Here is a 57671-nt window from a genome sequence, read left to right as displayed (position 1 = left end):
TCAACGCATTCCTTATATCATTAGTATCGCAGGCAGCGTGGCCGTGGGTAAAAGTACCACCGCGCGTGTCCTGCAGGCGCTGTTGAGCCGCTGGCCGGAACACCGCAGCGTGGAACTGATCACCACCGACGGCTTCCTGCACCCGAATGAGGTGTTAAAAGAACGCGGGCTGATGAAGAAGAAAGGCTTCCCGCTCTCTTATGATATGCACCGTCTGGTGAAATTTGTCTCTGACCTGAAATCCGGCGTGCCGCACGTGACTGCCCCTGTCTATTCGCACCTGATCTACGATCGCATCCCGGACGGGGATAAAACGGTGGTCCAGCCGGACATCCTGATTCTGGAAGGTTTGAACGTGCTGCAAAGCGGGATGGACTATCCTCACGATCCGCATCACGTATTCGTCTCGGATTTCGTCGATTTCTCTATTTATGTCGATGCACCGGAAGACCTGCTGCAAAACTGGTACATCAACCGCTTCCTGAAGTTCCGCGAAGGGGCGTTCACTGACCCGGATTCCTATTTCCACCACTATGCTCAGCTTTCTGAAGAAGAAGCGATCGGCGTGGCCACGGGGCTGTGGAATGAGATCAACTACGTCAACCTCAAAGAGAACATCCTGCCGACGCGCGAGCGTGCAAGCCTGATCCTCACCAAGAGCGAGAAGCACGCCGTCGACCAGATTCGCCTGCGGAAATAATCAAGCAGACATAAAAAAACCGGCTTAGCGCCGGTTTTTTTTCGTTATGCCTGTGGCTTCTCGCCATTTTCATCCTGATCGACCGCGAAGCAGGCAACCAGCTGGCCGCCATAATCCTTCAGCTGCGGCTGGAGCTGAGTGCACGGGCCAAAGCGGCGACTACAGCGGGCGTTGAATGCACATCCCGGAGGTGGATTCAGCGGACTTGGCAGTTCCCCCGTCAGCTTAATACGCTCTCGACGATCGTCCGGGTTCAGACGCGGCGTCGCAGACAACAGCGCCTGGGTATACGGGTGACGAGGGTTATTAAAGATCTGGTCTTTCGTCCCCTTCTCCACGCAGCGCCCCAGGTACATCACCATCACTTCATCAGCAATGTGCTCGACAACCGACAGGTCGTGGGAGATGAACACGTAAGAGAGCCCCAGCTCCTGCTGGAGATCCATCATCAGGTTCAGCACCTGCGCACGCACGGATACGTCGAGCGCGGAGACCGGCTCATCGGCAATCACCACGTCCGGATCGAGCATCAGCCCGCGGGCGATCGCAATACGCTGACGCTGGCCGCCGGAGAACATGTGCGGATAGCGATCGTAATGCTCGGTTTTGAGACCGACCTTCGCCATCATCGCCAGCGCTTTTTCACGGCGCTGCTCCTTGCTCAGATTACTGTTGATCAGCAGCGGCTCTTCCAGAATCTGCCCGACTTTTTTACGCGGGTTCAAAGAACCATACGGGTTCTGGAACACAATCTGGATTTTCTGTCGACGCAGCTTCTGCGCCTGCGGATCGTGCTTGAGCAGATCCTGCCCCTGATAGTAGAGCTCCCCGCCGGTCGGCACCTCAATCATCGTCAGCAGACGGCCCAGCGTGGATTTGCCGCAGCCTGACTCTCCCACCACCGCCAGCGTTTTGCCGCGTTCGAGGTTAAAAGAGACGCCGTCCAGCGCTTTCACCAGGCGTTCAGGGGCAAACAGCCCCTTCTTCACCGGGTAGTATTTTTTCAGATCGATGGCCTGCAGCAGCGGCTGTTGCGTGGTGGCCTGTTGCGTACTCATAGTGTTGGCCTCCCGGCATCATCGAGTGGGTAGTGGCATTTCGACTGACGACCGTCAGCAAGCTGGTTCAGCTCCGGCTCTTCTGCCCGGCATTTGTCCGTCGCATACGGGCAGCGCGGATTGAGCAGACAGCCCTGAGGACGGTCATATTTACCCGGTACCACACCCGGCAGCGACGCCAGACGCGCTTTGTCCTGGGCAAACTCCGGCAGCGCGCGTAAAAGCGCCTGGGTATACGGGTGTCGCGGCGCGCGGAAAATATCGTGTGAGTTTCCGGTCTCGACCACCTGACCGGCATACATCACGATGATTTTGTGCGCGGCTTCGGCCACCAGCGCCAGATCGTGCGTAATCAGCACCAGCGCCATATTCTCTTTCTGCTGCAGCTCCAGCAGCAGTTCGATGATTTGCGCCTGAATGGTCACATCCAGCGCCGTCGTCGGTTCATCTGCAATCAGCAGTTTTGGTCGACAGGCAATCGCCATGGCGATCATCACGCGCTGGCTCATCCCACCGGAGAGCTGATGCGGGTAAACGTCCAGACGCGATGCCGGGTCAGGAATACCCACCTGGTTCAGCAGGTCGATCGCGCGCTGACGACGGGTTTTCTTATTCCCGCCCTGATGCACCTTAATCGCTTCCATAATCTGGAAACCGACGGTGTAGCACGGGTTCAGGCTGGTCATCGGGTCCTGGAAGATCATCGCCACTTCGGCACCCACCAGCTGGCGGCGCTGCTTTTCAGAAATGCGCTTCAGGTCCTGACCGTTGAACTGCAGGTTTTCCGCCATCACGCGGCCCGGGTAATCAATCAGCCCCATGATCGCCAGCGAGCTCACTGACTTACCGGAACCGGACTCCCCGACAATGCCAACCACTTCGCCCTGATTTACGCTGTAGCTGATGCGGTCCACGGCGCGAAACGGGGTGCCTTCGTCGCCGAAGTGCACCGATAATTTATCTACATTTAATAACGCCATCTCGTGCCTCTTACTGCTTCAGTTTGGGATCAAGCGCATCACGCAGGCCATCACCCATCAGGTTAAATGCCAGCACCGTCAGCAGGATTGCCAGACCCGGGAAGGTGACAACCCACCAGGCGCTTTGTGCGAACTGCAACACGTCGGAGAGCATGGTGCCCCACTCCGGTGTTGGCGGCTGCGCACCCATGCCCAGGAAGCCAAGAGCGGCCATATCAAGAATGGCGTTAGAGAAACCGAGCGACGCCTGAACAATCAGCGGCGCAAGACAGTTAGGGAAGATATTGACGAACATCTGGCGCATCGCACCGGCACCCGCCACGCGAGATGCCGTGACGTAATCGCGGTTCACTTCCACCAGCACCGCCGCACGGGTTAAACGTACATAGTGAGGGAGCGCCACGAAGGTCAACGCCAGCGCGGCGTTACCAATCGACGGGCCGAAGATCGCCACCAGCACCAGCGCCAGCAGCAGGCTCGGCAGCGCCAGCATGATGTCGACGATACGCATGATGATGTTATCAACGATGCCGCCGAAGTAACCGGCAACCAGGCCGAGTACAACGCCCATGATCAGCGACAGCACAACAACGAGACAGCCGACCAGCAGCGACAGGCGCGCGCCGTACATCAGACGCGACAGCACGTCGCGGCCCACGTCATCGGTACCCAGCAGGTGCGTCAGGCTACCGCCATCCTGCCACGCAGGCGGCGCGAGCAGCGCATCGCGGAACTGGTCCGCCGGGTTATACGGTGCGAGGAAGTTCGCAAACACCGCAATCAGGATCATGATTACGACATACACCAGCCCTACCACCGCGCCTTTATTGCGCTTGAAGTAGTGCCAGAACTCCTGCAGCGGCGTCATAGGAACCGGTGCAGCGACCACTTTATTTTGAGTGACTTGTGACATGATGGTCCCTTACTTCTTATGACGAATACGCGGGTTCACCACGCCGTACAGCAAATCGACCAGCAGGTTGACGAGGATAATCATCGTCGCGACCAGCAGTACACCGCCCTGCACAACCGGATAGTCACGGCGCTGCAGCGCGTCAATCAGCCAGCGTCCAAGGCCCGGCCAGGAGAAGATGGTTTCGGTCAGGATCGCCCCCGCCAGCAACGTCCCCACCTGGAGACCGATAACGGTCACCACCGGCAGCATGGCATTACGCAGCGCATGAACGATGATGACGCGCATACGCGTCAGGCCCTTGGCGCGCGCGGTGCGGATATAATCCTCACCCAGCACTTCCAGCATTGATGAACGGGTCATACGCACGATCACCGCCAGAGGAATGGTGCCCAGCACCATGGCAGGCAGGATCATGTGCGCCACGGCATCAATGAAGTTGCCCTCTTCGCCCCAGATAGCCGTATCAATCAGCATAAAGCCGGTGAGCGGGTTGGTATCATCCAGGAAGACCATATCACTGACGCGCCCGGAGACCGGCGTCAGGTTAAGCTGCACCGATACCAGCATGATCAGCATCATGCCCCACCAGAAGATAGGCATGGAGTAGCCGGTCAGCGCCAGGCCTACGGCGGTATGATCAAAAATAGAGCCACGCTTGACGGCAGCCAGTACCCCAACAGGAATACCCACCGCAGTGGCGAAAATCATGGCGCAGACGCCAAGCTCCAGTGTCGCTTTAAAACGCGGCACGAACTCGTCCCACACCGGAAGACGGCTTTTCAGCGAAATCCCTAAATCACCGTGCAGCACGCCCCAGATATAGTGGAGATACTGCTGCCACATCGGCTTATCGAGACCGAGTTCCGCCAGCAGCTGTGCATGGCGTTCAGGGGAAATACCACGCTCGCCCGCCATAATCATCACCGGGTCGCCGGGGATCATATGGACGAAGGCAAAAGTGAGAAGGGTAATACCGATAAACGTGGGGATAACAAGTCCCAGACGTCGGAGGATGAACTGCAACATAACCCGGATTCTCTCTGATGACGCACGACCAGTGGCGTGACGTCTGTATTGCTCACAAATGTAAATTCCCTCTCCCACAGGGAGAGGGTTAGGGTGAGGGGATGCATGCACGACCCTCACCCCTGCCCTCTCCCAAAGGGAGAGGGAGAACACCCTACTTATTATTCAACCGATACGTTTTCGAAGTGGTGTTTGCCCAGTGGATCAACCACGTAACCCTTCACTTCTTTACGCACTGGCTCGTACACGGTGGAGTGGGCAACAATCAGCGCCGGAGCCTGATCGTGCATAACAACCTGAGCCTGCTTGTACAGTTCAATACGTTTGTTATGATCGTCGGTCGCACGCGCCGGCTGGATCAGGTCTTCAAACGGCTTGTAGCACCAGCGAGAATAGTTAGAACCGTCTTTCGCCGCCGCGCAGCTGAACAGGGTGGCGAAGAAGTTGTCCGGATCCCCGTTATCACCGGTCCAGCCCATCATTACCGCCTGGTGTTCACCCGCTTTGGCGCGCTTCAGGTACTCGCCCCACTCGTAGGTCACAATCTTGGCCTGTACGCCAATCTTCGCCCAGTCAGCCTGAACCATTTCCGCCATACGGCGTGCGTTCGGGTTATACGGACGCTGTACCGGCATCGCCCACAGCTCAACGGTAAAGCCTTTATCCTGGCCCGCTTCTTTCAGCAGCGCTTTCGCTTTCTCAGGATCGTAGCTGTAATCTTTAACGTCGTCGTTATAGCCCCACATTGTTGGTGGGATCAGGTTTTTGGCAGCAACGCCAGCGCCCTGGTAAACGGCTTTGATGATCGCTTCTTTGTTCACCGCGTAGGTCAGCGCCTGACGCACTTTCACGTCATCAAACGGTTTCTTCTCGGTGTTGAAGGAGAGATAGCCCACGTTCAGGCCAGCCTGCTCCAGCAGGTTGATGTTCTTGTCCTGCTTCATGCGGGCGATATCAGCCGGGTTCGGGTACGGCATCACCTGGCATTCGTTTTTCTGCAGTTTTGCATAACGCACTGACGCATCAGGCGTGATGGAGAAGACCAGACGGTCAATCTTCGGCTTGGTGCCCCAATAGCCTTCGAAGGCTTTGTACAGAATGCGGGAATCTTTCTGGTACTGCAGCAGCTGGAATGGACCGGTACCGATTGGGTTCAGGTCGACTTTTTCCGGCGTACCGGCTTTCAGCATGTTGTCCGCGTACTCTTTGGACAGAATAGAGGCGAAGTCCATGGCCAGGTCAGCCAGGAACGGCGCTTCCGGACGCGTCAGCACGAACTGAACGGTATTATCGTCCACTTTTTTCACTTCAGAGATCAGATCCGGCAGACCCATCCCTTCGAAGTATTCATAGCTGCCGCCAGACACTTTGTGGTACGGGTTCTGGGCGTTTTTCTGACGGTCGAAGGAGAACACAACGTCGTCGGCGTTAAAGTCGCGCGTTGGTTTGAATTCTTTGCTGTCCTGCCACTTCACGCCCTGGCGCAGGTGGAAGGTATAGGTTTTGCCGTCTTCGCTGACGTCCCACTTCTCGGCCAGACCCGGAATCACTTCCGTGGTACCGGTTTTGAATTCAACCAGACGGTTATAGATCGGTACAGAGCTTGCGTCGTAAGTTGTACCAGAGGTAAAGAGCTGTGGGTTAAAGCCTTCCGGCGAGCCTTCAGAACAGTAAACCAGGGTTTTTGCCTGTACGCTTGCTGCCACGGTCATAGCCACCAGGCTCAGACCAAGCTTCAGCATCCCTGACTTCTTCAAGGAAATACTCATTATTCTGCTCCAATGTGATGTTTTGCTTTGTTGTGTTACGCCGCCAGACCTTTATTTATTTTTTACCCGGTCCGGTCGGTGATGCCCGAAGGCTTTAAAGGGATGGAGAATCCTTTCAGAAGAGCGTTTGAGTTGCAGCGCAGATCGTCCCTGAAATGCCCCTCATGCCCTACAATCTGTCAACAGAATGTGAAAACGTCAATACAGGTGACGGGGATTTACGCTGAGTGTGAGAAACCGCAAACAAAGATTAAAAAAACTATGTATACCAGTTTTCAGCAGGGAAATTTATGCTACTCGCTATCTTGCAGCACAAGTCTCTTCATATTTCGCAACAATCAGTGATTAACTTTTATTCAGAATGGGTAAATTTTCTTGCAGAATGGTGATTATCTGAGCACTAAATACCGCGAACGTTAAAACGCACAGCGAAAAATGCTGAGGTTATCCATAAGCAACGCGAAAAAAGATCAATCTATATATAAAAAAATACAATGGATTATGTCACAAAATCGTTAACAGATAGGCAGAAGCGTGTGTAAGGGGCGTTTTGGTTAGTCTGACGGGCTAAGGTCATAATGCAAAAAGGGCTAACCTTGCGGTTAGCCCTTTTCAGAATGTGGTCGGCGAGAGAGGATTCGAACCTCCGACCCACTGGTCCCAAACCAGTTGCGCTACCAAGCTGCGCTACTCGCCGAATGCGGAGCGCATCTTACTGCTGAGGTGCGCCCCCGTCAATCCCTTATTTTCAAAAAGACAATCAACTGGCGATATTCTCGCCAGAGCAGCTACTGCGCGGCTTTTGCGGTATTATCAGGGAGTTTACACCAGTTGTTGTTTTCGTTAATCCCACCGTTCGGTGAGGTGTAGCCGAGACAGCCCATAATGGTGTCGTAAAGCTCAACGTGACGACGCGGCACCTTCATCTCCGCCTCTTTCTTCAGCTGAGCAAACATCTTCGCCTTCTCTGGATTTTCAAGATACTTATCCGACATCCACATGATCATCGGCACGCGGAACTGCTCAGGCGGTGCCAGCTTGCGCGGCGTACCGTGCAGATGCTCTTTCTCGTTGATGGATTCACCGTGGTCTGCCGCGTAAATCACAATCGCTTTCTTATCGCGCAGCTGGTCGATCACGCGGCTCAGGAAGGTATCCACATACAGCACCGAGTTATCGTAGGCGTTGATCAGCTCCTGCTTGCTGCAGTCTTTATTAATGCCCACGCACTCAGGCTGCCACTTCGCGAAATCACGCGTGTAGCGCTGGTAATAGCTGTAATGCGACCCTTTGGTATGCAGAATAACCAGATGTTTGCCCTGTGGATGGTTCTTGAGGGACTGCGACATCTCTTCCAGCAGCAGCATGTCGTCGACGTTTTTACCGCGGTTACGCGGCTCGGCGCCAATCTGCTCGCGGTACGCGATGTTATCTGCCAGCGTGTTGGTATAGAACCACATCTCACTTTGCATGGCGAACAGGTCTGAGCTAAATCCAAGCTGCTTCAGCACGGCAAACACGTTCTGTTCTTTCAGCGTGCGTTGCGGGTTATCGCTTGCACCGCCTTCACGCACAAACATACAGCGCAGCGAGAGCTTGGTTGCGGTATCACAGGAGTAGCCACGGTAAGCCACCAGGTTCTTTTCCTGCGCCAGCTTTGGCGTGGTATCCCGGTCATAGCCGAGAATACCCATATGATCCCAGCGCGTCGTTTCACCAATGACAAAGACGACGTATGTATCATCAATCCCGTCGGCTGGCGGCTGGTAGGTGAATTTTTTCAGTGGATTGATCAGAGACTTCACATCACTGGATTCATCCGCCTGCGCCCAGGCATACAGACCTAACGCTGACAGCCAGTTAGACGGCAAATAGGAGTTTGCCACCACGCCGCCATAGCTTGGCATATCGACGCCCGTCGCTTTTTCGACGCGTTTTTGCTGCGTTTCCATCAGGCGGATAGGCGCCCATACCAGCAGACCGGCCAGCAGGACGACGACGATATTGCGGATCCGCTGTCCACGCGTACGCAGCTGGCGTAAAAGCGTATAGCGACAGGTATTGCTCCAGATAAAGAACAGCGGGATCAGACAGGTTAAGATCGTCCAGACGATAAAGCCTTTCCCAACCACCTCTTTCGAGAGATCGATATCCGTGGTCATCACCGAGGCAACGATACCGTAGCCAATGACCACGTTCATAAACGTCATGTAATAGCTTGCGGCAGCAGAAATAATCACCACCAGCGAGGCTAAAATTTGCCAGGTTCGGCGGCCAAAGAGAGAGAGCAGGCGTAACAGGAAAAAGGTAGCCAGAACAGAGCCAAACACTTCAATCGCGGCGAATATCCCATTGCTTACGGTGAGGTGTTCAAAATAGCCTTCCACTCTTCTGAACAGCACCGCGCCATTCAGAAACAAACCGATATAGACAGCCAGCATCAGACACAAACGTTGCTGGGTAAGAGACCTAATGTATTTCATGCAAACAACCCTGGGGGAAGGGGTATAAAGACCCGCCGAATCTCAACGAGAAAGCGGACAGAGTAAGTAAATGCGTAAGGAAGCGTTATGAGAAACGTCTACAAGCGCGGTAAGTAGACCACAGCGGGAGAGAAAAGTGGCAGCAGAGAGTGTGATCGGTGTAAATTTTTACAAAATATCGAGACGGGAAGCCTCTCACATAAACAAAAAAGAGGCCGCAATGGCCTCTTTCATACAGCTTATGCATGTACTTCTTTAAATACTTCGCGCTGCGGCTGGCGAATCGTGGTGGATAGCGCCAGTGAGATAATCAACAAGGCGAAGATGACGCAGAAGGTCACATAGAACCCGCCGAACAGAGAGGCAATCAGCGAGCCGCAGATACTACCGATGCCGAAGCCGAGATAAATCACGCCATAGTTTTTCGCCAGATTGTTCAGGCCAAAGAACTCGCTCACCAGTGACGGGAAGACGGTAATGGTGCCGCCGAAGTTAAAGGCCACGCAGGCAATCGCCGCGAAGAAGGTAGCCTCATTCAGCGGAGCGAACAGCAGCGCCGCCATGCCGACCAGCGAAACCACCTGCCCAATCGTAATCACGCGGATGCGGGCAATTTTGTCAGACAGAATACCGAGGACCAAACGACCGGAGAGGTTAGCAATGGAGATCACGGTCACCGCATTCGCCGCCGTGGCCGCATCCAGCTTCACCATCCCCTGCGCGATGTCCTTCGCCACGCCGATAACATACAGTCCGCTCATGCAGGCCGTCAGGAACATCACCGCCAGCATCCAGTACTGTGGCTTACGCATGGACTGCGCGAGAGTGAAGTCGTTCTCCACCACGCCGTTAACGGATTTGACCTCCTGCTGCGGCGCATCGGTCATCAGCGTGGCACCGAACAGAATCATCACCAGCACGATGGCGCCCCAGATCATAAAGGTGTTTTCGAGGCCAACGGACGCCAGCAGATGAGAGTCGATAAATTTGAACCCGAGGCTGCCCAGACCATAGGATCCGATGGCAAACGCGGAGATTAAACCTTTACGCTCCGGGAACCACTTCACGCAGTTCGACAGGGTCAGGAGGTAACCTGCGCCATCGGCCAGGCCCACCAGCACGCCGGCGCTAAGCCACAGCATCATCAGGTTGCTGGAATGCGCCGTCAGGAAAAAGCCCAGACCCAGCAGTATGCCGGACGCCATGGTCACACGCTTCACCCCGAAACGCTCCTGCAGCTTGCCCGCGACGGAAGACGAAATCGCCAGACCCAGGCTCAGCAGACCAAAGGAGAACGCGACCTGGCTGACCGGTGCGCCAAGTTTGTCGGAAAGCGCACTGTTAAACAGGCTCCAGGTATAGACCGACCCCAGCGCAAACTGGGTAACGATGGTGCCAAAGAGCGTAAGCCAGCGCGTGCGGTTATAAGTTGATGTGTTCATGGCAGTTGTCCTGCAAGAGAAATTAAGGAAGTTCGCTGAGGACAACGATAAACAAAACCTTAATACGCCTGGGGGGAAACGGCATGAAATGCAGGCGGAGCGGAATGAAATGCCTGGAATCGGGAATGAATGGCCTGGTTCGGGAATAAAGCGACAGCGTGTTAGTACCCGCTATCGCTACAATGCCCGTGGTTGTTGTATTCTAAATGTTATCGTAACGTTTAAAAAAGTAACAACACTAGAAATTCGCGCTGACGCCGAGGGTGTATAAAAACTCCTCACCGATGGTGGTATGCTCACCCTGAGCCAGCGACGCATAGGCCGCCATGTGTGTATTAAAGGGAATATCCGTTCCCACGGTGACATCCATCCAGCTACCGCTTTGGGCAGGGGCCGGCGTTTGCGGCATACCAAACTGCGATTTCCACTGGTTTTCACCAAACTGCTGGTTATAGCTGATCTGCGCCCAGGGACGGAGATCCCCGTACTGGGTATTCACGCGCCACCCCAGCGTGCTCACGCTGGCATGCCAGAGCGGGTCGGTAAGTGCCTGCGTCGATGCGCTATCACCAAACTCGTTGACCATCATGGGAGTCGTGCCGTCATACCGCCACGCCACCACCGGGCCGGTGGTGATACGTGCTGAAACCGGAAAATTCCAGCCCACGCTCATCGCCCCATCCACCGTGTTGCCTGACGGCACATTCAGGGCAAGGCCTGGCGCATTTTGTGAAGACTGAATACGCTCAGCGAGAATATCCTCATAACGCGGTTGGTGATCCGCGTCCCATGTATAGCGTTCCGCCGTATTATTTTGGGCGTCTGAAACGATATATTCCTGTTGCCAGGCAGACGCTGAATTACAAAAAAACAGGCAGGCTGAAATCCCCACCAGGCCAGAAGCAGCATGGCGACCACTGATTTTTTTTATCATCATCAACGCGACCCCAGAGAGAGCCGAATTCGGCGATATTTGTCGTTATTCAGGAAGAGCTTATAGAGCACATGGCCCTGTATTAACTATTGTCTTTATAGTAAACACGTCAAGCCAGACAGAATGAAAATTTTGCGAAATCAGTATCAATAAGGGAGATGACGGATGGAACGTTGCGGTTGGGTAAGCCAGGATCAGCTTTATATCGACTATCACGATCGGGAATGGGGCGTGCCGGAAACGGATGGCAAAAAACTCTTTGAGATGATCTGCCTGGAAGGCCAGCAGGCGGGGTTATCGTGGATTACGGTACTGAAGAAACGCGAAAACTACCGCAACGCCTTCCTCCAGTTCGATCCTGTCGCCGTCGCCGCGATGACCGATGAAGACGTGGAACGCCTGGTACAGGATGCCGGCATCATCCGCCATCGCGGTAAGATTCAGGCCATCATCGGTAACGCACGCGCTTACCTGGCGATGGAACAAAACGGCGAATCGTTTTCAGATTTTGTCTGGTCGTTTGTGAACAACGATCCGCAGGTCACCCAGGCCGCCACGCTCGCGGAAATCCCGGCCTCTACCCCGGCCTCGGATGCCCTCTCGAAGGCCCTGAAAAAACGCGGCTTTAAGTTTGTCGGCTCCACCATCTGCTACGCCTTTATGCAGGCCTGTGGCCTGGTCAACGATCACGTTACCGGCTGCTTCTGTCATCCGGGAGACCATCATGATCCGCAAATGGCAAAGTGAGAATACCGCACCGCTTCTGAGCCTGTGGCTTGAAAGCACCACGGAGGCGCATCCGTTTATCGAGCCGGGTTACTGGAAAGAGAACGAGGCGATGGTGCGGGACGTTTACCTGCCGTCGGCGGAAACCTGGGTCTGGGAACAGGATGGCGAACCTTGCGGATTTATCAGCGTGATGCAGTCTCAGTTTGTCGGCGCCCTGTTTGTGGCGCCGTCATACATCGGGAAAGGCATCGGGCGCGCGCTGCTGAACCACGTTCAACAGCGCTTCCCGCACTTAACGCTGGAGGTGTACCAGAAAAATGTTCGGGCGGTGAATTTCTACCATGCTCAGGGCTTTCGCATTGAAGACAGCGCCTGGCAGGATGATACCCAGCACCCGACGTGGATCATGAGCTGGCAGGCGGATCAAACGCCGTTAAGGTAAGCTCGGGTCCCTGATATTTCTCGACCCAGGCCAGGGCCGTGTTCCCTGCGCAACCATTCCCCAGCTTCGAGCTGGGGAGATCTTTGGTCAGCACGTTAACCGCCCCGTTTTTACAAATACCGCCTTCGGCGGGCTCCAGATCGGGCCATGCGCCCTGATGAATACAGAGCACGCCCGGTTTAATCCCGTCGCTCACCACTGCCCCTGCCAGTACCTGCCCGCGCGAGTTCCAGACGCGCACCACGTCGCCGTCCGCAATCCCGCGCGCTTTCGCATCGAGGGTATTCAGCGTGATCGGCTCTCGCCCGGCGACCGCATACTGCTCGCGCAGGGACGTATAGTTAAGCTGGCTGTGCAGACGGTGCGCGGGATGCGCAGACAGCACCTGCAGCTGTTCCGGCTGGGCGTTGCCGTGCCACTCGTCCGGCTCGAGCCACATAGGGTGTGGCGGGCAGTCGGCATACCCGAAGCTGGCGATGCGCTCGCTGTAGATCACGATCTTTCCGCTCTCGGTTTTCAGCGGGTGGCTCTCCGGGTCGCGGCGGAAATCGGCAAAGCGGACAAACTTCGCGTTCTGTTCGCTCTCCGGCATCTCGACGATCTGGTTCGCCTCCCAGAACTCAGCGAAGGGCGGAAGCGTCACGCCCTGCGCCGCGCCGCGCTGTCCGGCAATCTGATAGAAGGTCTCCAGCCATTCTAGGTCAGTTTTCCCCTCGGTGAAACGCGCGCGGCCGCCCGCTTCCCACAGCTCGCTCAGTTCAGCAAACACGTCAAAATCATCACGTGCCTCATCGCGCGGGGCCACTACACGCTTCATCGGGACCATATGCTGGTTGCTGTAGTCGCCGGTCATGGTCAGATCGTTACGCTCAAACGAGGTGGTCGCCGGCAGCACAATATCTGCATGCTTAGCCGAGCCGGTCCAGAAACACTCTGAGATCACCACCAGCTCCGGCTTCTGCCAGGCGCGGATCAGGCGATTGGTATCCTGATGGTGCGTGAAGTTCGACCCGCCCGCCCACCAGACAAATTTAATATCCGGGAAGTGGCGGTCCAGACCATTGTGCTGATAAAAACCGCCGGGGTTTTCCAGGGCTTCAACGATCCGCGCCACCGGGATTATATCCACGGCGTCCACGCCCCCCTGCACCGAGCCTTGCAGAGACGCCAGCACCGCCGCTTTACGCGTTGGGTTACCGCCGTTTGCAAAGTGATAGGAGAGACCAAAACCTCCGCCCGCCGTGCCGATCTGCCCAAGCATTGCGGCAAGGGTGACCAGCATCCAGTGTTTTTGCTCGCCAAACTGCTGGCGCTGCATCCCCCAGCCGGACATTAACATCGTGGTATTTTTATGGAATAACGCCGCCAGTTCGCGGATTTTATCAGCAGTAACGCCGCAAATATTTGCCGCCCACTCTGCCGTTTTTGCTACCCCATCGGATTGACCCGTCAGGTAGTCGGCGAATTTATCGAAGCCGGTGGTACAGCGCGTCAGGAATTCAACGTCGTGCCAGCCGTTTTCAACCAGCGTATGAGCGATACCCAGCATCATCGCCACGTCGGTGCCCATATGCGGGGCAATCCACTCGGCGCTGTCGCCGAAGAAATCCATGGTTTCAGAGCGCATCGGGTCAATGCAGATGATGCGCTTGCCGCTTTTGCGCAGCGCGTCGAAATATCCAATGCCCTGCTCGTCGCTGGCATTCCAGGCAATTTTCAGTGTGTTAAGCGGATTAGCGCTCCAGAGCACCACCACGTCGGTATGCGCCAGCACCAGCGGCCAGCTGGTCTGCTGCTGGTACACTTCGTTCCCCCCGACGACGTACGGCATGATCGCCTGTGCCGCGCCGGTGGAGTAATCACCCAGATGACCGGTATAGCCTCCCGCCAGGCTCATGTAGCGCTGCAGCAGCGTCGAGGCCTTATGCAGCACGCCGTTAGAACGCCAGCCGTAGGAGCCGGCGAAAATGGACGACGGCCCGTAACTGTCGCGAATACGCCTGTGCTGGGCGTGGATCAGCGCCAGCGCGTCATCCCAGCTCACGCGAACAAACTCATCCTGACCGCGAATACCCTGAGGCTTGTCCGGCGAGGCCAGAAAACCTTTACGCACCATCGGCCAGCGAACGCGCGTTTTGCTATGCACCTGATCGCGAACGACGGTCTGTAACGAGTTGGGATGTTGGGTTGGTAATGCCCCGCGGGACGACAGAACATTTTCGCCGTCGGTTTCGACCAGCATCGGCCCCCAGTGGGCGGCGGTCAGAATGGTTTTCGTTGAGGTGCTCAAGCGTGCGCTCCTGGTTGCGTGCAGGTTTTACCGCCTTCTTGCTGAGGCAGTTTATGGTTTGTCACAAATTTCAGAGTTATACCCGGAATTTTCTCCGTATCTGGACGTCATAATCAACTGCCACGCTCGCCGTGGCAAAGAATAAAAAGGATTAAGGAAAGAAGATGAAAAAACGCGTACTCGTTATTGCCGCTCTGGTGAGCGGTGCACTGGCTGTTTCTGGCTGCACAACCAACCCTTATACCGGTGAGCGCGAAGCGGGTAAATCCGGCATTGGCGCAGGTATCGGCTCGCTGGTCGGCGCAGGCGTTGGAGCACTCTCCTCCTCCAAGAAAGATCGCGGCAAAGGCGCGCTGATTGGCGCAGCGGCGGGCGCGGCGCTGGGCGGCGGCGTAGGCTATTACATGGACGTGCAGGAAGCGAAGCTGCGCGACAAAATGAAGGGTACCGGTGTGAGCGTAACGCGCAGCGGGGATAACATCATCCTGAATATGCCAAACAACGTGACCTTCGACAGCAGCAGCGCAACGCTGAAGCCTGCGGGCGCGAACACGCTGACCGGCGTGGCAATGGTGCTGAAAGAGTACAACAAGACCGCCGTGAACGTGATGGGCTATACCGACAGCACCGGCAGTCAGGATCTGAACATGCGTCTGTCCCAGCAGCGCGCCGACGCCGTGGCCAGCTCGCTGATTACCCAGGGCGTTGAAGCGAACCGCATTCGCACCAGCGGCATGGGCCCTGCCAACCCTATCGCCAGCAACAGCACGGCGGAAGGCAAAGCGCAGAACCGCCGCGTTGAGATTACGTTGAGTCCTGTGCAGTAATCATTAAGCCGGGTGGCGGCTTCGCCTTACCCGGCCTACGTTCAGCATGTAGGCCCGGTAAGCGCAGCGCCACCGGGCAAATGACTTGATTCGTCCGATTTTCCCGCTAAGGTATTCTCACTAAATTCAGGGAAATCAGCGATGAGCAAACCAGCCCGGGCCACCATCAGCGACGTGGCGAAAGCCGCCAAAACCGGTAAAACCAGCATTTCGCGCTACCTTAACGGTGAGAAACACCTGCTGTCCGACGCGTTGCTGGCGCGAATTGAACAGGCCATTGCCGATCTCGACTACCGCCCCAGCCTCATGGCGCGCGGGCTCAAACGCGGCCGCACCCGCCTTATCGGGCTTATCATCGCCGATATCACCAATCCCTATTCCGTTAACGTGCTCAGCGGTATCGAAGCCGCCTGTCGCGAGAAGGGGTTCACGCCGCTGGTCTGTAATACCAACAACGAAGTCGATCAGGAACTGCACTATCTCGACCTGCTGCGCAGCTACCAGGTCGAAGGGATTGTGGTTAACGCCGTGGGCATGCGTGAAGAGGGGTTAAACCGCCTGCAGCAGTCCTCCCTGCCCATGGTCCTCATCGACCGTAAAATTCCGGAATTTGCCTGCGATATGGTCGGGCTGGATAACACCCAGGCCGCCACGACCGCCACCGAGCACCTGATCGACCAGGGCTTCGAGGCCATTCTGTTTCTGAGTGAACCGCTAGGCATGGTCAACACCCGTCGCGAACGTCTGAGCGCATTTCGCGCCACGCTGGAGCGATATCCCGGCGTGATCGCCGAAAATGCCGAAACGCCGCTTCACGAAGCCGGGCAGCTCGACAACACCCTGCGTCAGTTCCACACGCGCCATCGCGGGATGCGCAAAGCCGTTATCTCCGCCAACGGGGCGCTGACGCTTCAGGTTGCCCGCTCGCTCAAGCGCATTGGCCTGCACTGGGGCAGCGACATCGGTCTGCTGGGGTTTGATGAACTGGAGTGGGCGGAGCTGGCGGGCGTCGGCATTACGACACTCAAACAGCCCACCTGGCAGATTGGCTATGCTGCTGTTGAACAAGTGGTTCGCCGCATTGAAGGCACCAGCGATGCCGTTCGCGAGCAGGTCTTCTCCGGCGAGCTGATCGTTCGCGGCTCCACGGCGCGTTAATTTTCCCTTGTGATACCGATCATAAATTCGACATCCTGACCTTTTCTTTGGAACCGGTTCCATCTAGCGTAATAGTATTGATATGTTGCGATGGAGTCCGAAGATGGGCAGGAAAATTATGGTGGTCACCGCCGCGTACGGTGCGGAACAGGTGCGACATGCGGGCGGTCAGCGGGCGATGCTGCCCGTTATTGCAGGCGCGGGGGCAGACGGCGTGGAGATCCGCCGGGAACTGTTCACCAGCGAAGAGCTGCTCGCGCTGCCTGCGCTGGGAGAATCCATTGAGCTGCTCGGCCTGCTGGCGTGCTACTCCGCCCCCGCCGCCCTGTTTATGCCCGACGGCACCCTCAACCCGGACCTGACCCGCTATCTCTCTGAGGCCAGCACCCTGAACGCCCTGTGGCTGAAGGTTTCCCTGGGCCATTTCCGCGACGCGCAGCCTCTCGACGCCCTGCGTACCCTGCTGAACGCAAGCGGCATGGCGCTGGTCGTGGAGAACGATCAGACCGACTGCGGACAGCTCGCCCCCATGCAGCGCTTCCAGGCCGCCTGTCGGGAAATGGCATTGCCCGTCACGCTGACCTTCGACATGGGCAACTGGCTGTGGGTCGGTGATTCCCCCGAAGAAGCCGCGCGTCATCTGGCCCCAGCGGTGAGCTATATCCACGTGAAAGCCGCCGTGCCGCATAAAGATAACTTCCGCGCCGTGGCACCGGACCACGCCGATGCGCGCTGGCTGGATCTGCTCGGCCAGCTGCCTGCCGATGCCCCGCGCGGTATCGAGTTCCCGCTGGAAGGGACGGATTTAACCGCCGTTACCCGCCATTACGTCAACCTGCTGCGCGAGGAGTAAACCATGCACAAGACGCTGGATGTCATCACAATCGGCGAAGCCATGGCGATGTTTGTCGCCACCGAAACGGGCGAGCTGAGCGCGGTGGAGCACTTTATCAAACGCGTGGCAGGCGCAGAGCTGAACGTCGCGACCGGCCTGGCGCGTCTCGGCCTGAACGTCGGCTGGGTCAGCCGCGTGGGGGACGACAGCTTTGGCCATTTCGTCCTCGACTCGCTGAAAAAAGAAGGTATTGATGCCGCAGGCGTCACCCTCGACGGACGCTTCCCTACCGGCTTTCAGCTTAAATCTAAGGTCGAAAATGGAACCGATCCCATCGTGGAATATTTCCGCAAAGGATCCGCCGCAAGCCACCTTTCTGTCGCGGATTATCACGCCGACTATTTCGCTTCCGCGCGCCACCTGCACCTGAGCGGCGTGGCGGCAGCGCTCTCTGCCAGCTCGTATGAGCTGCTGGATCATGCGGCAGCCACGCTGAAAGCCCAGGGAAAAACGATCTCTTTCGATCCGAACCTGCGCCCGGTGCTGTGGAAAAGCGAAGCGGAAATGGTCGAGAAGCTCAACTATCTGGCATTCCACGCTGACTGGGTTCTCCCGGGCCTGAAAGAAGGGATGATCCTGACCGGTGAAAGCACGCCGGAAGGCATTGCCGATTTCTACCTGAATAAAGGCGTAAAAGCGGTGGTGCTGAAGACCGGTGCCGACGGCGCATGGTTTAAGACGGCCAACGGCGAACAGGGCGCGGTCGCGGCGGTGAAGGTTGAGAACGTAGTCGACACCGTCGGCGCGGGCGACGGTTTTGCCGTGGGCGTGATTAGCGCCCTGCTGGAAGGCAAAACGCTGCCGCAGGCCGTGGCGCGGGGCAACAAGATTGGCTCGCTGGCCATTCAGGTCCAGGGCGACAGCGAAGGATTACCCACGCGAGCAGAGCTCGGCGTTTAAATTCCTTCTCCCCCCGGGGAGAGGGCCGGGGTGAGGGGCATAAATCGCACTCAACAAAACAAACCACCGTGTACCCTACAGACAACGGCGGTAACAACCTCAACAACAGAGGCAAGCCTATGAACAGTTCGACCAATGCAGTAAAACGCTGGTGGTACATCATGCCAATCGTGTTTATCACGTACAGCCTGGCGTACCTTGACCGTGCTAACTTCAGCTTCGCGTCCGCGGCAGGGATCACCGAAGACCTTGGCATCACCAAAGGTATCTCCTCCCTGCTGGGTGCCCTTTTCTTCCTGGGCTACTTCTTCTTCCAGATCCCCGGCGCTATCTATGCGGAACGCCGCAGCGTGCGTAAGCTGATCTTCGTCTGCCTGATCCTGTGGGGCGCCTGCGCGTCGCTGACCGGCGTGGTGAACAATATTCCTGCCCTGGCCGCCATTCGCTTTATCCTCGGCGTCGTTGAGGCGGCGGTCATGCCGGCAATGCTGATCTACATCAGCAACTGGTTTACCAAATCTGAACGCTCGCGCGCGAATACCTTCCTGATCCTCGGTAACCCGGTCACGGTGCTGTGGATGTCGGTGGTATCTGGTTACCTGATCCAGTCCTTCGGCTGGCGCGAAATGTTTATCATCGAAGGGGTCCCGGCAGTGATCTGGGCATTCTGCTGGTGGGTGCTGGTGAAAGATAAACCTGCCCAGGCGAAATGGCTTTCCGAAGATGAAAAAGCGGCGCTGCAGGCACAGCTGGATAAAGAACAGCAAGGTCTGAAGGCGGTTCGCAACTACGGTGAAGCCTTCCGCTCGCGCAACGTGATCCTGCTCTGCGCGCAGTACTTTACCTGGAGCATCGGCGTGTACGGTTTTGTGCTGTGGCTGCCGTCGATTATCCGCAGCGGCGGCGAAAACCTCGGCATGGTAGAAGTGGGCTGGCTCTCTTCGGTACCGTATCTGGCCGCGACCATCGCCATGATCGTCGCATCATGGGCATCGGATAAGCTGCAGAACCGTAAGCTGTTTGTCTGGCCGCTGCTGCTGATCGCTGCCTTTGCGTTCATTGGCTCCTGGGCCGTCGGTGCGAATCACTTCTGGGCCTCTTACGCTCTGCTGGTCATTGCCGGTGCCGCCATGTACGCCCCGTACGGACCATTCTTTGCCATCATCCCGGAAATGCTGCCGCGTAACGTCGCGGGTGGCGCGATGGCATTAATTAACAGTATGGGTGCGCTGGGTTCGTTCTGCGGCTCCTGGTTCGTCGGTTACCTGAACGGTGCTACCGGCAGTCCATCCGCATCGTACATCTTTATGGGGGTGGCGCTTTTCGCCTCCGTGTGGCTTACTCTGATTGTTAAGCCTGCTAATAATCAACAACACCCTGTCGGCGCTCGCCACGCCTGAATCCTTAAAAATCAACGGAGATTAGCATGAAGCCGTCCGTCATTTTGTATAAAGCACTGCCGGAAGATCTGCAGAAACGCCTTGAAGAACACTTCACCGTCACGCAGGTGAAGAACCTGAGCCCGGAAACCGTGGCACAGCACGCCGAAGCGTTCGCCAGCGCCGAAGGCCTGCTGGGTTCAAGCGAGAAAGTGGATGTCGCCCTGCTGGAGAAAATGCCGAAGCTTCGTGCTACCTCTACCGTTTCCGTGGGTTACGACAACTTCGACGTGGATGCCCTCAATGCCCGCAAGATCCTGCTGATGCATACGCCACATGCCCTGACGGAAACCGTGGCCGACACGCTGATGGCGCTGGTTCTCACCACGGCCCGTCGCGTGGTGGAAGTCGCCGAGCGCGTGAAAGCGGGAGAATGGACAAAAAGCATTGGTCCGGACTGGTTCGGCGTGGACGTTAACGGCAAAACGCTGGGCATTGTTGGCATGGGGCGTATCGGGCTGGCACTGGCGCAGCGCGCGCATTTTGGCTTTAACATGCCGATTCTGTATAACGCGCGTCGCCATCACGGTGAAGCCGAAGAACGCTTCAACGCGCGCTACTGCGAGCTGGATACCCTTCTGCAGGAAGCTGATTTTGTTTGCCTGGTTCTGCCGCTGACGGACGAAACGCGTCATCTGATTGGCAAAGAGGCGTTTAAGAAAATGAAGCAGTCAGCCATTTTCATCAACGCGGGTCGCGGCCCGGTGGTGGATGAGAAGGCGCTGATTGAGGCCCTGCAGAATGGTGAGATCCATGCAGCAGGTCTGGACGTCTTTGAGCAGGAGCCGCTGCCGGTGGATTCCCCGCTGCTTTCGCTGCCTAACGTGGTTGCGCTGCCGCACATCGGCTCAGCCACCCATGAGACGCGCTACAACATGGCGGCCACTGCGGTCGATAATCTCATCGCCGCCCTTAGCGGAGAGGTGGAGATAAACTGCGTGAACCCGCAGGTGCAACGTTAGAAACGAAAAAACCCGCCAGAAGGCGGGTTTTTGAATTTTGTGCTACTGGGTTGGAAGCTTACAGGCTTACAACGTTACCAGCTGCTGGGCCTTTAGCGCCGCTTTCGATGGTGAAGGACACTTTCTGACCTTCGTCCAGAGATTTGTAGCCATCGTTCTGGATAGCAGAGAAGTGTACGAACACGTCTTTTGAGCCATCGTCAGGAGTGATGAAGCCGAAACCTTTATCAGCGTTGAACCATTTTACCAGACCAGTCATTTTAGCAGACATAGAAATTACCTTATTAACAAATATATTGTGCCTTCCGGCTTGATGGATTGCGTTACAGATTTTTAAGCGATGAAGGAAGGGTCACTACGAAGGGTATCTATGGATAACAATCTGGACTGCTTTACTAAACTGCTTTAGGTCTGTGTAACAAACCGACGGGAATAGTTATACCGATGTGGTAGAGGAATGACAAGCGTTATTTTCAATATGCATAAAAAAACCCCGCCAGAAGCGGGGTTTTTTTGGTTTATTCTGTGGCCGTGACGGCGGCACTCCAGGCCTGGCTAAAGGCCTGATGCTGGGAGGCCAGCGGCCCAATTAGCGTATTGTACTGGCTTGCCTGCTGCGAGGTTGGGAACTGAATGCCGTTAGCAACAAAGCTCACCTGAGCTTCCTGCTGGGCAATAAAGTCACCCACCTGAACCAGCTGCTGCGTGAAGATTTGCGCGGCCGGAATCAGCGGTTGCAGCGCTTCAGAAGGCTTGGTCACCACTTTCTCATACACTTTGTCGAAGACCGGTTTGAGATCGTCGCCCTGCTTCAGCGCAGAACGTGACGCGTCAGCCTGCATTTTCGCATTCTGCAACTGCTGGCTCAGCACGCCAAGCGCACCGTTGGACTGGCGAAGCGGTTCGCGCTGCGTCATATAATCCTGCGGAACGCGAATGGCGTTCACGCTATCCACTACCGGGCGGATACCGGAATCCATCGCCTGGCTCACCTGCTGTGAATAACCATAAAGAATGGCGTAATCGGACACGAAGGGGCCAAACTGTTTTTTCTGATCCGCAGTCAGCGTCGGCAACCGCTCGCCGCTGCGCATCACTGTATTCTGCAGAAAATCGATAAACGCTTTGCGCTGATCGCCTTCTTTATCAAAACACCCACTCAGGCTAACAACCATCAACAACGCCGCAATAGGCGCAAACCAGCGAGAGCAGGACTTTCCTGTCGCCATTTTATTACTCCTTTCACCCAAAAAAGCGCACACCGGCACACGCGTGCCCGACGCTGACAAGGATAGTCCAGGTCAGCCTTGCAAGATACTCTTTTCATGCAAAACGGCTATTGCCGATTTATTTCTTACCATTTACAAAAAAATACCTGCCGAAGCCGACACATGACTAATCAGGGAATTAGCATAACTGTCCATATTGCTGAATCGGGTAAAGCGATCGTTACCGCACGATTAATCACACCCGTGACGATCCTGGGTTGGTATTAGGGACTATTCTTAACTGGCTCTCTGATGTTCTTGATCACGATGTGAGATTTAAGAGGAGTCCTCAATGGAATATAAAGATCCTGAGTTTGAGCTGCTGAGCAGTCTGGAACAGATCATTTTTAAAGATGTACCGCAGACGATTACCCTGCAACAAAAATCCAATCCCTTTACAGAATATGAGCAATTGCGCAAAGGGACGGGGCTGAAAACGGAAGAATTCGCCAGAGCGATGGGTGTCAGCGTAACTATGGTGCAGGAGTGGGAGTCAAAACGTGAGAAACCCACCCCAACCGAGTTAAGGCTGATGCGCCTGATTCAGGCCAACCCTGCACTCAGCAAACAGATAGCGTAGTCAAGTTTGAACGCCCCCGCCTCTGCGGGGGCTTGTGTTTAAAGGCTCTCGCAACGCCAGCCCGCCTCTTCCCATACCCATTCATGCGTTAACGTTAAGCCTCTTAAAAAAATCTCATCGTGTGATACCACCAGCAGAGCCCCGGGGAAACCGGCCAGCGCCGCTTCAATGGCCTGGACTGAGGCCAGATCCAGATGGTTGGTCGGTTCATCCAGCAGCAGAAGCTGCGTGGCCTCCGCGCGCCACAGCACGCAGGCCAGGGCGGCTTTAAGACGCTCGCCCCCGCTGAGCTCCGCCAGCGGGAGCGTGACTTTGTCGGCACCCAGTTGAAGCTGCGCCAGACGGGTTCGCAATACCCCCTCTTCCAGAGGCGTATGACTCAGGTTGAGATGCGTCATGACCGACTGCGAAAGATCAAGTTGTGACAAATGCTGGTCGAGATAAGCACAGCTGACGGAAACCTTACACGTCCCTGAACGGGGGGCGATCTCGCCGAGGAGGATTTTTAACAGCGTCGATTTGCCGCAGCCGTTCGGTCCCTTTAACGCCACGCGCATCGGTCCGTCCATCCGCCAGTTGAGCGGAGGAGCAGGCACATGCGGCAGCAGCAGATCCTCCAGCACCAGCACCTGCTTCCCCTCCGGGATCTGACTCCCCGGCAGGGTGAAAATGACCGGGCTATCTTCTTCAACGCGTTCACGCGCCTTGTTTACCGCGGCATTAAGGGCTTCATTTTGCACGCTGTGCTGTTTTTTCCAGGAGCCGATCCGCTCCTTTGCCGCACCTTTGTATTTGACCCGCTCAAACGAGGCAATATTCAGGGTATCGACGGTGCGCAATGTCTTTGCCGACCGCCGCTGGCTGTCATCATGCTCTTTTTGCATGCGTGCCCGGGTGCGTTTGCGCTCGGTAGCTGCATGTTCCAGCGCCGCGCGGGCCGCCTGCTGTTCGGCATCGCGCTGGGTTTGATAATCAGCATAATTCCCGCCGTAGCTGCGCAGACCCGAGGCGCTCAGCTCAAGGATACGCGGCACCTGCCCCAGAAGCTCACGGTCATGGGAGGCCACCAGCACGCCGCCCTGAAAACGACTGAGCTGGTCGTAGAACCACGCCCGGCCTTGTCGATCCAGATGGTTAGTGGGCTCGTCCAGCAGCAGGAAATCCGCTTCAGCCGTAAACGCCCCGCACAGCAGGGCGCGAATGCGCTCGCCGCCGCTGAGCTCAGCGGCGGTTTTATCCGGGTCAAACGGTGGGAGTTTCGCATTGATAAACGCCTCGCGCAGGCGCTCGGCAACATCCCAGTGGCCGTCAAGCAGCTCCAGATCGTCAGGCTGGTAATCGCCGCTGTCGATGCGCTTACGCGCCGTAAAAATCGCGTCATACCCGAGCAGTTGAGCAAGCGTCGTCTGCGGAGAAATGACGTGCTGCTGCGCCACCCAGGCATGCGAGCCAAAGCGTTCGATATGGCCGGTAGCCGGTTCGTCCAGCCCCGCCAGCAGACGCAGCAGACGAGTTTTCCCGCTGCCGTTGCGGCCAACCAGCGCGCACAGGGAGGGTTCCAGCGTGAGATTCAGCGGACCAAAAAGGATATCGCCCGTCGGAAACTGACAGGTGACCTGATGCAAAATAAAAGAAGGGGACTGCGCAAAATGAGCCATAAGCACTCCTGAATGAAATCAAAACATCCCCTGCCGACGCGGTGGCGTTTAGCAAGGATCGAAATTCATCAGTCGTGTTTGTTCATTTTTGGGGGGCACTCCGGCGCGAGAAAGTTAACGGGATAAGGATAGCGGTAATGTATTGACGGTTTCAAGGTTAAATTTTGGACGATTTTATACTCCCTCTCCCTTTGGGCTGAGGGATCCCCACCAAATATTGCCTGCACAGACGGCCCCCTCTCCCTTGAGGGAGAGGGCTGGGGTGAGGGGAAGCATACGGCTCTGGTGGTCATTCCGTTCACTTTATGTTCCTTGCTACTCTGTAACGACAATACCCGTGAACGTGCCAGGGTGGCTCAGTCGCCACCACCCTGGCTACCCGGGCTCCCGGCGGTAAATCGCCGCTACGCGGTACCTTCGGCTTATTCCTTCCGGCTTATCGGGGACGGGCGGAGGTAACATCCCTGTAAAGCCCGCCCTCTCGGCGCATCCATGCGCCTCGCCCCGGCCTGCAGGAAACGCCTCAGCGATTTACAGCCGGACCATAGCGTCGCTGTAAGACCTCTGCCCGCAGTATGCTTTTCATTGCGGTAATTTTGCGAGTCTCTTTCCAGAAATGGTAATATCCTCAGTGGTATAGCTCAAATCTGTTGCCGCCTGTTTTGATGAGCAGTAAGTTCTCTTCGCACCTGCAAAATCAGGTGCCGGGATTGGAACCCTGAATCACTTCACTGGCGACACAGGCTCTGTGTCGTACGGCCTGTTGCATCTCAATGGCGGGCCGGACAGGGGCGCTGCAAAGCGCGCTGGTGTCAGTGAGGCCAGTCGTTCCAACCTTGTTCGGTTCCGCCACCAGCGAGCCTGGAACCTCCCGTGGCGGAAGATATACCACTCACTGAGGTTATTTTATGTCATTGACTGACTCTTTATTCACCCTGCCCTTCAACCACGCCACCGACTTCACCGAACTGGCGGATAACTGCGAACGTTTTACCGACGCAATTGTAGATTGCGAACAACGTGCCCACAAAATGGCGCTTTACGGCAGACTCTATGCCTGTCTGAATCTTCTGCAACCCACGCTTCTGGATCCTGTTCCGGACGCTTTAAAAGCCAGCCTGATCGTGAAGGAACTCCCGTCACGCGTTCCGGCTTTCGAACCCGAATGCGATCAGCTGGGGCGCTATTGTCAGGAGATTACGCAGATGTTGATGAACGGCTCACTGCCGCGACAATCTGAAATCGTGATGGAAGATTTGCTGTGCGAACTGGTCAGCTACTTTGCCGATACGCTGAAGGCACCGCGCTGGCTGCAGTCAGACGAAGGCACAATCGCGATCGGCTAAACCTGCCGGATGACGCTGCGCTTATCCGGCCTACAAAAGCCCCATAAAAAAACCCGCCGAAGCGGGTTTTTAGCATGTGTAACATCGGGCACATTACTGCAGCAGCGAAATATCCGCGACGCGCAGGAATAGCTCGCGCAGTTTTTCGAGCATGGAGAGACGGTTAACGCGCAGCTCTTTATCTTCGACGTTCACCATCACTTTCTCGAAGAAGGCGTCGATAACGTCACGCAGCTCGGCCAGCTCCACCAGCGCTTCCTGGTAGCGACCTTCCGCGAAGTACGGCTCGAGCTTGTCGCGCAGCACCACAACCTGCATCGCCAGCGCGATCTCTTCCGGCTCTTTCAGGGTCGCGGCGTTCACGCGCTCGTTCAGCGTCTCGTCGGATTTCGCCAGAATGTTAGATACACGCTTGTTAGCCGCGGCCAGGGCAGATGCCGCTTCCAGCGTACGGAAGTGGGAAACCGCCTTCATACGCGCATCGAAATCAGCCGGACGGGTTGGACGACGCGCCAGCACCGCCTGAATGGTGTCAACGGTGTAACCTTCGTCCTGATACCACGCGCGGAAACGACCGAGCATGAAGTCGATCACATCATCCACAACCTTCGCGTTGGTCAGCTTGTCGCCGTACAGACGCACCGCTTCTTCGGTCAGGGTCTGCAGATCGAGGTTCAGGTTCTTCTCAACGATGATGCGCAGTACGCCCAGCGCGGCACGACGCAGCGCGAACGGGTCTTTATCGCCTTTAGGATGCTGACCGATACCGAAGATACCCGCCAGGGTGTCCATCTTATCGGCAATCGCTACAGCGCACGCAACCGGGTTGGACGGCAGGTCGTCACCCGCGAAGCGCGGCTGATACTGCTCGTTCAGGGCCACGGCCACGTCTTCCGCTTCGCCATCGTGACGCGCGTAGTGCATGCCCATCACGCCCTGGGTGTCGGTAAATTCGAACACCATGTTGGTCATCAGGTCGCACTTGGACAGCAGGCCTGCACGCGTCGCGTGGTTGACGTCGGCACCGATTTCACGGGCAATCCAGCCGGACAGTTCCGCAATGCGGTCGGTCTTGTCGCGCAGCGTCCCCAGCTGCTGCTGGAACAGCACGGTCTGCAGGCGCGGCAGGTTATCTTCCAGACGTTTTTTACGGTCGGTGTTGAAGAAGAACTCCGCATCCGCCAGACGCGGACGAACGACTTTCTCGTTACCGGAGATAATCTGGATCGGATCTTTCGATTCGATGTTTGCCACGAAGATGAAGTTTGGCAGCAACTTGCCGTCGTTGGCATAAACCGGGAAGTACTTCTGGTCACCCTTCATGGTGTACACCAGCGCTTCAGCCGGAACGGCCAGGAATTTCTCTTCGAACTTCGCGGTCAGCACGACCGGCCATTCCACCAGAGAGGTGACTTCTTCCAGCAGGCTTTCGCTCAGGTCGGCGTTACCGCCAATCTGGCGCGCCGCTTCTTCAGCGTCCGCTTTGATTTTGGCTTTACGCTGTTCGTAGTCGGCAATGACCTTACCGCGCTCCAGCAGGATCTGCGGGTACTGGTCGGCATTGTCGATGGTGAACTCCGGCTCGCCCATAAAGCGGTGGCCGCGGATCACGCGATCGGACGCCACGCCCAGAATGGTCGCCGGGATAACGGTATCGCCCAGCATCAGGGTCACGGTGTGAACCGGACGCACGAAGTGCACGTCGGACGCGCCCCAGCGCATCAGCTTAGGAATCGGCAGCTTCGCCAGAGACGTGGCAATCATGTCCGGCAGCAGCGCTTCCGCGCTTTCGCCTTTCACGTGCGCACGATACAGCAGCCACTCGCCTTTATCCGTGGTCAGACGCTCGGCCTGATCAACGGTGATGCCGCAGCCGCGCGCCCAGCCTTCAGCCGCTTTGCTCGGTTTGCCTTCCGCGTCAAACGCCTGGGCAATCGCCGGGCCACGCTTTTCGACTTCACGATCCGGCTGAGACGCCGCCAGATTTGCCACTTTCAGCGCCAGACGGCGCGGTGCGGCAAACCACTCAATTTTACCGTGCGCCAGGCCAGCGTTATCCAGCTCGGCGGTCACGTTCGCAGCAAAAGATTCAGCCAGGCTGCGCAGGGCTTTTGGTGGCAGCTCTTCGGTGCCGATTTCCACCAGGAAAGTTTTCTCAGACATGGCCGCCTCTTATTTGTTTCGGTTGCACATCGGGAAGCCAAGGGCTTCACGGGACGCGTAGTAAGCTTCTGCAACGGCTTTGGTCAGGGTACGAATACGCAGAATGTAGCGCTGACGTTCAGTCACGGAGATGGCTTTGCGGGCGTCCAGCAGGTTGAAGCTGTGGGCGGCCTTCAGAATACGCTCGTAGGCAGGCAGCGGCAGCGGAGTCTCCAGCGCCAGCAGCTGCTGCGCTTCTTTCTCATACTGCTCGAAGCAGGTGAACAGGAAGTCCACGTCCGCGTATTCGAAGTTATAGGTGGATTGCTCCACTTCGTTCTGATGGAACACGTCGCCGTAGGTGGTTTTACCCAGCGGGCCGTCGCACCAGACCAGGTCGTAAACGCTGTCTACGCCCTGAATGTACATCGCCAGACGTTCCAGACCATAGGTGATTTCACCGGTGATCGGCTTACATTCCAGACCGCCAACCTGCTGGAAGTAAGTGAACTGGGTCACTTCCATACCGTTCAGCCACACTTCCCAACCCAGCCCCCAGGCACCCAGCGTTGGGTTTTCCCAGTTGTCTTCCACGAAACGAATGTCGTGGATGGTTGGATCCATACCCAGCTCTTTCAGCGACCCGAGGTACAGTTCCTGAATGTTGTCGGGTGATGGCTTAATCACCACCTGGAACTGATAGTAATGCTGCAGGCGGTTTGGGTTCTCACCGTAACGACCATCGGTCGGACGACGGGAAGGCTGCACATACGCAGTCGCCATTGGCTCAGGCCCCAACGCGCGCAGGCTGGTCATCGGGTGTGAAGTGCCGGCGCCGACTTCCATGTCCAAAGGTTGAACAATGGTACAGCCCTGACGAGCCCAGTAATCCTGTAAGGTCAGGATCAGGCCCTGGAAGGTCTTGGTATCAAACTTTTGCATAGTATTTCGTGCTGGATACGTGTGGTTTTAAATGGAAGGGACCAGTATACCCGCTGGCTGCAAGATATACAGTACGAAACGGGGTTGTTTAGGGAAAATTGGGAAATAAGCTTTCCAGCCAGAAGGCTGACGGCGTCTGGCTGTTGATTATACGAGCAGGCTAGCGCATGGAGAGGTGTAAAAACTGACCGTCCGCATCAAACGAGCAGACAAAGCCCTCTTTACGCGACGTATGGCCCCGCAGCTCGTAGCTTCCCTGAAAACGCTCAAACCCGGTGACATCAATTTTCTTTACGTCCGAGTTATAGCGGCGAGCGGCCCGATCCTTACAGAGCGCTTCCATATTCAGTGAACGCTCCGGGCTCATTTTACCCTGCTGTGCTTTTTGCACGGGTGCTTCCTGTGGCGCACTGCATCCTGCCAGCATGAACAGCAGAAAGAGTGACGCCACACGCTTCATCATCATTTTTATTACCGCCCTGGTCAGTGGCTGTTATTTTTAGTATCAACACGTTTATAGATTAAGGACTGCCATTCTGCGAATCTCGCGGTCTCCCGGCAAGCCTGCACATAAAACTCAGAATTTTCCAAACGAAGACTTTTGGACAACGGCAGTCACACTCAATTTACAGGGAATACGAGGAACTGATGCAGTCAAAAATTAGCTGGATTGATAACCTGAGAGGAATAGCCTGTCTGATGGTGGTCATGATCCACACGACGACCTGGTACGTCACGAATGCCCACAGCATCAGCCCCGTTAACTGGGATATCGCCAATATTCTCAACTCTGCGTCACGCGTCAGCGTGCCGCTGTTCTTTATGATTTCCGGCTTTCTCTTTTTTGGCGAACGCAGCGCACAGCCGAGGCATTTCATTCGCATCGCGGCCTGCCTGGGGTTCTACAGTGCCGTTGCCCTGCTCTATATCACCCTGTTTACCTCGATTAACGCCGGGTTATCGCTGAAATACCTGCTGCAAAAACCAGTGTTCTACCACCTGTGGTTCTTCTTCGCCATTATCGTTATCTATCTGGTCTCTCCGCTTATCCAGGTAAAAAACGTCAGCGGTAAAATGCTCCTGGCCCTGATGGTGGTGGTTGGCATCATCGCCAACCCGAATACGCTCTCGCAGAAAATCGACGGATTTGAGTGGTTGCCGGTAAACCTCTATATCAACGGCGATACCTTCTACTACGTGCTTTACGGCATGCTGGGGCGCGCCATCGGGATGATGGACACGCAAAAACGCGGGCTGAACTGGCTCTGCGGGGGGCTGTTTATCGCTGGCGTGGTGGTGATTTCACGCGGGACGCTGCACGAGCTGCAGTGGCGCGGCAATTTTGCCGATACCTGGTATCTGTATTGCGGGCCGATGGTCTTTATCTGTGCCGTTTCGCTGCTCACCCTCGCCAAAAACACACTGAATACGCGTCCCCTGCCCGTACTGAGTCTTATCTCGCGGCACTCTCTCGGGATTTACGGTTTTCACGCGCTGGTGATCCACGCGCTGCGCACGAGAGGCGTTGAGCTAAAAAGCTGGCCGATGCTGGATATCGTCTGGATTTTTGCCGCCACGCTGGCGGTCAGCCTGCTGCTGTCGATGCTGCTGCAAAAAATAGACGCTCGCCGCTTCGTCAGCTAATGCTTCGCTGCCGGGCGCGATGGTACTGGCGCGGGGAGGAAAACCCTGCCGCCAGTGAGGCCTGCTCCACGCCGCGCCCCTGCAATAGCCACTGCTCCGCCACCGCCAGACGCAGCTGCTCCAGATAATCGCGAACGCTAATCCCTAAATGTGACTGAAAAAGCCGGGTGAGGTGACGCGGGCTGACGTGCGCCAGCGCAGCAATGTCAGACAAGCTCCACGTTTTTTGCGGCTCGGCGGTGAGCACATCCTGCGCCCGATGAATCGCCGGGTGAAGATGATTGCGGTAGCGTAGCCACGGAGATAGCTGGGGATCGTCGCCGGAACGGCGGAACCAGACCACCATCTCACGCGCCACGGTCAGCGCCTTTTCAGGGCCGCACAGGCGGTTAATCATGTGCAGAGCCAGATCGATGCCCGACGTGATCCCGGCGCTGGTCCAGATATTCTCATCCTGCACAAATATGCGGTTTTCTTTAATCGTCGCCGTGGGCGCCGCAGTGCGTAAACGGCTAATAACGTCATGGTGAGTTGTGCACTGTCGATTGTTCAGCAGGCCCGATTTCGCCGCCAGTAAAGCCCCTGAGCAGACGCACATCACGGTGATTTCCTGGCGCTGTATCTGCGGCTGCAGGCGCATCAGCCAGCGCTGTATCTGTAACGCCTGTGGTGTCGAAAACTGAGCGCGGGAGTCGCTCACGCCGGGCAATACCAGCAGGCTTCCCTCTGGAAGACGCTCCGGCAATGGCTGGATGCCGCCCATCGTCAGGCCAATCGACGTCGGAACCTCCGGCTGAGGGCCAATGTAATGCAGACGAAACGCGTCGCCTGCCAGCACAAAGGTTTCTGCCGGGCCGGTCATGTCTAATGACAGCACCCCGGGCAACATCACGAACCAGACATCGATGCTCATTACAGGGACTCCAGCGTCTCCGCTACCGTTTTAATCTCGGCAAAACGCCCGGACAGTACCGTTTCGGTACGGTGGCGAATTTCCGCTGCGCTAAGGGTAATGCCCCTGTACGTCATGGGGAACGTCAGCGTGGCCTCGCTAACAAAGGTCACAGCATAACCCAGATCGGATGCCACCCGGGCGGTGGTTTCGCAGCATTGTTCAGTGCGAATGCCGCAGATAATCACACTGTTGATATCACGCTCGCGCAGCCAGCGGTCAAGCCCGGTATCCGTAAACGCATTATGGACGTGTTTCTGGAAAACCACATCCGGCTGATGACGCAAAAAGGCCATCGGTTTGACGTAGCCGCTTTGCAGCGTGAAGGGGCCATCTTCATCCACATGAAAAATATCAACGACCGGAATACCGCGCGCCTGGCAGCCTTCAATCAGCCCCAGCATCGCCTGCTGAAAGGCAGGAATGTCGTCCTCCTGCCAGTAATTGCGGTGGTGAAATGACTGCTGAGTATCGATGTTGATTAATGCAATGCGTGACATGATGGATCTCCTCGCCAGTGGGTGTGGCACCATACTGGCAAGGAAATGAAGGCACGCACAGACCAAAAAAGGACATCCTCGTGCCTCTCCCGGACAAGCGTATTTACGACATCAGCGGCAGCAGCTGCTGGTAGATTTTGCGGAACACGTCGCGCCTTTCCGCGTAGCGCGCATGGCGCGCCGCGTCAGGCAAATGCGCCTGTTCAAGCGTAAGCTGCGGCAACAGTTGTGAAAGCGGTTGTTCCGGATGAATGGCTATCTGCGCCAGACGCGCGGCACCGAGCGCGGGGCCAACATCCCCTCCAGTGCGGAAATCCAGCTGCAACCCGCTGATATCCGACAGCATCTGTCGCCAGTAAGGGCTTCGCGCACCGCCGCCAATCAGGGTGACGCTCGACGGTTTCAGGCCGCAGTCGTGCACCACGTCCATCCCGTCGGCCAGGGCATAGCCCACGCCTTCCAGAACCGCACGCGCCAGTTCTGCCGGGCCATGCTGATGGGTTAAGCCAAAGAACACCCCTTTTGCTTCCGGGTTGTTGTGCGGCGTACGCTCGCCGGAAAGATACGGTAAAAACCAGACGGTACCCGCAGCGTCATCCGCCTGCTGCGCCGCAGAAATCAGCGCCGGAACGTCGGCCATGCCGGTGAGTTTTGCCGCCCAGTCCAGGCAGGACGCCGCGCTGAGCATCACCGACATCAAATGCCATTTGCCGGGAAGGGCATGACAGAAACTGTGCACAGCGCTTTCTGGATTACTGCGATACCCATCGCTGACGGCAAAATAGACGCCAGACGTTCCCAGCGACAGCATCGCCTGCCCCGCCTCAACCATCCCGACACCGACAGCGCCCGCCGCGTTATCGCCGCCTCCGGCCACCACCGGTACGGCAGGCATATTCCAGCGTTCCGCAACGTCTGGCAGCAGTGTGCCTGTCACGTCACAGCCTTCGTACAGCGCGGGCATGTGTTCACGGGTCAGATGGCAAGCATCCAGCATTGCCTCGCTCCAGTCACGTTTCGCCACGTCGAGCCACATCGTGCCTGCGGCATCAGACATGTCGGAAGCAAAATCGCCCGTCATGCGAAAGCGCAGATAGTCTTTCGGCAGCAGGACTTTCGCCACCTGACGGAAAATCTCCGGTTCGTGGCGCTGTACCCACAGCAATTTGGGCGCAGTAAAGCCGGGCATCATCAGGTTGCCGGTAATCTCGCGGGAGGCAGGTACGCGCGCCTCGAGAAGCGCACACTCTTCCGCGCAGCGGCCATCGTTCCAGAGGATCGCAGGACGTAACACACGATGCTGGCTATCGAGCAGCGTAGCGCCGTGCATTTGTCCGGCAATCCCCAGCGCTTTCACGTCGCGCAGGCTGTGCTGCTCGCCTAGCGCCTTAATCGCGCGGTCCGTCGCCCGCCACCACTGCTCCGGATCCTGTTCCGACCACAGCGGATGCGGACGTGAAACCTGCAGCGTTTCCGTCTGCGTTGCTAACACGTCGCCCTGCTCGCTCAACAGGATGGCTTTCACACCCGATGTGCCAAGATCGATCCCGATATACATTGTGGTGACTCCTTTGACAGAAATGCCCGGTGGCGCTGCGCTTACCGGGCCTGGATGCTGTTATTTATCGAACAGGTAATGATTGACCAGGTTTTCCAGCAGTTCCTGGTGTCCACTCTGATGCTGCGGTGCCAGTTGATGCTGTTCAGCGTACTTCGCGATCTCAGCAAGCGATAACTGGCCTTTCAAAATTTGCTGGCCCAGCTCACTGTTCCAGCCGCTGTAACGCTTCGCCACGCGTTTATCCAGCTCGCCATCTTCAATCATACGGGCCGCCACTTTCAGCGCCAGCGCCATGGTGTCCATCGCGCCAATGTGGCCGTAGAAAAGATCGTATTTGTCGGTGCTCTGACGACGTACCTTGGCGTCAAAGTTCAGGCCGCCGGTGGTGAAGCCGCCCGCTTTGATGATTTCGTACATTACCAGCGCGTTCTCTTCCACGCTGTTCGGGAACTGATCGGTGTCCCAGCCCAGCTGTGGATCGCCACGGTTAGCATCGACAGAGCCGAAGATACCCAGCGCAATCGCAGACGCAATTTCGTGATGGAAAGAGTGCCCCGCCAGCGTGGCGTGGTTGGCTTCAATGTTTACTTTAATCTCTTTTTCCAGACCGAACTGCTTCAGGAAGCCATACACCGTCGCCACGTCGTAGTCATACTGATGCTTGGTCGGTTCCTGCGGTTTCGGCTCAATCAGCAGCGTGCCGCGGAAGCCGATTTTGTGCTTATGGTCGACAACCATCTGCATAAAGCGGCCAATCTGCTCGCGCTCCTGGCGCAGGTCGGTGTTGAGCAGGGTTTCATAGCCTTCACGGCCACCCCACAGAACATAGTTTTCACCGCCCAGCTGATGCGTGGCGTTCATTGCCGTCACCACCTGCGTGGCCGCCCAGCTAAACACGTCCGGATCCGGATTGGTTGCCGCCCCCGCGCCGTAGCGTGGGTTGGTGAAGCAGTTTGCCGTGCCCCAGAGCAGCTTCACGCCGCTTTGCTGCTGTTTCGCCGCCAGCACATCCACCATCTGCGCGAAGTTGTTCAGATACTCTTTCAGCGACGCCCCTTCCGGCGACACGTCCACGTCGTGGAAGCAGTAGTACGGCACGTTCAGCTTGTGGAAGAACTCAAACGCCACATCGGCTTTACGCTTTGCCAGTTCAAGCGCCTCCCCCGGCTGCTGCCACGGGCGGTCAAAGGAACCCACGCCGAACATATCGGCGCCGTTCCAGCAGAAGGTATGCCAGTAACAGGCGGCAAAGCGCAGATGATCTTCCATGCGCTTACCCAGCACCAGCTCATCCGGGTTGTAGTGACGAAATGCTAAAGGATTGGTCGTTTTTGGGCCTTCGTAACGAACACGATCGAGTTGGTCGAAATAAGCTTGCATATTGAGCTCCATAATCAGGGTATGCGGCGAGTCGTTGATACAGGAGTAATAGTGAATAGACATTTTGGGTTGCTCAATTACGTTATTTCACACTGCTATTGAGAGAATGCACAACTGTGCGCTGGCTCGCAAAATAATGCGCAGACAAACTATTTTTCGGCGCGTATTCCAGAATCAAATGTAATTAAGACGTTACGTATTTTAAAATACGATCGCGGTCATAAATTCAGAAATAAACCAAATATCATAATGAGAAGATAAAAATCTGTAATTGCCAGCCCGCCTTTCCGCGTTAAAAATTTGCTGCGTCTCAGCAGTGAATGTTTCTTTTATCTCAGCAACACATACCCCTACAAAAAGGCCTAATAATTATGAAGATAAAGAACCTGACTCTAACGCTCTGCACTACGCTCCTTCTTGCAAGCTTTGCAGGACATGCCAAAGAGGTCAAAATTGGCATGGCGATTGACGACCTGCGTCTGGAGCGCTGGCAAAAAGATCGCGATATTTTTGTTAAAAAAGCAGAATCCCTCGGCGCCAGCGTGTTTGTCCAGTCAGCTAACGGCAACGAAGAAACACAAATGTCGCAGATCGAGAATATGATCAACCGTGGCGTCGATGTTCTGGTCATTATCCCCTATAACGGCCAGGTATTAAGTAACGTGGTGAAAGAAGCCAAACAGGAAGGCATAAAAGTGCTCGCCTATGACCGCATGATTAATAATGCGGACATTGATTATTATATTTCGTTCGACAATGAAAAAGTCGGGGAATTACAGGCGCAAAGCCTGATCGACAAAGTGCCTCAGGGCAATTATTTCCTGATGGGCGGCTCTCCGGTGGATAACAACGCCAAACTGTTCCGCGAAGGACAAATGAAAGTCCTTAAGCCGTACATCGACAGCGGGAAAATTAAAGTGGTTGGCGATCAGTGGGCCGACGGCTGGCTGCCAGAAAATGCGCTGAAAATTATGGAAAACGCGCTGACGGCCAACAACAACAAAATTGACGCGGTTGTGGCCTCCAACGATGCCACCGCAGGCGGTGCTATCCAGGCTCTGAGCGCACAGGGGCTGGCCGGTAAAGTCGCCATTTCAGGACAGGATGCCGATCTCGCTGGCGTAAAACGCATTATCGCAGGCACCCAAACCATGACGGTCTACAAACCGATTACCCAGCTGGCCAATACGGCGGCGGAAATCGCCGTAGAGCTAGGCAATGGCAAACAACCTAAAGCAGACGCAACGCTGAATAACGGGCTGAAAGATGTTCCGGCTCGCCTGCTCACACCGATTGAAGTCAACAAAGAAAACATTGACGCCACCGTGGTTAAAGACGGTTTCCACAAGAAGAGCGAACTGTAATCCGGCGCGGCCCCTGCTCTGCGGGGGCGCATCACGTTGTACTGTTCTTCCCTCGGGTTATGTGGAGCGGTTATGCCTTATTTACTTGAAATGAAAAGCATCACCAAACGCTTCGGCACGGTGAAAGCCGTCGACAACGTCAGCCTCCGGTTGAACCCCGGCGAAGTGGTTTCGCTGTGCGGTGAGAACGGTTCGGGCAAGTCGACGCTGATGAAAGTGTTGTGCGGGATTTACCCCCACGGCAGCTACGAAGGCGAAATCGTCTTTGCCGGTGAAGTTATCCAGGCAACACACATCCGCGATACCGAACGCAAAGGCATCGCCATCATCCACCAGGAGCTGGCGCTGGTGAAGCATCTCACCGTGCTGGAGAACATTTTCCTCGGGGCCGAAATTTCCCGCCACGGCGTGCTGGATTACGACACCATGACGCTCCGCTGCGAAAAGCTGCTGGCGCAGGTGAGCCTCAACATTTCACCGGATACCCGCGTAGGGGATCTGGGCCTCGGGCAACAGCAGCTGGTCGAAATAGCGAAAGCGCTAAATAAACAGGTCAGGCTGCTGATTCTTGATGAACCCACGGCGTCGCTCACCGAACAGGAAACCGCGGTTCTGCTCAATATCATCCGCGATCTGCAAAACCACGGCATCGCCTGCATCTACATTTCGCACAAGCTGAACGAGGTAAAAGCCATTTCGGACACCATCTGCGTGATCCGCGACGGGCAGCACATCGGCACGCGTGAAGCCGCCGGGATGAGCGAAGATGACATCATCACCATGATGGTGGGCCGCGAGCTAACGGCACTCTACCCGAATGAACCCCACGCAACGGGCGATGAAGTGCTGCGCGTGGAAAACCTGACCGCGTGGCACCCCGTTAACCGCCACATCAAGCGCGTGAATAACGTGTCGTTTTCCCTTCACAGCGGAGAAATTCTTGGGATTGCGGGCCTCGTCGGTGCCGGGCGCACCGAAGCCGTACAGTGTCTGTTTGGCGTGTGGCCGGGGCGCTGGGAGGGCACGATTTATATCGACGGCCAGCCGGTGAAAATCGACAACTGCCAGCAGGCGATTGCCCGCGGCATTGCCATGGTGCCGGAAGATCGCAAAAAAGACGGCATCGTGCCGGTGATGGCGGTGGGTAAAAACATTACGCTTGCGGCACTCGATCGGTTCTCCGGCGCGCTGAGCAGCCTGGACGATGCCGCAGAGCAACAGTGCATTCTTCAGTCACTTGCCCGGCTAAAGGTCAAAACCTCCTCGCCAGAACTGGCGATTGGCCGCCTGAGCGGCGGCAACCAGCAGAAGGCGATTCTGGCGCGCTGCCTGCTTCTCAATCCACGCATTTTAATCCTTGATGAGCCCACGCGCGGGATTGATATCGGAGCCAAATACGAAATCTACAAACTGATTAATCAGCTTGTACAGCAAGGGATTGCCGTCATCGTCATCTCGTCTGAGTTACCCGAAGTGCTCGGCCTGAGCGACCGCGTGCTGGTCATGCACGAGGGAAAACTGAAAGCCAACCTGATTAACCAGAACCTGACGCAGGAGCAGGTGATGGAAGCCGCTTTAAGGAGCGAACGTCATGTCGAAAAGCAATCCGTCTGATATCAAAGTCGCTGTTCCGACGCCCGGTGCGTTCGCGGGGCTAAAAGCGCTGAACCTGCAGGTTTTCGTGATGATCGCAGCAATCATCGTCATCATGTTGTTTTTCACGTGGATGACGGATGGCTCTTACCTGAGCGCGCGTAACGTCTCCAACCTGCTCCGCCAGACCGCCATCACCGGCATTCTGGCCGTGGGCATGGTCTTCGTGATTATCTCCGCGGAAATCGACCTGTCAGTCGGCTCGATGATGGGTCTGCTTGGCGGCGTGGCGGCGATTTTCGACGTCTGGCTTGGATGGCCGCTGCCGCTGACCGTGGCGGTCACGCTGTTGCTGGGTCTGGTTCTGGGGGCCTGGAACGGCTGGTGGGTTGCCTACCGTAAGGTGCCGTCGTTCATCGTCACCCTGGCGGGGATGCTGGCCTTCCGCGGGATCTTAATTGGCATCACTAACGGTACCACCGTCTCCCCCACCAGCGCGGCCATGTCGCAAATTGGCCAGAGTTACCTCTCAGACAGCATAGGCTTTACGATCGGTGTGGTGGGACTGCTGGCGTTTGTCGCGTGGCAGTGGCGGGGACGTATGCGCCGTCAGGCGCTGGGTCTGGCATCGCCTGCATCAACGTCCGTGGTGGGGCGCCAGGCGCTCACGGCGGTCATTGTGCTCGGCGCCATCTGGCTTTTAAACGACTATCGCGGCGTTCCGACACCCGTCCTGCTGCTGGCGCTTCTGCTGCTGGGCGGCATGTTTATGGCCACGCGCACCGCGTTTGGTCGCCGTATTTATGCCATTGGCGGCAACCTTGAAGCGGCCCGCCTCTCGGGTATCAATGTCGAGCGTACCAAGCTGGCGGTCTTCGCCATTAACGGCCTGATGGTCGCTATCGCCGGGTTGATCCTCAGCTCGCGTCTGGGTGCTGGCTCTCCCTCCGCCGGTAACATCGCCGAGCTGGATGCTATCGCCGCCTGCGTCATTGGTGGCACCAGCCTCGCAGGGGGTATCGGTAGCGTGGCGGGCGCGGTCATGGGGGCATTTATCATGGCATCGTTGGATAACGGGATGAGTATGATGGACGTCCCGACGTTTTGGCAGTATATCGTCAAAGGGGCCATTCTTTTACTGGCAGTCTGGATGGACTCGGCCACCAAGCGACGGGCCTGATAACCGTATTGTGACTTAATTGGGAAGTGAGCCATGTTTGAAAAGCGTCACCGCATTACGTTGTTATTCAATGCCAATAAAGCCTACGACCGTCAGGTGGTCGAAGGTGTTGGTGAATATTTGCAGGCGTCGCAATCTGAATGGGATATTTTTATTGAAGAAGATTTTCGCACCCGTCTGGAGAACATCAAAGACTGGCTGGGCGATGGCGTCATCGCCGACTATGACGATCCCGTCATCGAGCAGCTGCTGACCGACGTCGACGTCCCGATTGTGGGCGTCGGTGGCTCCTACCATTCACCCGAACACTATCCGCCGGTCCACTATATTGCCACCGATAACCATGCCCTGGTCGAGGCCGCCTTTCTTCATTTAAAAGAGAAAGGCGTCCATCGCTTCGCGTTTTATGGGTTACCGGCCACCAGCGGCAAGCGATGGGCCGTTGAACGCGAACACGCGTTTTGCCAGCTGGTCGCGAAGGAAAAGTACCGCGGCGTGGTGTACCAGGGGCTGGAAACTGCGCCGGAAAACTGGCAGCACGCACAAAACCGCCTGGCGGACTGGCTGCAAACGCTGCCGCCGCAAACCGGTATTATTGCCGTTACGGACGCGCGCGCGCGGCACGTGCTGCAGGTCTGCGAACACTTACACATTCCGGTGCCCGAAAAGCTGTGCGTGATTGGCATTGATAACGAAGAACTGACCCGCTATCTGTCTCGCGTGGCGCTCTCCTCCGTTGCACAGGGCACGCGTCAGATGGGTTATCAGGCGGCGAAGCTGCTGCATCGTCTGCTGGATAAAGAATCTCTGCCCCTTCAGCGCTTGCTCGTGCCTCCTGTCCGCGTCGTAGAACGTCGCTCAACTGACTATCGCTCCTTAAGCGACCCGGCCGTCATTCAGGCCATGCACTATATTCGCAACCACGCCTGCAAAGGGATTAAGGTCGATCAGGTGCTGGATTCGGTGGGCATTTCGCGTTCGAATCTGGAGAAGCGTTTTAAAGAAGAGGTGGGAGAAACCATTCATGCCGTCATCCATGCTGAAAAGCTGGAGAAAGCACGCAGCCTGCTCATTTCCACGTCGCTGTCGATTAACGAAATCTCGCAGATGTGCGGTTACCCGTCTCTGCAATATTTCTATTCGGTGTTCCGCAAAGAGTATGACACCACGCCGAAGGAGTATCGGGATCGCCACAGCGAGGTGCTGATCTAGAAAAGAAAACGCCTTCCGGTGGAAGGCGTTTTTTTGAGATTACATATGGGCGGCGATTAAGCGCTGGTTATCCTGGTACATGGCGAACAGATAGTTGTTATAGCTCTGTCCCTTTGTCGAATAACCTTTCAGCTTGTGGATCATCGTACTGGCCGTCACTTCCTGGTCCGCTTTACGCAGCTGAGCGCGTGATTTACGGAACGATGAGTAGGCCGGGTGCGTGTTCAGATTCACCACGTAGGCGCTGACGGAATCTTTCACAGATTCAAACTGTGAATAGCCTTTCACCTTGCCAGGGGCATTGTTACAACGACCTTTCACACATTTCATGCCGAAAAGGTTGTTGTTGCTACGCGCAAGCTTAGACGTCCCCCAGCCGCTTTCGGCAGCAGCCATGGTCGCAACCATGCTGCCCGGGATGATATCCACACGCTCAAGGAGAGCATTCCACGGCACACGACGCGTGTTACCGTTCCAGCTCAGTTTGTATCGCTTCGTGATATCTTTAAGACGCGTGCGCTCGGACGGCGACCAGCGGCTATCGTACTGTTTGGAAATCAGCCAGTTACGATCCGCAGTAATCGCGGCATTTTGACTCGTGATGTAAGGCATTACCGTCCGGAGAAACGCTTTTTTCCTTGGTGTTCCGGAAGGGTATTTTCGCAAATCAGGAAGTGAACTACTCTTTGCACTATTGCGAGAATACTCTTGTTTACTGCTAACCTTACTACTTGTCGTCTTTATTACGTGGGCTTTCTTACTCGTTGTATCCGTGTGCGTCTTCGCAAGCACCTCACCCGAAAATGCCGTGGTGAGTAACATGAGTATCGCAGCCCCATATCGTCGAATGGGAGTCGATATCATTAGGTCTCCTGGTCGGATGTAATCATCCCAACACCTTATTTTTTTCACAAATTTGAGAGCGGAATCTCAAATCATATCAAAAATAGACTTCAAGAGCACGTATAGAAATAGTCCAATTCCGAAACTATGTCACCTGAAACTTGCTCATAAAACCATCATTCCATGAAAATTGTGTGCGCTATCGCATATAACTCCCTAATTTTGCGCGAGATCACTCATCCTCACGCATCCTCCTGGCAGAAAGCGACGGGGGATGAGTTTTTGCTCTCCGCCTGATGGCACACTGGTCAAAAATGCCGCAACAGGAAAAAGGAATGAAACGTACCGCATTGGCCTTTCTGATGTTACCCGCACTGGCGCATGCCGACTGGTCATCGCCGGGGTTTAGCGCCTTTAGCGCCGAAGGCACGGGGGTCTTTACCAGCCAGGCAAAGCTTGCGAAGGGTACGCGTCCTCTGACGCTGAGTTTTGACAAGACGTGCTGGCAGCCTGCGGACGCGATAAAACTCAATGAGATGCTGTCGCTCAAGCCCTGTGACGGCACGCCGCCGCAGTGGCGCCTTTTCCGCGACGGTGACTACCAGATGCGGATTGATACCCGCTCCGGCACGCCCACCCTGCTGCTGACGATTCAGAGTGCCGCAGAACAGCCGGTTACAAACGTCATCCGCCAGTGCCCGAAGTGGGACAGTAAACCGCTGACGCTGGATGTCAGCGCTACCTTCCCGGAAGGCTCCGTCGTGCGCGACTACTACAGTAAACAGACGGCGACGGTGCAGAATGGAAAAATCACTCTGCAGCCAGCCGCCAACAGTAACGGCCTGCTGCTGCTTGAGCGCGCCGAAACCGACAAGCCTGCGCCGTTTAGCTGGCAAAACGCCACCGTCTATTTTGTGCTAACCGACCGCTATGTGAATGGTGACCCGGGCAACGACAACAGCTACGGTCGCCATAAGGACGGCATGCAGGAGATTGGCACCTTCCACGGCGGCGACCTCAAGGGACTCGCCGGCAAGCTCGATTATTTACAGCAGCTGGGGGTGAATGCGCTCTGGATAAGCTCCCCGCTTGAGCAGATCCACGGCTGGGTAGGCGGTGGCACCAAAGGGGATTTCCCTCACTACGCCTATCACGGCTACTATACCCAGGACTGGACAAAGCTCGACGCCAATATGGGCACCGAAGATGATTTACGCCATCTTATCGACGAAGCGCACAAGCGCGGGATCCGCGTTCTGTTTGATATCGTCATGAATCACGTTGGCTATGCCACGCTGGCAGACATGCAGGAGTATCAGTTTGGTGCCCTGTACCTGCAGGGTGATGAGCTGAAAAAGACGCTGGGAGAACGCTGGACGGACTGGAAGCCGGGCGCGGGCCAGAGCTGGCACAGCTTTAACGACTACATCAACTTTAGCGACAAAGCCGCATGGGAAAAATGGTGGGGCAAGAAATGGATCCGCACCGATATCGGCGATTACGACAACCCTGGCTTCGATGATTTGACCATGTCTCTGGCATTTCTGCCGGATCTGAAAACGGAATCCACCGTCCCTTCCGGGTTACCCAATTTCTATCAACACAAACCCGATACTCATGCGAAAGCCATTCCGGGCTATACCCCGCGCGACTATCTAACCCACTGGCTCAGCCAGTGGGTCCGTGACTACGGCATCGACGGTTTCCGTGTGGATACGGCTAAACACGTTGAGCTTGCTGCCTGGCAACAGCTGAAAGACCAGGCAAGCCAGGCGCTGGCCGCCTGGAAAGGGGCGAACCCGGACAAAAAGCTCGACAACGCACCGTTCTGGATGACCGGGGAATCCTGGGGACACGGGGTGATGCAAAGCGATTATTACCGCCACGGTTTTGATGCGATGATCAACTTTGATTATCAGGAGCAGGCGGCAAAAGCGGTGGATTGCCTGGCCGACATGGATCTTACCTGGCAGCAGATGGCGGAGAAGCTGCAAAGCTTCAACGTCCTGAGCTATCTCTCATCACACGATACGCGTCTGTTCCGCGAAGGGGGCCAGCGCGCGGCGGAGCTGCTTCTGCTGGCGCCGGGCAGCGTACAAATCTATTACGGGGATGAATCTGAACGTCCGTTTGGGCCAACAGGCTCCGACCCGCTACAGGGCACCCGTTCGGATATGAACTGGCAGGACGTCACGGGCAAGCAGGCCCTAACCGTCACCCACTGGCAAACGCTGGGCCAGTTCCGCGCCCGCCATCCAGCGATCGGTGAAGGCAAGCAAACTACCCTGTCGCTGAAAGAGGGGTACGGCTTCGTGCGCGAGCACAAGGACGATAAGGTGATGGTGGTATGGGCAGGTAATCAATAACGGCACACTCCAGTTCCCTCTCCCTCAGGGCTGAGGGATCCCCGGTAATTTTTTAACCGGAAGCGGTGAACGTTGCTTCAGGAAAATGAATGGATTACAGCGATGCCCTGGTCCGGCTGTAAATCGCCGAAGTGTTTCCGTAAGGCCGGGTCGAGGCGCAGGGATGCGCCGAGAGGGCGTGGCCTGCAGGGATGCAGGCTCATGCCCGACCCGATAGCCTGAAGGAATAAGCTGAGGGAACCGCGAAGCGGCGATTTACCGCCGGGAGCCCGGGCTGCCAGGGTGGTGGCGATTGAGCCACCCTGGCACGTTCACCGGTCATGTCGTTACAGAGTAGCAAGGAACATGAAGTGAACGGAATGACCACCAGAGCCGTATGTTCCCCCTCACCCCAGCCCTCTCCCCCAAGGGAGAGGGAGTCGTCCGTGCAGGTATTATTTTGTGGGGAACCCTCAGCCCTCAGGGAGAGGGTTCGGGTGAGGGAAATTCACCAGAACTATTCACTACAAAAATCAAACTACGCCATATAAAACAACAAATCCGACCACATCACCCGATTTGCACCAGCACGGTGCTAGCGTTATGGTTACCCACTTTCAAAATAAGCTCGACAGATCACCTGCTATGACGTTTTCACTTTTCGGCGACAAATTTACCCGCCATTCAGGCATTACTCGCCTGATGGAGGACCTCAACGACGGGCTGCGCACACCGGGCGCAATCATGCTCGGCGGCGGAAACCCGGCTCAAATCCCGGAGATGACGACCTATTTCCAGACGCTGCTCGCTCAGATGCTGGAAAGCGGCAAAGCAACCGATGCGCTTTGCAATTACGACGGCCCGCAGGGTAAAACCGAGCTGCTGGCACTCCTTGCCGAAATGCTGCGTGACGAGCTGGGTTGGGATATCGAACCACAGAATATTGCACTGACAAACGGCAGCCAGAGCGCGTTTTTCTACTTGTTTAACCTGTTCGCAGGGCGTCGCGCCGACGGCACCACCAAAAAAGTGCTGTTCCCGCTGGCACCGGAGTATATCGGCTACGCCGATTCCGGCCTGGAAGAGGATCTGTTCGTCTCCGCGCGCCCGAATATTGAGCTGCTGCCGGAAGGCCAGTTCAAATATCATGTCGATTTTGAACATCTGCATATTGGTGAAGAGACGGGCATGATCTGCGTATCGCGTCCGACGAACCCAACGGGCAACGTGATCACCGACGACGAACTGATGAAGCTGGATGCGCTCGCGAATCAGCACGGTATTCCGCTGGTGATCGATAACGCCTACGGCGTGCCGTTCCCGGGCATTATCTTCAGCGAAGCACGTCCGCTGTGGAACCCAAACATCGTCCTGTGCATGAGCCTCTCTAAGCTCGGTCTGCCCGGCAGCCGCTGCGGCATCATCATCGCTAACGAGAAAATCATCACCGCCATTACCAATATGAACGGCATTATCAGCCTTTCACCGGGCGGCATTGGCCCGGCAATGATGTGCGAAATGATTAAGCGCAACGACCTGCTGCGTCTGTCCAATGACGTGATCAAGCCTTTCTATTACCAGCGCGTTCAGGAGACGATTGCGACAATTCGCCGCTATTTACCGGAAGAACGCTGCCTGATCCACAAGCCTGAAGGGGCGATTTTCCTGTGGCTGTGGTTTAAGGATTTGCCTATCACCACCGAGCTGCTCTACCAGCGCCTGAAAAAGCGCGGCGTGCTGATGGTCCCGGGCGATTATTTCTTCCCGGGGCTCGATAAGCCGTGGCCGCATACGCACCAGTGCATGCGCATGAACTATGTGCCCGACCCGGAAAAAATCGAAGCGGGGGTTAAGATCCTCGCCGAAGAAATCGAAAAAGCCTGGCGCGAAGACGGCCAGTAAGTTCTTACGCCAGATTATGCAGCCGTTCGGTGCGTAATCTGGCGGGATCAACACAGCGCAGCGCGTGGGTTGGACAGGCCTCCACGCAGGCCGGTCCGCCTTCGCGATGCACACATAAATCACATTTCACCGCCTGCGCCCTATTTCCCTCCAGACGAACCTGCATCGCCCCAAACGGACACGCCACCACACAGCTTTTGCACCCAATGCAGCGCGTCTGCTCAACGATCCAGGCTCCCGCCGTACGGCTGATGGCATGGGTTGGGCATACATTTGCACAGGGCGCATCCTCGCACTGATGGCAACCCACTGCCGTAGTGTAGGCATCTCCCTTAACGACCCGAAGGCGGGGCGTAAAGGCATGAGCGGAGACAGCGCACTGATGCGACACCGCGCAGGCCACTTCGCAGGTGCGGCACCCAATGCATTTTTCCGCATCCGCCATGATAAATCGGTTCATCTGTTACGCCTCGCGCACGTTAAAACCCAGCTCTTTTGAGATAGCCTCTGCCGTTTCGCGCAGCGGTTTGAGCAAGTTCTTCTCACCCACCTGCTTCATGCGCGACGTCGACAGCGAGATAGAGATCGCATACGGGACGCGGCCATGGATATCAAAGACCGGCACGGCAATGCAGGAAACGCCCAGCTCGTTCTCTTCTTTGTCCATCGCCATGCTGCGGTCGCGAATTTCCGCCAGCTCATCATACATGGCGCTCAGCTCAGTGATGGTGTTGCGCGTCAAAGGTTGGATCTGTTCCTGATGGCTTTCCCAGTAGCTCGCCACGTAATCCTGATGACCAAACGCCATGTAGATTTTGCCCATTGCGGAGCAGTAGAGCGGCATATGCTGGCCGATATAGGCACGCGTGCGCAGCATACCGGTTGTCGGTTCGAGCTTATAAATCAGGATGGCGTGGTCGTCCTCACGGCTGGAGAAGTTCACCGTTTCGCCGGTGGCAATGTTCAGCGCCTCAAGGTGCGGAGCGGCCACGTGAATAATATTCAGCGACGACAGGGCCTTTTGCCCGACGGCGATAAATTTGGTGGTCAGGCGATAGCTGCCCGCCGCGGGTGCAGGGGTCACGTACCCGCACGACTGTAGCCCCTGCAGCAAGCGGTGCACCGTGCTCTTATTCAGCCCCGCCAGTTCCGATAAATGCGCAAGCGGACACCCGTTCGGATAGTTGCTGAGGATCTCAATCAGCATCAGGCCGCGAAACAAGCTCTGGCTGCCTGCTGGCCTCTCTTTTTCTTGCGTCATTTCGCTCTCTTTCATGCTCATTAAATGGCTCCTTTTTATCGCGCCCTGATGGTAGCGCAAAGTGTGGTTCAGTTCACGATCTCAACAGAAAAAACACAAGCATTTGATTTTAATAGATTTTGAAAAACATGAATATCGTTGATCTGACAAAATTTGATCGCTATATTTGAAATCAGATTTCGCATAGTGAAATTTAACGATAAAAAAGCACTCGCACTTGCCCCTTAAAAGAACAGGAGAACAGGGATGAAAGTGACCTTTGAAGAGTTGAAAGCGGCGTTCAATCGGGTCCTGCTCGATCGCGGCGTGAAAGCGGAAACCGCAGACGCCTGCGCCGAGATGTTCGCCCGTACAACGGAGTCCGGCGTCTATTCGCACGGCGTTAACCGTTTTCCGCGTTTCATTCAGCAGCTTGATGCTGGCGACATCCTTCCCGACGCTCAGCCAAAACGGGTGACGACATTAGGCGCCATCGAACAATGGGACGCCCAGCGCTCCATTGGCAACCTGACGGCGAAAAAGATGATGGATCGCGCCACCGAGCTGGCGTCCGACCACGGTATTGGTCTGGTGGCACTGCGTAATGCGAACCACTGGATGCGCGGCGGCAGCTACGGCTGGCAGGCGGCGGAGAAGGGCTATATCGGCATATGCTGGACCAACTCTATTGCCGTCATGCCCGCATGGGGATCAAAAGAGTGCTGTATCGGCACTAACCCGCTGATCGTGGCTATTCCCTCTAACCCGATCACCATGGTCGACATGTCGATGTCGATGTTTTCCTACGGCATGCTGGAGGTGAATCGCCTGGCCGGGCGCGAGCTGCCGGTCGATGGCGGCTTTGACGACGAGGGCAATCTCACCCGAGAGCCAGGCGTGATTGAGAAAAACCGCCGTATTCTGCCGATGGGCTACTGGAAAGGGTCCGGCTTATCCATCGTGCTCGATATGATCGCCACCCTGCTCTCTGACGGCGCATCCGTTGCGGAAGTAACCCAGGACAACAGCGACGAGTATGGCGTGTCGCAGATCTTTATCGCCATCGAGGTCGATCGCCTGATTGACGGCCCAACCCGAGATGCCAAGCTGCAGCGCATCATGGACTTCGTTACCACCGCCGAACGTGCTGATGAAAATGTCGCCGTCCGTCTTCCGGGACATGAATTCACCCGTTTGCTGGAAGAGAACCGCCGCGACGGCATCACGGTTGACGACAGCGTGTGGGCGAAAATCCAGTCTCTGTAAGGAGTGGACCATGATATTCGGACATATTTCCCAGCCCAATCCGTGTCGTCTGCCGCTGGCGATTGAAAAAGCACTTCATTTTTTGCGCACTACGGATTTCACCACCCTGGCGCCAGGCGTGGTGGAAATTGAAGGTCGCACTATTTTTGCCCAGGTTCTCGACCTGACGACAAAGGAACCGCACGAGAACCGCCCGGAAGTGCACCGCCGCTATCTGGATATTCAGTTTCTGGCATGGGGTGAAGAGAAAATCGGTATCGCTATTGATACCGGTAATAACGAAATAAGCGAATCATTACTGGAGCAGCGAGATATTATTTTTTATCACGACAGTGAAAATGAATCGTTTATCGAAATGATACCCGGCAGCTATGCCCTATTTTTCCCGCAGGATGTGCATCGTCCTGCCTGTATTAAGAACAAGGAAGCCGCAATTCGTAAAATTGTGGTGAAAGTGACAATCAGCGAATTAGATTAATTTTCTGATAAATACAGGAACGCGAAATGACCAACACCGGTTTTATTATTGGTGCGTACCCCTGCGCACCCTCGTTTCACCAGAAAGGGGAACAAGAAGAACAAACCTTCTGGCGGGAACTTTCCGACACGCCGCATATCCGCGGGCTGGAACAGCCTTGCCTTGAAAATCTGCATCCTCTTGGCGACGAATGGCTGTTCCGCCATACGCCGGGTGAATGGCAAATTGTGGTCACGGCAGTGATGGAAACCATGCGCCGCCGCGGCATCAACGCCGCGTTTGGCCTGGCCTCAGCCGACGAAGCGCAGCGTAAAGCATGTGTAGACTTTTACCGGCATCTGCACCAGAAAGTTAACGCCGTGAACGCCCGTTATCCGGGCAAAGTGATAGCCCTGGAAATGCAGGCAGCCCCGCAGGCGGGCAATGTTTCCGTCGACCAGGCCACCGAAGCGTTTTCCCGCTCGATTCGGGAAATCGCGGGCTGGGACTGGGGCTGCGATCTGGTGCTGGAACACTGCGATGCCATGAACGGCCCGGCACCGCGCAAGGGCTTCCTGCCTTTAGCGCAGGTGCTGGAGGTGGTGAAAGAGACGGATATCAGCGTCTGCATCAACTGGGCGCGTTCGGCCATCGAAGGCCGTAGCACGACCCTTCCGCTTGACCATGTTCAGGCCGCGCTCAACGCCGGGAAACTGGGTGCATTGATGTTTTCGGGCACGACCACCCACGGGGAGTACGGAGAATGGCAGGATCTGCACGCGCCGTTTTCTTCATTCTGCGCCGACAGTTTGATGTCAACTGAACATGCAAAATCACTCTTTACTGCGGCGAGCGCCGCAACGTTGAAATTCTCCGGTATTAAATTACTGGAAATAAATGCTAATGCTGACGTCAGCCATCGCATCGCCATTTTGCGCGACGGTATTAGTGCTATGAATAAAGCGAAACAATAAAAACAAAAAACATATTCCGATTACATTCACTGAGACATTAACTATGAATATTTCATCGAATGCTCTACATGCGGACATTCCGCGCCAGCGCTGGCTAAGAATCATTCCTCCCATTCTTATCGCCTGCATTATTTCATATATGGACCGCGTGAATATCGCGTTTGCGATGCCGGGTGGTATGGATGAAGAATTAGGTATTACCGCGACGATGGCAGGCCTGGCGGGCGGGATCTTCTTTATCGGCTATCTGTTCCTGCAGGTTCCCGGCGGCAAGATTGCCGTGCACGGCAGCGGCAAGAAATTTATCGGCTGGTCGCTGGTTGCCTGGGCGGTGATCTCGGTGCTCACGGGACTCGTGACGAATCAGTATCAGCTTCTGGTGCTGCGCTTCTTACTCGGCGTGGCGGAAGGCGGGATGCTGCCCGTAGTGCTCACCATGATCAGCAACTGGTTCCCGGATGCCGAGCGCGGTCGCGCCAATGCCATTGTGATTATGTTCGTGCCTATCGCCGGGATCATCACCGCCCCGCTGTCGGGCTGGATCATCACCGCGCTTGACTGGCGCTGGCTGTTCATTATTGAAGGTCTGATGTCCGTCGTTGTGCTGGTGCTGTGGGCGTTCACCGTGTACGACCGTCCGCAGGAAGCCCGCTGGATCTCAGAGGCGGAGAAAAACTATCTGGTGCAAACGCTGGCGGCGGAGCAGCAGGCCATCGCCGGAAAAGAGGTGAAAAATGCCTCACTCAGCGCCGTGCTGTCCGACAAAACCATGTGGCAGCTGATCGCCCTGAACTTCTTCTACCAGACCGGGATTTACGGTTACACGCTCTGGCTGCCGACCATCCTGAAAGAGCTGACGCACACCAGCATTGGTCAGGTGGGGATGCTCGCCATTCTGCCCTACATCGGCGCCATTGCGGGCATGTTCCTGTTCTCTACCCTTTCTGACCGCACCGGCAAGCGCAAGCTGTTTGTCTCCCTGCCGCTGATCGGTTTTGCGCTCTGCATGTTCCTCTCCGTGGCGCTGAAAGCAAACACCTGGCTGGCCTATGCCGCCCTGGTGGGCTGCGGGTTCTTCCTGCAATCCGCTGCGGGTGTGTTCTGGACCATCCCGGCGCGTCTGTTCAGCGCAGAGATGGCGGGCGGCGCGCGCGGCGTGATCAACGCCCTGGGCAACCTCGGCGGCTTCTGTGGTCCGTATGCGGTTGGGGTGCTGATCACCTTGTACAGCAAGGATGCGGGCGTTTACTGCCTGGCCGTTTCTCTGGCGCTGGCGTCGCTGCTGGCCCTACTGTTACCGGCGAAATGCGATGCCGGCTCAGAGCCTAATCCCACGGTGACGCCACACAAGCGTGCGGCCTGAGGCCCTCACCTGACCCACTAAACCAAACCGTAGGCCGGGTAAGCGAAGCGCCACCCGGCAATTAAGCGAGATGAAGATGAGTGAAAAAGAGCCCTTCTGGCTGGGTATCGATTGTGGCGGTACTTATCTGAAAGCCGGTTTATACAACAGCCAGGGTAAGGAAATTTGTATCGAACGTCGCTCCGTTGCCACGCACAGCCCGCGCGCAGGCTATGCGGAGCGGGATATGCATCTACTGTGGCAACACTGCTACGTAACCATCGCTGCGTTGTTCAAAAGTTCAGGCGTAAACGGTAAACAGATCAAAGGTGTCGGTATTTCTGCACAGGGTAAAGGACTGTTTCTGCTCGATAAACAGGACCAACCGCTGGGCAACGCCATTCTCTCCTCTGACCGCCGGGCACTGGAGATTGTGCAGCGCTGGCAGCAGGACGGCATTCCCGAAAAGCTTTATCCGCATACGCGTCAGACGCTGTGGACCGGGCACCCGGCCTCGCTTCTACGCTGGGTCAAAGAGAATGAACCGCAGCGGTACCAGCAGATTGGCAGCGTAATGATGGCGCATGACTATCTGCGCTGGTGCCTGACCGGCGTGAAGGGCTGTGAGGAGAGCAATATCTCTGAGTCCAATCTCTACAACATGAATACCGGGAAATACGAACCACAGCTCACGCGCTGGCTCGGTATCAGCGAAATTGACGGCGCCCTGCCGCCGATTGTCGGTTCAGCAGAAATTTGCGGGGAAATCACCGCTCAGGCAGCCGCCCTTACCGGTCTCGCGGCGGGCACGCCCGTCGTGGGGGGACTGTTTGATGTGGTTTCCACCGCGCTCTGCGCCGGACTGCAAGACGAACACACGCTGAACGCCGTGATGGGGACCTGGGCCGTCACCAGCGGGATTGCCAGTGCGCTTCGCAGCAACGAACCCTTCCCGTACGTCTATGGCCGCTACGTGCATCCGCAGCAGTACATCGTTCACGAAGCCAGCCCGACCTCGTCCGGCAACCTTGAGTGGCTCACCGCGCAGTGGGGCGACATGTCGTTCAGCGAGATCAACCACGCCGTCGCCAGCCTGCCGAAAGCCGAAAGCGATGTGTACTTCCTGCCATTTCTCTACGGCAGTAACGCCGGGCTGGAGATGACCAGCGGTTTCTACGGGATGCAGGCGCTACACACCCGCGCGCACCTGCTGCAGGCCGTTTACGAGGGCGTGGTGTTCAGCCACATGACCCACCTCAACCGCATGCTTGAGCGCTTTACCCAGGTGCAGGCGCTACGCGTCACGGGTGGCCCGACCCATTCCGACGTGTGGATGCAAATGCTCGCCGACGTCAGCGGGCTGGCGATTGAGCTGCCACAGGTGGAAGAGACGGGATGTTCCGGCGCGGCGCTGGCGGCGCTGGTCGGCACCGATGTGTACCCCAATTTCCATGCGGCGCAATGCGCCCTCCGACACGACATTCGTGTCATTGAACCTGACATGCGCGCCCATGAGGCCTATCAGCGCAAGTATCAGCGCTACCAGCTACTGATTTCAGCACTACAGGGCTATCACGCCCGTGTTAAGGAGTACGACCTATGAGCCGACCATTACTGCAGCTGGCACTCGACCACACCTCTCTTCAGGCCGCGCAGCGCGACGTCGCGACGCTTGCAGATCACGTCGATATCGTCGAAGCGGGCACCATTTTGTGCCTGACCGAAGGGCTGAATGCCGTGCGCGCCCTGCGTCAGCAATGCCCGGATAAAATCATCGTGGCGGACTGGAAAGTGGCCGACGCCGGAGAAACGCTGGCAGAACAGGCGTTTGGCGCGGGCGCGAACTGGATGACCATCATCTGCGCCGCCCCGCTGGCCACCGTTGAGCGAGGCCACGAGGTCGCACTGCGCTGCGGGGGAGAAATCCAGATGGAGCTTTTTGGCAACTGGACGCTGGACGACGCGCGCGCGTGGCATCGCGTCGGCGTGAAGCAGGCAATCTATCACCGCGGGCGCGACGCACAGGCGAGCGGTCAGCAGTGGGGCGAAGCGGATCTCGCGAAAATGAAAGCGCTCTCCGACATCGGTTTGCAGCTTTCGATCACCGGCGGTATCACCCCTGCCGACCTGCCGCTGTTCAAGCAGATCAACGTAAAAGCCTTTATTGCCGGGCGCGCGCTGGCAGGCGCCGCTAATCCGCCGCAGGTGGCACAGGCATTCCATTCGCAAATCCGCGACATCTGGGGAGCGTAACCATGCGTCAACATCCGTTAGGTATTTACGAAAAAGCGCTGTCGAAAGATCTCTCCTGGCCGGAACGCCTGGTGCTGGCGAAAAGCTGCGGGTTCGATTTCGTTGAGATGTCAGTCGACGAAACCGACGAGCGTTTGTCACGCCTCGACTGGAGCACCACGCAGCGCGCTTCGCTGGTTGAAGCGATGCTTGAAACCGGCGTGGCGATCCCGTCGATGTGTCTTTCTGCCCACCGCCGTTTTCCCTTTGGCAGCCGGGATGAAACAGTGCGCCAACGCGCCCGCGAGATCATGACCAAAGCCATCAGGCTGGCGCGTGACTTAGGCATTCGCACCATCCAGCTCGCGGGCTATGACGTTTATTACGAAGTGCATGATGAAGGCACGCAGCAGCGCTTTGCCGAAGGGCTGGCGTGGGCCGTCGAGCAGGCCGCCGCCGCGCAAGTGATGCTGGCGGTGGAGATCATGGACACCGCATTTATGAACTCCATCAGCAAGTGGAAAAAGTGGGACGACATGCTCGCCTCGCCGTGGTTCAGCGTTTACCCGGATGTCGGCAACCTGAGCGCGTGGGGCAACGATGTCACCGCCGAGCTGACGCTGGGCATTGACCGCATTGCGGCTATTCACCTGAAAGATACCCAACCCGTCACCGCGCAAAGCCCCGGACAGTTCCGCGACGTGCCGTTTGGAGAAGGCTGCGTCGATTTCGTTGGCGTGTTTAACACGCTGAATAAGCTGAACTATCGCGGTGCGTTTCTGATTGAGATGTGGACTGAAAAAGCAAAAGAGCCGGTGCTGGAGATTATCCAGGCACGCCGCTGGATTGAAGCCCGTATGCAGGAAGGAGGCATGACATGTTAGAACAACTCAAAGCCGAGGTGCTGGCGGCAAACCTGGCGCTGCCCGCCCACCAGCTGGTGACCTTTACCTGGGGCAACGTCAGCGCAGTGGACCGCCAAAGCGGCATGATGGTGATTAAGCCCTCCGGCGTGGAGTATGACGTGATGACGGCGGAGGATATGGTGGTGGTGAATATTGCCACGGGCCAGGTTGTCGAGGGTAATAAAAAACCCTCTTCCGACACGCCCACCCATCTTGCGCTGTACCGTCGCTACCCGGAGATTGGCGGCATCGTACATACCCATTCTCGCCACGCCACCATCTGGTCACAGGCGGGGCAGGATTTACCCGCCTGGGGCACAACGCACGCGGACTATTTCTACGGAACCATTCCCTGCACGCGCCTGATGACCTCGGCAGAAATTGCCGGGGAATACGAATATCAGACGGGTGAAGTGATCATCAAAACCTTCGAGGAGCGCGATCTCAGCCCGATGCAGGTCCCGGCGGTGCTGGTCCACTCCCACGGCCCGTTTGCCTGGGGTAAAGATGCTGCCGATGCGGTCCACAATGCCGTGGTACTGGAAGAGTGCGCCTATATGGGCCTGTTCTCACGTCAGCTCGCACCGCAGTTACCGGTTATGCAGCAGGAGCTGCTCGACAAGCACTATCTGCGCAAGCACGGGGTGGATGCCTATTACGGCCAGTGATCAGCCGGAATTGATATGCTCTTTACAGTACCGCCGTTTCCAGACGGCGGGTGTTAAGCCCGTGTGCTTTGAAAAGATCTGCCGAAAATAGCCCACGTCATTAAAGCCGCAGCGGGTTGCCACTTCAGTAAGCGAAGCAGAACCATCCAGCAACAGCTTTTCCGCTGCCCTGACGCGCTGGCGATGTATTGCCTCCGTCAGGGTTAAATGGAAAGTTCGGCGAAACACGCGCCCGAGATAATCGGCATTGCAGTGCAACGCTTTTGCCAGTTGCGACGTCGAAAGCGGTAAATGAAACTGCGTGCGAATAAGCTGCTTCGCCTTCCACGCCATCGCCGCACCGGCTTCATCTGCGTTATCTTCATAGCCTGATGAAATAGAAATTTGCTGCAAAATCAGTAATAAAATGATTTCCAGCGCCACGCTTCGCTGTAATTTCTCCTGCTCGCTCAGGAACTGGCGGAAAAGAGAAATTACATACTGTGCATCCCTCACGCGGCAATGTTGTTCGATTGCCAGATTTGGCAACCGGGGCGGGTGATGCTCAACCTCAAAATGCAGCCAGTAAAATTTAAGATCGGCCGGAAAGTCGCCGACGCCCACATGGCGTCGGTCTGGCCAAAGCAGCAAACTCTCTCCTGCTTTTACCTCAAATAACGTGCTTTCTTCCTGGATCGTTAATGTCCCTTTTTCGACAAAAATAATCTCCCACGACGTTAATTTTCGCGCAGGGTGGCGGCCTACGCCCCGGGAGATAAATAACCCGCCATTTTGAACCTTAATCGGAAGCGCTATGGATAATTCAAGCATGGATATTCACCATTCCGCTTTTATTGCCGCTGATATTCAACTTACGCTTTGATTATTAATCAATATTCGAATAACTGTCCGATCGGAATCACATTTTTATCATCAGGTCGGAATCGTCATCTTTTTATACTTTTCCCTTCCCTTGTTGGCCTGTCCGTTCGGTGCAGAATAAATGAGTACCTTGCACAAATACGATAATAAATTCGATTACCGAGGAGTTACTTCATGACTTCCACACCGATTACAGAATCAGACGTGACACAAGGGGCAACAGATAGCCGCTTGTCCGTGCGCGAAAAAATTGGCTACGGCCTGGGCGACGCGGGCGGGACGGTGATTACCTGCCTGATCATGAATTTTCTGACCTTTTTCTATACTGATGTGTTTGGCCTGACACCCGCGCTGGTGGGCACACTGTTTATTGCCTTACGTGTATTTGACGCCATTTCCGATCCGGTGATGGGCGTGATTGCCGACCGCACGCAGAGCCGCTGGGGGCGCTTTCGCCCGTGGCAGCTGTGGGTTGCCTTCCCCATCGGGATTATCGGCGTGCTGACTTTCACCGTTCCGGACGCCAGCATGGGCGTGAAAATCGCGTGGGCGTTCGGCACCTATCTGCTGTTGTCTGTGGGCTATACCGCCATCAACGTGCCCTACTGCGCGCTGATCAACACCATGACAACCCGTCACAATGAGGTGATCTCCTGCCAGTCATGGCGCTTTGTACTCTGCGGCGTGGCGGGCTTCCTGGTCTCAGTGGGCCTGCCGTGGCTGGTCGCGGTGCTGGGGCAGGGCAATACTGCACGGGGTTATCAGCTTGGCGTTGGGGCACTGTGCGCTGTCGCCGTGGTGATGTTTCTGTGCTGCTTCTTCTGGGTGCGTGAGCGCGTCCCGCTGGCGCTGATGGGCAAATTCACCCTGCGCGAGCACCTGGCAGGCCTGCGTAAAAACGATCAGCTGCTGCTGATGCTGGTAATGTCTTTTCTGCTGATCAACGTCTTCAACATTCGCGGCGGCGGATACATGTACTTCATCACCTACGTGCTTCAGGGCAGCACCGCGTACACCTCGCTGTTTTTCACCATGGTGACTTTTGCCGCCATTCTGGGCGCGGTGATTGTCAGCCCGCTGTCGCGGCGGATTGATACCGTCAAACTCTACTACTACACCAACCTGGTACTCGCTGCGCTTGCGGTGGGAATGTGGTTCCTGCCGGGGGGCCCGGCGCACCAGACGCTTTGGCTGGTCGTGATTTTGAGTAACGGCGTGATCCTGGGCTTCACCCTGCCGCTGCACTTCTCGCTGATGGCCTTTGCCGATGATTACGGCGAATGGAAAACCGGCGTGCGCTCCTCGGGCATGAACTTCGCCTTCAACCTGTTTTTCATCAAGCTCGCGTGGGCATCCAGCGCAGGGATCATCAGCCTGGTGTTTATTGCCGTGGCCTATCAGCCAGGCGTGGGCAACCAGACGCCCGCCTCATTGCAGGGCATCACCGCCATGGAGACGCTGCTCCCTGCCCTTTTCCACCTGCTGCTGGCAGCCACTATCCGCTGGTGCAGGCTTAACAATCCCGTGATGTCGCGCATTGCCACCGATTTGCGCCAGCGTCATGTACAGTCCTGAGGAGAACGATATGACCATAATGGAAGCCGACCTGCACCAGCTGAAAATCAACGACCCGTTTCTTGGTCAGTACCAACGGCTGGTCCGTGATGTGGTGATCCCCTACCAGTGGGATGCGCTTAACGATCGCGTGGCAGAGGCCGAACCCAGCCACGCCATCGCCAACTTCCGCATCGCGGCTGGTCTGGAACAGGGGGAGTTCTACGGGATGGTATTTCAGGACAGTGACGTGGCGAAATGGCTCGAAGCCGTGGCGTGGTCGCTGTGCCAGAAGCCTGATGCTGAACTGGAAAAAACCGCCGACGAGGTCATTGAACTGATTGCCGCAGCGCAGTGTGAAGATGGCTATCTCAACACGTACTTTACGGTGAAGGCCCCAGAGGAGCGCTGGACGAATCTGGCCGAATGCCACGAGCTGTACTGCGCCGGGCATATGATTGAAGCGGGCGTGGCGTATTTCCAGGGAACCGGAAAGCGCCACCTGCTGGACGTGGTGTGCAGACTGGCGGACCATATCGATAGCGTGTTTGGCCCGGGCGAAAACCAACTGCACGGCTATCCGGGCCACCCGGAAATCGAGCTGGCGCTGATGCGGCTGTATGACGTCACGCAGGAGCCCCGCTACCTCACGCTGGTGAAATATTTCATCGAACAACGCGGCGTGCAGCCTCACTTTTATGATATCGAGTACGAGAAACGCGGCAGAACGTCATACTGGAACACCTATGGCCCGGCATGGATGGTCAAAGACAAAGCCTACAGCCAGGCGCATCAGCCGCTTTCTGAACA

51 protein-coding genes and 1 tRNA gene (2 of these 52 only partly in view) are annotated in these 57671 nt (G+C 56.4%); 28 read left to right on the top strand and 24 right to left on the bottom strand.

From position 1 onward, the window contains the following. On the top strand, positions 1-700 hold the 3' portion of the coding sequence (gene coaA, locus N037_RS23215) for a type I pantothenate kinase (protein WP_032643800.1). It extends 251 nt beyond the left edge of the window; the window shows 700 of its 951 coding nt (coding positions 252-951); its start codon lies off the left edge, out of view; the stop codon is at positions 698-700. 44 nt (positions 701-744) lie between these two features. On the opposite strand, the gene dppF is transcribed toward coaA, so the two are convergent. The 9 genes from dppF to N037_RS23170 form a co-directional block, all read right to left on the bottom strand. Continuing rightward, positions 745-1758, bottom strand: a complete 1014-nt coding sequence (gene dppF, locus N037_RS23210; protein ID WP_023309965.1) for a dipeptide ABC transporter ATP-binding subunit DppF — start codon at positions 1756-1758, stop codon at positions 745-747. After that, complete coding sequence (gene dppD / locus N037_RS23205) at positions 1755-2738, bottom strand: dipeptide ABC transporter ATP-binding protein (protein ID WP_008502772.1); 984 nt, start codon at positions 2736-2738, stop codon at positions 1755-1757. The genes dppF and dppD overlap by 4 nt, the downstream gene beginning before the upstream one ends. A 10-nt stretch (positions 2739-2748) precedes the next feature. Next, a complete protein-coding gene (gene dppC, locus N037_RS23200) occupies positions 2749-3651 on the bottom strand; it encodes a dipeptide ABC transporter permease DppC (RefSeq protein WP_029742039.1) in 903 nt (300 codons plus the stop codon). Between the two features lie 9 nt (positions 3652-3660). Continuing rightward, the gene (gene dppB / locus N037_RS23195) at positions 3661-4680 is read right to left on the bottom strand and encodes a dipeptide ABC transporter permease DppB (RefSeq protein WP_014882057.1); all 1020 of its coding nucleotides are present in this window, start codon (positions 4678-4680) and stop codon (positions 3661-3663) included. 161 nt (positions 4681-4841) lie between these two features. After that, positions 4842-6449, bottom strand: coding sequence for a dipeptide ABC transporter periplasmic-binding protein DppA (gene dppA, locus N037_RS23190; protein ID WP_023334096.1), 1608 nt, complete (start codon positions 6447-6449; stop codon positions 4842-4844). Between the two features lie 620 nt (positions 6450-7069). Beyond that, positions 7070-7146 (bottom strand) — tRNA-Pro (locus N037_RS23185). Between the two features lie 91 nt (positions 7147-7237). Then, a complete protein-coding gene (eptB, locus tag N037_RS23180) occupies positions 7238-8932 on the bottom strand; it encodes a kdo(2)-lipid A phosphoethanolamine 7''-transferase (RefSeq protein ID WP_023334095.1) in 1695 nt (564 codons plus the stop codon). Between the two features lie 239 nt (positions 8933-9171). Then, positions 9172-10374, bottom strand: a complete 1203-nt coding sequence (locus N037_RS23175) for an L-lactate MFS transporter (protein ID WP_023334094.1) — start codon at positions 10372-10374, stop codon at positions 9172-9174. 238 nt (positions 10375-10612) lie between these two features. Continuing rightward, positions 10613-11311 carry an autotransporter domain-containing protein gene (locus tag N037_RS23170; protein WP_023334093.1) on the bottom strand — a complete coding sequence of 233 codons (699 nt, stop codon included), beginning with the start codon at positions 11309-11311 and terminating at the stop codon, positions 10613-10615. Between the two features lie 162 nt (positions 11312-11473). On the opposite strand from N037_RS23170, the gene tag reads away from it, so the two are divergent. Both tag and N037_RS23160 read left to right on the top strand, forming a co-directional pair. After that, positions 11474-12055 carry a DNA-3-methyladenine glycosylase I gene (tag, locus tag N037_RS23165; RefSeq protein WP_023334092.1) on the top strand — a complete coding sequence of 194 codons (582 nt, stop codon included), beginning with the start codon at positions 11474-11476 and terminating at the stop codon, positions 12053-12055. Then, positions 12033-12479, top strand: coding sequence for an N-acetyltransferase (locus N037_RS23160; RefSeq protein ID WP_032643798.1), 447 nt, complete (start codon positions 12033-12035; stop codon positions 12477-12479). The genes tag and N037_RS23160 overlap by 23 nt, the downstream gene beginning before the upstream one ends. Here N037_RS23160 and N037_RS23155 read toward each other — a convergent pair. Then, positions 12442-14721, bottom strand: a complete 2280-nt coding sequence (locus N037_RS23155; RefSeq protein ID WP_050511276.1) for a molybdopterin guanine dinucleotide-containing S/N-oxide reductase — start codon at positions 14719-14721, stop codon at positions 12442-12444. The genes N037_RS23160 and N037_RS23155 overlap by 38 nt on opposite strands. A gap of 212 nt (positions 14722-14933) precedes the next feature. Here N037_RS23155 and N037_RS23150 point away from each other — a divergent pair, with 212 nt between their 5' ends. The 6 genes from N037_RS23150 to ghrB all read left to right on the top strand — a co-directional run bounded on the left by N037_RS23150 (position 14934) and on the right by ghrB (position 20950). After that, positions 14934-15596, top strand: coding sequence for an OmpA family lipoprotein (locus N037_RS23150; protein WP_023334089.1), 663 nt, complete (start codon positions 14934-14936; stop codon positions 15594-15596). 141 nt (positions 15597-15737) lie between these two features. After that, positions 15738-16754 (top strand): LacI family DNA-binding transcriptional regulator, encoded by a 1017-nt coding sequence (locus tag N037_RS23145; protein ID WP_032643794.1) that lies wholly within the window; start codon positions 15738-15740, stop codon positions 16752-16754. A 103-nt stretch (positions 16755-16857) separates the two neighbouring features. Further along, positions 16858-17607, top strand: coding sequence for a sugar phosphate isomerase/epimerase family protein (locus tag N037_RS23140; protein WP_032643792.1), 750 nt, complete (start codon positions 16858-16860; stop codon positions 17605-17607). A gap of 3 nt (positions 17608-17610) precedes the next feature. After that, the gene (locus N037_RS23135; RefSeq protein WP_032643790.1) at positions 17611-18549 is read left to right on the top strand and encodes a sugar kinase; all 939 of its coding nucleotides are present in this window, start codon (positions 17611-17613) and stop codon (positions 18547-18549) included. Between the two features lie 119 nt (positions 18550-18668). Beyond that, entirely contained in the window at positions 18669-19949 is a 1281-nt protein-coding gene (locus N037_RS23130) for an MFS transporter (protein WP_023334085.1), read from the top strand. A 26-nt stretch (positions 19950-19975) separates the two neighbouring features. Then, positions 19976-20950 (top strand): glyoxylate/hydroxypyruvate reductase GhrB, encoded by a 975-nt coding sequence (ghrB, locus tag N037_RS23125; protein WP_032643789.1) that lies wholly within the window; start codon positions 19976-19978, stop codon positions 20948-20950. A gap of 58 nt (positions 20951-21008) precedes the next feature. Here the strand turns inward: ghrB and cspE are convergent, their stop codons facing one another. Together cspE and N037_RS23115 are read right to left on the bottom strand one after the other, a co-directional pair. Then, positions 21009-21221 carry a transcription antiterminator/RNA stability regulator CspE gene (gene cspE / locus N037_RS23120; RefSeq protein WP_003860775.1) on the bottom strand — a complete coding sequence of 71 codons (213 nt, stop codon included), beginning with the start codon at positions 21219-21221 and terminating at the stop codon, positions 21009-21011. A gap of 247 nt (positions 21222-21468) precedes the next feature. Continuing rightward, entirely contained in the window at positions 21469-22179 is a 711-nt protein-coding gene (locus tag N037_RS23115) for a DUF3053 domain-containing protein (protein ID WP_023334083.1), read from the bottom strand. Positions 22180-22510: 331 nt separating this feature from the next. Here N037_RS23115 and N037_RS23110 point away from each other — a divergent pair, with 331 nt between their 5' ends. Beyond that, complete coding sequence (locus N037_RS23110; RefSeq protein WP_032643787.1) at positions 22511-22798, top strand: HTH-type transcriptional regulator; 288 nt, start codon at positions 22511-22513, stop codon at positions 22796-22798. Positions 22799-22836: 38 nt separating this feature from the next. Here N037_RS23110 and N037_RS23105 read toward each other — a convergent pair whose 3' ends face one another. Next, positions 22837-24456 (bottom strand): ABC-F family ATP-binding cassette domain-containing protein, encoded by a 1620-nt coding sequence (locus N037_RS23105; protein WP_032643785.1) that lies wholly within the window; start codon positions 24454-24456, stop codon positions 22837-22839. A gap of 908 nt (positions 24457-25364) precedes the next feature. Between N037_RS23105 and N037_RS23100 the strand changes: the two genes are divergently transcribed. Beyond that, on the top strand, positions 25365-25802 hold the full coding sequence (locus N037_RS23100; RefSeq protein WP_032643783.1) for a hypothetical protein: 438 nt from the start codon (positions 25365-25367) through the stop codon (positions 25800-25802). A gap of 93 nt (positions 25803-25895) precedes the next feature. Here the strand turns inward: N037_RS23100 and glyS are convergent, their stop codons facing one another. From glyS to N037_RS23085, 3 genes are all read right to left on the bottom strand, one after another. Then, entirely contained in the window at positions 25896-27965 is a 2070-nt protein-coding gene (gene glyS / locus N037_RS23095) for a glycine--tRNA ligase subunit beta (protein ID WP_032643781.1), read from the bottom strand. A 9-nt stretch (positions 27966-27974) separates the two neighbouring features. Next, positions 27975-28886, bottom strand: a complete 912-nt coding sequence (glyQ, locus tag N037_RS23090; RefSeq protein ID WP_032643779.1) for a glycine--tRNA ligase subunit alpha — start codon at positions 28884-28886, stop codon at positions 27975-27977. Between the two features lie 160 nt (positions 28887-29046). Continuing rightward, positions 29047-29352 (bottom strand): YsaB family lipoprotein, encoded by a 306-nt coding sequence (locus N037_RS23085; protein WP_032643777.1) that lies wholly within the window; start codon positions 29350-29352, stop codon positions 29047-29049. 182 nt (positions 29353-29534) lie between these two features. Here N037_RS23085 and N037_RS23080 point away from each other — a divergent pair, with 182 nt between their 5' ends. Beyond that, the gene (locus tag N037_RS23080; protein WP_032643776.1) at positions 29535-30530 is read left to right on the top strand and encodes an acyltransferase; all 996 of its coding nucleotides are present in this window, start codon (positions 29535-29537) and stop codon (positions 30528-30530) included. Here the strand turns inward: N037_RS23080 and N037_RS23075 are convergent. From N037_RS23075 to xylA, 4 genes are all read right to left on the bottom strand, one after another. Next, positions 30523-31443 carry a GlxA family transcriptional regulator gene (locus tag N037_RS23075; RefSeq protein ID WP_032643774.1) on the bottom strand — a complete coding sequence of 307 codons (921 nt, stop codon included), beginning with the start codon at positions 31441-31443 and terminating at the stop codon, positions 30523-30525. The two genes, N037_RS23080 and N037_RS23075, sit on opposite strands and share 8 nt — an antisense overlap. Beyond that, a complete protein-coding gene (locus N037_RS23070) occupies positions 31443-31982 on the bottom strand; it encodes an isochorismatase family protein (RefSeq protein WP_032643772.1) in 540 nt (179 codons plus the stop codon). The genes N037_RS23075 and N037_RS23070 overlap by 1 nt, the downstream gene beginning before the upstream one ends. Positions 31983-32085: 103 nt before the next feature. After that, the gene (xylB, locus tag N037_RS23065) at positions 32086-33540 is read right to left on the bottom strand and encodes a xylulokinase (protein WP_032643768.1); all 1455 of its coding nucleotides are present in this window, start codon (positions 33538-33540) and stop codon (positions 32086-32088) included. 60 nt (positions 33541-33600) lie between these two features. Next, complete coding sequence (gene xylA / locus N037_RS23060; protein ID WP_156369752.1) at positions 33601-34923, bottom strand: xylose isomerase; 1323 nt, start codon at positions 34921-34923, stop codon at positions 33601-33603. A 371-nt stretch (positions 34924-35294) separates the two neighbouring features. Here xylA and xylF point away from each other — a divergent pair, with 371 nt between their 5' ends. From xylF to xylR, 4 genes are all read left to right on the top strand, one after another. After that, positions 35295-36287, top strand: a complete 993-nt coding sequence (xylF, locus tag N037_RS23055) for a D-xylose ABC transporter substrate-binding protein (protein ID WP_032643766.1) — start codon at positions 35295-35297, stop codon at positions 36285-36287. A gap of 72 nt (positions 36288-36359) precedes the next feature. Then, the gene (locus tag N037_RS23050; RefSeq protein ID WP_032643763.1) at positions 36360-37901 is read left to right on the top strand and encodes a xylose ABC transporter ATP-binding protein; all 1542 of its coding nucleotides are present in this window, start codon (positions 36360-36362) and stop codon (positions 37899-37901) included. Next, complete coding sequence (gene xylH / locus N037_RS23045) at positions 37879-39060, top strand: xylose ABC transporter permease XylH (RefSeq protein ID WP_023334071.1); 1182 nt, start codon at positions 37879-37881, stop codon at positions 39058-39060. Before N037_RS23050 ends, xylH begins: the two co-directional genes overlap by 23 nt. Positions 39061-39093: 33 nt before the next feature. After that, positions 39094-40272: a D-xylose utilization transcriptional activator XylR gene (gene xylR / locus N037_RS23040; protein WP_023334070.1), complete on the top strand. Its 1179-nt coding sequence runs from the start codon at positions 39094-39096 to the stop codon at positions 40270-40272. Between the two features lie 39 nt (positions 40273-40311). Here xylR and N037_RS23035 read toward each other — a convergent pair whose 3' ends face one another. Beyond that, positions 40312-41136, bottom strand: coding sequence for a protein bax (locus N037_RS23035; RefSeq protein WP_032643761.1), 825 nt, complete (start codon positions 41134-41136; stop codon positions 40312-40314). A 314-nt stretch (positions 41137-41450) separates the two neighbouring features. Between N037_RS23035 and N037_RS23030 the strand changes: the two genes are divergently transcribed. Both N037_RS23030 and avtA read left to right on the top strand, forming a co-directional pair. Next, positions 41451-43481: an alpha-amylase gene (locus N037_RS23030; RefSeq protein ID WP_032643759.1), complete on the top strand. Its 2031-nt coding sequence runs from the start codon at positions 41451-41453 to the stop codon at positions 43479-43481. Between the two features lie 624 nt (positions 43482-44105). Continuing rightward, positions 44106-45362: a valine--pyruvate transaminase gene (gene avtA, locus N037_RS23025; RefSeq protein WP_032643757.1), complete on the top strand. Its 1257-nt coding sequence runs from the start codon at positions 44106-44108 to the stop codon at positions 45360-45362. Positions 45363-45366: 4 nt separating this feature from the next. On the opposite strand, the gene N037_RS24495 is transcribed toward avtA, so the two are convergent. Both N037_RS24495 and yiaJ read right to left on the bottom strand, forming a co-directional pair. Beyond that, complete coding sequence (locus tag N037_RS24495; RefSeq protein WP_072164048.1) at positions 45367-45822, bottom strand: 4Fe-4S dicluster domain-containing protein; 456 nt, start codon at positions 45820-45822, stop codon at positions 45367-45369. Between the two features lie 3 nt (positions 45823-45825). Next, on the bottom strand, positions 45826-46644 hold the full coding sequence (gene yiaJ, locus N037_RS23020; RefSeq protein WP_021242452.1) for an IclR family transcriptional regulator YiaJ: 819 nt from the start codon (positions 46642-46644) through the stop codon (positions 45826-45828). Positions 46645-46869: 225 nt separating this feature from the next. On the opposite strand from yiaJ, the gene yiaK reads away from it, so the two are divergent. From yiaK to araD, 8 genes are all read left to right on the top strand, one after another. After that, complete coding sequence (gene yiaK / locus N037_RS23015; protein WP_032643755.1) at positions 46870-47868, top strand: 3-dehydro-L-gulonate 2-dehydrogenase; 999 nt, start codon at positions 46870-46872, stop codon at positions 47866-47868. Between the two features lie 10 nt (positions 47869-47878). Further along, positions 47879-48346, top strand: coding sequence for a YhcH/YjgK/YiaL family protein (locus tag N037_RS23010; protein ID WP_032643753.1), 468 nt, complete (start codon positions 47879-47881; stop codon positions 48344-48346). 26 nt (positions 48347-48372) lie between these two features. Beyond that, positions 48373-49299: a DUF4862 family protein gene (locus N037_RS23005; protein WP_032643751.1), complete on the top strand. Its 927-nt coding sequence runs from the start codon at positions 48373-48375 to the stop codon at positions 49297-49299. 43 nt (positions 49300-49342) lie between these two features. Then, on the top strand, positions 49343-50662 hold the full coding sequence (locus tag N037_RS23000; protein ID WP_023334062.1) for an MFS transporter: 1320 nt from the start codon (positions 49343-49345) through the stop codon (positions 50660-50662). Between the two features lie 76 nt (positions 50663-50738). Then, positions 50739-52244, top strand: a complete 1506-nt coding sequence (locus N037_RS22995; RefSeq protein WP_032643803.1) for an FGGY-family carbohydrate kinase — start codon at positions 50739-50741, stop codon at positions 52242-52244. Further along, positions 52241-52894, top strand: a complete 654-nt coding sequence (ulaD, locus tag N037_RS22990) for a 3-keto-L-gulonate-6-phosphate decarboxylase UlaD (protein ID WP_032643749.1) — start codon at positions 52241-52243, stop codon at positions 52892-52894. Before N037_RS22995 ends, ulaD begins: the two co-directional genes overlap by 4 nt. Before the next feature lie 2 nt (positions 52895-52896). Continuing rightward, on the top strand, positions 52897-53757 hold the full coding sequence (locus N037_RS22985) for an L-ribulose-5-phosphate 3-epimerase (RefSeq protein WP_032643748.1): 861 nt from the start codon (positions 52897-52899) through the stop codon (positions 53755-53757). Continuing rightward, complete coding sequence (gene araD / locus N037_RS22980; protein ID WP_032643747.1) at positions 53751-54446, top strand: L-ribulose-5-phosphate 4-epimerase; 696 nt, start codon at positions 53751-53753, stop codon at positions 54444-54446. Before N037_RS22985 ends, araD begins: the two co-directional genes overlap by 7 nt. Here araD and N037_RS22975 read toward each other — a convergent pair whose 3' ends face one another. Continuing rightward, positions 54447-55256: an AraC family transcriptional regulator gene (locus N037_RS22975; RefSeq protein WP_032643746.1), complete on the bottom strand. Its 810-nt coding sequence runs from the start codon at positions 55254-55256 to the stop codon at positions 54447-54449. 225 nt (positions 55257-55481) lie between these two features. Between N037_RS22975 and N037_RS22970 the strand changes: the two genes are divergently transcribed. Then, positions 55482-56882, top strand: coding sequence for an MFS transporter (locus N037_RS22970; RefSeq protein ID WP_023334056.1), 1401 nt, complete (start codon positions 55482-55484; stop codon positions 56880-56882). A 10-nt stretch (positions 56883-56892) separates the two neighbouring features. Continuing rightward, positions 56893-57671, top strand: partial view of a glycoside hydrolase family 127 protein gene (locus tag N037_RS22965; protein WP_032643745.1) — the beginning only. Its footprint extends 1171 nt past the window's final position; only the first 779 of its 1950 coding nucleotides appear in the window; the start codon lies at positions 56893-56895; its stop codon lies beyond the right edge, outside the window.

The sequence above is a fragment of the Enterobacter sp. EGD-HP1 genome (genome assembly GCF_000733275.2).
In the GTDB taxonomy this organism is placed as follows: domain Bacteria; phylum Pseudomonadota; class Gammaproteobacteria; order Enterobacterales; family Enterobacteriaceae; genus Enterobacter.
This window is presented reverse-complemented; position numbering and strand designations above follow the sequence as displayed.

Bases quoted from the DNA above. Each gene is read 5' to 3' on its own strand.
- ghrB (WP_032643789.1), top strand. From the start codon at position 19,976: ATGAAGCCGTCCGTCATTTTGTATAAAGCACTGCCGGAAGATCTGCAG.
- N037_RS23170 (WP_023334093.1), bottom strand. From the start codon at position 11,311: ATGATGATAAAAAAAATCAGTGGTCGCCATGCTGCTTCTGGCCTGGTG.
- N037_RS23100 (WP_032643783.1), top strand. From the start codon at position 25,365: ATGTCATTGACTGACTCTTTATTCACCCTGCCCTTCAACCACGCCACC.
- N037_RS22970 (WP_023334056.1), top strand. From the start codon at position 55,482: ATGACTTCCACACCGATTACAGAATCAGACGTGACACAAGGGGCAACA.
- N037_RS23175 (WP_023334094.1), bottom strand. From the start codon at position 10,374: ATGAACACATCAACTTATAACCGCACGCGCTGGCTTACGCTCTTTGGC.
- N037_RS23000 (WP_023334062.1), top strand. From the start codon at position 49,343: ATGAATATTTCATCGAATGCTCTACATGCGGACATTCCGCGCCAGCGC.
- N037_RS23010 (WP_032643753.1), top strand. From the start codon at position 47,879: ATGATATTCGGACATATTTCCCAGCCCAATCCGTGTCGTCTGCCGCTG.
- dppC (WP_029742039.1), bottom strand. From the start codon at position 3,651: ATGTCACAAGTCACTCAAAATAAAGTGGTCGCTGCACCGGTTCCTATG.
- N037_RS23105 (WP_032643785.1), bottom strand. From the start codon at position 24,456: ATGGCTCATTTTGCGCAGTCCCCTTCTTTTATTTTGCATCAGGTCACC.
- xylH (WP_023334071.1), top strand. From the start codon at position 37,879: ATGTCGAAAAGCAATCCGTCTGATATCAAAGTCGCTGTTCCGACGCCC.
- tag (WP_023334092.1), top strand. From the start codon at position 11,474: ATGGAACGTTGCGGTTGGGTAAGCCAGGATCAGCTTTATATCGACTAT.
- N037_RS23070 (WP_032643772.1), bottom strand. From the start codon at position 31,982: ATGTCACGCATTGCATTAATCAACATCGATACTCAGCAGTCATTTCAC.
- N037_RS23145 (WP_032643794.1), top strand. From the start codon at position 15,738: ATGAGCAAACCAGCCCGGGCCACCATCAGCGACGTGGCGAAAGCCGCC.
- N037_RS23030 (WP_032643759.1), top strand. From the start codon at position 41,451: ATGAAACGTACCGCATTGGCCTTTCTGATGTTACCCGCACTGGCGCAT.
- N037_RS22985 (WP_032643748.1), top strand. From the start codon at position 52,897: ATGCGTCAACATCCGTTAGGTATTTACGAAAAAGCGCTGTCGAAAGAT.
- N037_RS23155 (WP_050511276.1), bottom strand. From the start codon at position 14,721: ATGCTGGTCGAAACCGACGGCGAAAATGTTCTGTCGTCCCGCGGGGCA.
- N037_RS23115 (WP_023334083.1), bottom strand. From the start codon at position 22,179: ATGGCGACAGGAAAGTCCTGCTCTCGCTGGTTTGCGCCTATTGCGGCG.
- N037_RS23085 (WP_032643777.1), bottom strand. From the start codon at position 29,352: ATGATGATGAAGCGTGTGGCGTCACTCTTTCTGCTGTTCATGCTGGCA.
- xylA (WP_156369752.1), bottom strand. From the start codon at position 34,923: ATGCAAGCTTATTTCGACCAACTCGATCGTGTTCGTTACGAAGGCCCA.
- cspE (WP_003860775.1), bottom strand. From the start codon at position 21,221: ATGTCTGCTAAAATGACTGGTCTGGTAAAATGGTTCAACGCTGATAAA.
- N037_RS23140 (WP_032643792.1), top strand. From the start codon at position 16,858: ATGGGCAGGAAAATTATGGTGGTCACCGCCGCGTACGGTGCGGAACAG.
- N037_RS22975 (WP_032643746.1), bottom strand. From the start codon at position 55,256: ATGCTTGAATTATCCATAGCGCTTCCGATTAAGGTTCAAAATGGCGGG.
- eptB (WP_023334095.1), bottom strand. From the start codon at position 8,932: ATGAAATACATTAGGTCTCTTACCCAGCAACGTTTGTGTCTGATGCTG.
- N037_RS23035 (WP_032643761.1), bottom strand. From the start codon at position 41,136: ATGATATCGACTCCCATTCGACGATATGGGGCTGCGATACTCATGTTA.
- dppF (WP_023309965.1), bottom strand. From the start codon at position 1,758: ATGAGTACGCAACAGGCCACCACGCAACAGCCGCTGCTGCAGGCCATC.
- dppA (WP_023334096.1), bottom strand. From the start codon at position 6,449: ATGAGTATTTCCTTGAAGAAGTCAGGGATGCTGAAGCTTGGTCTGAGC.
- xylR (WP_023334070.1), top strand. From the start codon at position 39,094: ATGTTTGAAAAGCGTCACCGCATTACGTTGTTATTCAATGCCAATAAA.
- glyQ (WP_032643779.1), bottom strand. From the start codon at position 28,886: ATGCAAAAGTTTGATACCAAGACCTTCCAGGGCCTGATCCTGACCTTA.
- N037_RS23080 (WP_032643776.1), top strand. From the start codon at position 29,535: ATGCAGTCAAAAATTAGCTGGATTGATAACCTGAGAGGAATAGCCTGT.
- N037_RS23110 (WP_032643787.1), top strand. From the start codon at position 22,511: ATGGAATATAAAGATCCTGAGTTTGAGCTGCTGAGCAGTCTGGAACAG.
- N037_RS23135 (WP_032643790.1), top strand. From the start codon at position 17,611: ATGCACAAGACGCTGGATGTCATCACAATCGGCGAAGCCATGGCGATG.
- N037_RS23050 (WP_032643763.1), top strand. From the start codon at position 36,360: ATGCCTTATTTACTTGAAATGAAAAGCATCACCAAACGCTTCGGCACG.
- N037_RS24495 (WP_072164048.1), bottom strand. From the start codon at position 45,822: ATGAACCGATTTATCATGGCGGATGCGGAAAAATGCATTGGGTGCCGC.
- N037_RS22995 (WP_032643803.1), top strand. From the start codon at position 50,739: ATGAGTGAAAAAGAGCCCTTCTGGCTGGGTATCGATTGTGGCGGTACT.
- yiaK (WP_032643755.1), top strand. From the start codon at position 46,870: ATGAAAGTGACCTTTGAAGAGTTGAAAGCGGCGTTCAATCGGGTCCTG.
- araD (WP_032643747.1), top strand. From the start codon at position 53,751: ATGTTAGAACAACTCAAAGCCGAGGTGCTGGCGGCAAACCTGGCGCTG.
- N037_RS23005 (WP_032643751.1), top strand. From the start codon at position 48,373: ATGACCAACACCGGTTTTATTATTGGTGCGTACCCCTGCGCACCCTCG.
- N037_RS23160 (WP_032643798.1), top strand. From the start codon at position 12,033: ATGATCCGCAAATGGCAAAGTGAGAATACCGCACCGCTTCTGAGCCTG.
- glyS (WP_032643781.1), bottom strand. From the start codon at position 27,965: ATGTCTGAGAAAACTTTCCTGGTGGAAATCGGCACCGAAGAGCTGCCA.
- ulaD (WP_032643749.1), top strand. From the start codon at position 52,241: ATGAGCCGACCATTACTGCAGCTGGCACTCGACCACACCTCTCTTCAG.
- dppD (WP_008502772.1), bottom strand. From the start codon at position 2,738: ATGGCGTTATTAAATGTAGATAAATTATCGGTGCACTTCGGCGACGAA.
- N037_RS23075 (WP_032643774.1), bottom strand. From the start codon at position 31,443: ATGAGCATCGATGTCTGGTTCGTGATGTTGCCCGGGGTGCTGTCATTA.
- dppB (WP_014882057.1), bottom strand. From the start codon at position 4,680: ATGTTGCAGTTCATCCTCCGACGTCTGGGACTTGTTATCCCCACGTTT.
- N037_RS23150 (WP_023334089.1), top strand. From the start codon at position 14,934: ATGAAAAAACGCGTACTCGTTATTGCCGCTCTGGTGAGCGGTGCACTG.
- N037_RS23130 (WP_023334085.1), top strand. From the start codon at position 18,669: ATGAACAGTTCGACCAATGCAGTAAAACGCTGGTGGTACATCATGCCA.
- xylF (WP_032643766.1), top strand. From the start codon at position 35,295: ATGAAGATAAAGAACCTGACTCTAACGCTCTGCACTACGCTCCTTCTT.
- yiaJ (WP_021242452.1), bottom strand. From the start codon at position 46,644: ATGAGCATGAAAGAGAGCGAAATGACGCAAGAAAAAGAGAGGCCAGCA.
- xylB (WP_032643768.1), bottom strand. From the start codon at position 33,540: ATGTATATCGGGATCGATCTTGGCACATCGGGTGTGAAAGCCATCCTG.
- avtA (WP_032643757.1), top strand. From the start codon at position 44,106: ATGACGTTTTCACTTTTCGGCGACAAATTTACCCGCCATTCAGGCATT.